Here is a 56,897-nt window from a genome sequence, read left to right on the forward strand (position 1 = left end):
GTCTCATCTACCCCATCTGTTCCCTCCGTCCCGTCCGTTTCATCTGTCCTATTTGTCCCCTATGTCCCATCCGTTTCATTTGCCTCAGGGGCTTTCTTCAGATAAGTAATAAGTATAAAAACATAAACTACAATAACAATTACAGGTATAACAAGCACCCCCCAAGTTGGTTCTTCTACATTCCAGGGTCCAACGGAATAATCCACATTTAATACGCCTGCAGAACCTTTTGAAAACATTTCTCCAAAAGTGCTTCCTAACAGCCCGTGAATAAATCCTAATGCCACCAAATTCCGATTTTTCTCTTCCATAAAAACATATACTAACACAATCCCTAACATCCATGTAACTGCTACCAATCCATACGAATCAATATGTATCATTCCAAAGCAGGAAGCACTTAAAGTTGCAACCAGCATTCTTTTTTTATCCTTACAGTAAAAATACCCATAGATAAATCCCATAGGGAAGAAGAACACCGTTAGCCATAGAATAAGCTGAACCCAAACCGTTAAAGAAGGTATTGCCTTTGTCCCATAAGCAATGGAAATACTAATGCAGGTAAAAGAAATAGCCACCAAAGCACCCCAAAGACCAAATAGCAGGGACTTCTTTATTTGTTCTTCTCCTGTTACCCTGTTGGCAGGACTATTAGATGGGGCAAATGCCTTGCGGAACCGTGTACCAAAATAGGAACTAAATAACAATTGCTGAACAAAACCCCAGAATATATAGCCAAACACACCCAATGCCCATCGGGAAAAACTCAGTTGTTGAAAGGCACCCGTTCCCCGTTGAATGTAGGCAGAAACGAAGATTACTATCAATAAAGGCAATGAGACAATCATTGCGGTTCGGAATGCCGTATGAAAATTATCATAACGGATAGCACAAAAGGCAATCAGAGCGGATATAACAGCACCGAAAAAGAATACAAAAATTACACCGGGGAAATGATGGGGCCATTGGTAAACATCAACAGACAAGCCAAAAGTGCGTGCTAATTCCTGCATCTGGAAGAAACGGGCGACATGATACCATTGCTGGTAATTAACAATATTCAATCCTACAAAAACGGTAATAGAGGATAGGAGAATCATCACTCTTCTTATCAGTGGACCCCTTGTAATCAAGTGCCCATATTGAATCGGATTTCCCAGCCCCCAGGATTGGGCCGTATCTTTATGTAAAAATGGTGCAACAAAAAGTAAATAAGCACCTCCCAAAACCAGTAGCAAATTTACCCCAGAGTTTACAGCTTTTATTTTCATTACCACACCGAAAGGATAGGCTACCAGCCATAAGGCAGAAAGAATAATAAGCATAACCGTCATTGCTTCCACAAAATTTTGTTTTCGTGAAAAGCGTTCCTGTTCCCAATCACCAGCCGTTGTTTGAATCATCGGAACTTTTAAAATCTTTTCGGGAGAATTCATACTCATAAATGCATACCTTATAGTTGATAAAAAAATTAAAGATATATCAACAATAGAATTTATAGAAAACGGCTGACTACGGCCAAACCACGAGCAACACTGGTAAATGTATCGCGAGAAATAATTCGATGGGAACCGTATCGCTCTTGTAGCATCTTTTGTATTGCCGGGATAAGACAGGTGCCACCTGTAGTTAGAACCAGATTAATATCTTCAGGTTTCACCCCTGCTTTCTGCTCCGCTTCTATGATTAATGAGTGGATTTGTTCCAAAATATCCTCAATAATCTTGCTAAATTCTTCACGATTAATCTTCTCATTCATACTCAATTCTTCAAACTGGATTTGGATAGATGTCTGTTCCTGAAAACTTAATTCCTTCTTTGCCTTCTCAACAACTAATGCCAGAGGATATCCCCAGTTCTTCTGGATTAATAATCGCAAAGCCCTTATAGCTTCGGGTTGGTCACTAAAAGTTTCCACAGCAATCAACCAATTAATGGTTTCTTCTGTATTCAATCGATATAGATTTTGCCAATCCAACACAACATTTAAGATATTTTTGGGCATAGGAAGACGGTTTTGCCCGTATCGGGCTGTGCTTCCAAAGTAATGAAACAATCGTTTGCGAATAATCTCCTTATCAATCATATCTCCGGCAACAGTATCTCCTGAAACCGACAGAACGGCACTTCGTTTTAGTCGTTCCTCCACGGTTTCTGCACCTTCAAACTTCATAATACAAATATCACAGGTTCCTCCTCCAATATCCACAACCATCACCAATTGTTCTTTCGTGGTTGTCGTGCTTATATATTCAACAGAGGCAGATACCGGTTCATAGAAAAAAAGCACATCTTTAAATCCGGCTATCATTCCAGCATTTCGCAATCTCCTTTCGGCTACCTGGTCTTCAAATTCATCATGCGAAAAGAAAATAGGTCTCCCTATTACCGCAACATCAATCGTATCACCCACATATTGTTCTGCTCTTTCTTTACATCGTTTCAAAATAAGGGACACCAATTCCTCAATCTGGTAGTGTCTCCCGAACACATCTGTCCCTTTGAAGTCCGCATATTTTAATTTTGTTTTAAGGGACTGGAATAGTCGCCCCGGCATATTAACATCTACAAGCGTCTTTATGGATATTTTTTCTAAATTATCCGGGTCTGTTAATCTGGGATTGTAATACTCACTTTTATCCGGTTCCGCACCACTAATCGCCGATATTTCCATCCCAGTCTCTTCCGACTTCAAGATAACCTCCCGCCCTATATTGTGCTGAATAAAAACATTCGCAGCCTTCCTCCCCGTAAAAATCGAACCATCAGCCCCAATATAGATAAGAGAAGGCAGCGAAGTCGTAGGGACATTTTCCTCATCCAGGTCTATAACCTGAATTTGCCCATCCTTTTTCGCAATGGCAACACTGGTATTGGTCGTTCCGTAATCGATTCCACAAGCAATCATGAATAAATTCTATCCATCTTCCGTTAGGTAGTCTATTATTTCTCATGTAAAAATAAAAAGTATATCAATAGTATATTGACATTTTAAACTTACAGTTTATTTCTCAATCCAGCAAAAAATAGCCGTCTGGAACTGGGTGTAATGTGTGTAATGTCCACGCATCCAGAGAATATGCCCTTCCTTTTTGTTATACCCCCATGGAACAATAGGTCGAACATTTATAACCGTCGAATTTTGAGTAATGGGGATATGCTTCCACGATTTACCTTTATCGTGGGTTGTCCATCGTTCAATCTCAAAGGTAGTATTCACCCGTCGGGATAAATAGACTTCTTCAATATTTGCATGATTTATGCAAATACCCGCAGAATAATGAGGCTCCGTTTCTTTCTTACCTTTGGGTGTTTCGGGGAACCAGGGGCCGGCAAAGGTAATTTCATGGTCAATCCACTGTTTCCCATCCCATAGGGCATAATGATAAAAATGTTTGTTTTCTTCCGGTAATTGCGTATAGGCAATCACGGGCTTACCTTCCTTATTTAGGGCAATATCCCAGACCCATGCCCTCGCTCCTGTTAATTTCGCATCGTATACCTTATCACAATCAGAATGCAGTATGGGGAGGGAATCCATAGCCCCTATGGATGTTCCATCGGCACGGTAAAATTTCCCCGATTCATAACGAGCATAATATACGGAATTAAATGGTTCGTTTCGTGGATGTCCATCTGTAAATGTAAAATGAATCACTTTTTTACCATCCGATACAACTTTCAAATAAGGGCGAATACTCTCCGATTCCTTTCCCTTATCTTGAAAGAGAACTTTAGGTTCTGACCAATGAAGGCTATCCTCAGAAGTGGCAAAAGTGGGTTTCCATGTTTTTCCTCGCCAGAAAACATAGAAACGATTTTCATCACTTAAAAATACCGGGTGGCTATATGTTACTTTCTCCATCTTTGCCACTATAATTTCATCACCCCATTCTGTTATATCTTCAGGTTTGAGAGTTTGACGGGCGTAGAGATTTTCTTTATTATGCCGTGCATAAAAAATCATAAGTCGCAAATCGGGCAATACAAGAAAAGAAGGGACATTATGGTCATCAATATCCCAGAATTCTTTTATCGTTTTTGTCTTAACTTCTCCCGTATCATGGTCATAATAACCTACTTCTAACTTACCTTGAGAGGAAATCCAGCCAACATAAGTTCGCCGATATTGTCCTTCAACATAAACAGCCCGTGGGTCTTGAAACCAGCAAAAGGCACCCGACGGCGATATCGTGGTATATTTATTCAAAATAAAATCGGCTTTCTCAATCGCATTCCCTGAGAAAGAAACATAAAACAAGCATGCTAAAAAACCTAATGTATTCATTATTAACATCCCTTATTTTATTGTATTCTGCTTTATGTCAACATTATTATATATTGTTTTCGTTTTTATAAAGTCTAAATTCATTTTTAGTATAGCTATTTTTTTTGTTATGATTGTGAAAGTTTTCTCTATTATAGATAAACAAACTTTTTAAGATAACTAAATAGAAAGGGTAAGTTATATGAGTAAGGGTATTAAAGTTTTCCTTGTGTCTGTGTTTGTATTAACACTGATTGTAATTCTCAATTCCTGTGGTGGGCAAAAATCACAGCCATCCGCTCCTGCACCTGCAACTAAAACGCAGGAAAAAGCACCTGCAAAAGAGGCGGCTCCTACACCACCCCCAACAACGGCAGAGAAGGCTCCTGCTGCTCAGCCTGCTGAACCAACAACAGCCCCTGCCACAGCCACAGGTGGAAAACCTAAAATCGTATGCGACGAACCCGAATTTGATTTCGGTGAAAAAAGGAACGATGAAAAAGTAGAGCATGAATTCGTTATTAAGAATGCGGGTGATGGACAATTATTAATTAATAAAGTAAGGACAACTTGTGGTTGCACTGTTGCTCAACCTGAAAAGAAAGAACTTCAGCCCGGGGAATCCACAAAAATCAAGGCGACCCTTACTCTGGCAAACCGACAAGGACCCCAGACAAAAAATATAACCGTTGAATCCAACGACCCGGAAAATCCCGTGTTAACATTAACCTTAAAAGGCGTTGCTACTTCTCCAATTATTATAGAACCGCGGACGCTTAATCTGGGTTATTCAATTATGGAAGATTTGGTGGACGAAAAAGTTATTGAAGTAAAATCCAATCTTCCCGATTTAACTTTCAACATTACAAATGTAGATATGACGAATTTACCTCAATTCAAAGCAGAAGTAGAAACCGTAGAACCCGGGAAATATTACAAAATAAAAGTTAAACAGACGGAAAAAGTGGAACCGGGTACCACATTATCTAAGAGTTTCACCATCCAGACCGATGCCACAATTCCCGGAAAAGATGCAAATGACCCATCCGTAGCAACTTTGAGAAACATTCAGGTTTCCGTCTATGGAAGATTTTTAGGTGAGGTAGATGTATCACCTGAGGTTATCAGTTTTCGTGTAAACAATGATGACCCTGAAGCCAAAACGCAACAATATCTGCGAATTAAAGAAGGTAGAGAAAAAGGATTGAAAATTACTGAAGTCATTCCTCCTACCCCCGATATTCAGGTCGAATTAACAGAACGCGCTCCGGGTGATTATCTGTTACTTGTTAAGAACATCCCTATGAATAATTCCTTAAAAGATAAAGAAATCATTGTAAAAACCACATCTGCTACAAAACCTGAAATTAAAATTCCTTTCCGCGTAATTGATATTCCCAATTTTAGTTCAAGACCTCAAAATGTTCTCGGTGGAGAAGGAAAACGGATGCCGCCACAAGGACCTAATATGCCACCGAAATTACCACCCTTTAAACTTCCGCCCAAAGACCAATTACCCAAACCACCAACCAATCCTCCACAAGTTCCACAAGCAACACCAACTCCACAAGCAACACCAACTCCACAAGCAACACCGGCTCCACAAACACCGGCTCCACAAACACCGGCTCCACAAACACCGGCTCAAACACAAAAATAATTCTTAACGACATTTTTTAGACATTTTTCATATAGCCGATACAAAAATGTATCGGCTATATTGCTTTTAGATTGAAACAAATATTATTATCTTTAAGTCAATTAAAAGTTCTATCTTGAACAACATATTTTCTTTACAAAACAAAATATAAGAAAGGATTTTTTATGATGCAACAAATTTTAAAAAACAAAAAATTATTATCCTCTTTGTTGTCTATTCTGATTGTTTTATCTGTTATCGGATGTGCAACGAAAGCACCTATATCCGAACAACAGAAAGGAGTTGCTTCAACCAATGCACGCGAAACAAAAAATCCGGGACCGCTGGATGCGTATGTTTACAGACCTGACCCTCATTATAGTTATAAACTTGTAAAAACGGAAGAAGCAGATAATTTCACTATTTATTACATCAATCTAACCTCTCAAAGTTGGCGTTCTCCAGAAGAAGTAGACCGCCCCATCTGGACGCACTGGTTAACCATTGTCGTTCCTAAAAAAGTAAAGTATTCTTCCGCCCTACTTATTATTTCAGGTGGAAGGATTAGCGACGAACCCCCAACATCCTCCAGTCCTCTATTACGCAAAGTAGCCAAAGATGTGCAAACCGTAGTAGCCGAAATAAGGCAAATACCTAATGAACCTCTGGTTTTTGCAAATGACAACGACAGGAAAAGGACTGAGGACGGTATTATTGCATACAACTGGGATAAATACCTGAAAACGGGCGACCCGGAATGGTTAACCCGTATGCCGATGACAAAAGCTGTCGTTCGTGCTATGGATACTGTTCAGGAATTCTGTGCAAGCAAAGAAGGTGGAAAGGTGAAGGTTAATGAATTTGTTGTGGCTGGTGCATCTAAACGCGGTTGGACCACATGGACAACTACTATTGTAGATAAACGGGTGGTCGCATGTGTTCCCATGGTTATAGATTTGTTGAATTTGGTCCCATCATTCAAACATCACTACGCAGTCTATGGAGGTTGGGCTCCTGCCATAGATGATTATGTAGAAATGAATATCATGGATTGGTTAGTTACTCCCGAATTTGCGGCTATGTTAAAGATTGTTGACCCATACAGTTATCTTAATAGACTAACCATGCCCAAGTTTCTCATTAACTCTGCTGGTGATGAATTTTTCCTGCCCGATTCCTGGAAATTCTATCTTAAAGATTTGCCCGCACCTACATATATCCGATATGTCCCAAATACAGGTCATGGGCTTAAACCCGAAGTTGTTGACAGCGTATCCGCTTTCTACAAGGCTATCGTCATGAAAAAACCTCTTCCCCAATATTCCTGGGAATTCCCGGATGATTGCACCATTGTGGTAAAAACAAAAGATAAACCCAGTAAAGTAACTCTATGGGAAGCCACAAATCCTGAAGCAAGAGACTTTCGTTTGAATGTTCTCGGTAAAGCCTATCAGGCAAAGGATTTAACGGAACAGAAAAAGGGTGTTTATATTGGGAAAGTCAGTCCTCCTGAAAAAGGATGGAAAGCATATCTTATTGAAATGACTTTTCCAGGTCCGGATAATACCTCTTTTACCTTTACAACCCCGGTCCGCATAGTTCCCGATATTGAACCGCATAAATATGAGCCACCCGCTGAATTGCCTAAAGGCTTTTTAAGCAAATAATACATGTTAATAAAAACATACTAAATCCTCAGCAGGAGGGTTTTGTGAACAAAGATTCGTCTCGACTAATTGATGTGCAAAATCTTGAAAAAGTTTACGAAGTTGGAGATAACAGAGTTATAGCCTTAAATCGTGTTGATTTGACCATTGATGCAGGGTCTTATGTTGCCATTATGGGACCTTCCGGTTCCGGAAAAACAACTTTTCTTGATATTCTGGGATGCCTTAGTAGACCTACCGCAGGTTCGTATCGGTATAAAGGTGAAGAAGTCCACAAGTTTTCAGAACTGCGACTTGCCGAATTGCGAAATCATGAAATAGGCTTTGTTTTTCAAAACTTCAATCTATTAAGCCGTGCCACAGCATTAGAAAATGTGGAATTACCGCTTATATATGACCGCGTCCCGCGAAAAGAACGAAGGAAACGAGCACAAGAGGCATTAATCGCTGTGGGACTTGGAGACCGTATGTATCACAGACCCAATGAAATGTCTGGTGGTCAGCGACAACGCGTCGCTATTGCACGAGCCTTGGTAAACAACCCTTCTACAATATTAGCTGATGAACCCACAGGAAATCTGGACACCGCCAGCGGAGAAAGTATTCTTGAATTATTTGATGAATTACATAGCAAAGGACATACAATTGTTATGGTTACACATGAAAAAGATGTAGCGTCCCGTGCTCAACGAATTATTCATTTCAGAGATGGAAAGGTAATATCTGACGAATGGCAAAAGTAAATTATAAAAATTATCTATTAAGACTAATCCTTTTACTCCTTTTTGCGATGATAGTAACAGGTATCGTCTATTATTTCTTTTTCTACACACCGCCCGTGCAGGTTACTGTAGACACTGTAAAGAGGGGAAAGGTTCAACAAACGGTCTCTGCTTTCGCTTCTGGAACAATTATGGCTCATCGCCGTTCCATGATTGCCTGCGGGATGATGGGTATTGTTTCTAAAGTTCATGTAAAGGAAGGACAACATGTTACCAAAGATGAAATTCTTATTGAATTAAGTCACGAAGACCTTGATGCACAGGTAGCCCTTTCTGAAGCAAATTTACTTGTTGCAAAAACGAGGCTGGAACAAGCACGCGTCGGTTATGAGGTGGCTAAAAACCTTTCTGAATCACAAATCAATCAGACACAAGCACAATTAAAGCAAGCGGAATCAGATTTGGAGCGTGCTAAAAAACTTCGCGAACAGGGAATTCTTTCCCCGGGAGAACAGGAAAAAGTGGAATTGGCTTATAAGGTAGCCAGGGAGGCATATCAGTCTGCCCTTACAGGTGTGAAAGAACTTCAAGTTCGTGAACAGGAAATAAAAGCGGCAGAAACCGCCATTATACAGGCAGAATCCGCATTGAATTCTGCAAAAGCCGTCAGAGATAAAGCCATCATTAAAGCCCCCTTTGATGGAATTGTTGCTACTGTCAATGTTCATGAAGGTGAAGGTATTGCCGTAGGTATTCCTCTGATGTATCTGGTAGATAATTCCGACCTATACATTGAAGCACCTTTTGACGAAGCCAATGTGGGACAAATCTCATTGAACCAAAAAACAAGGATTGAATTAGATGCCTTTCCGGGGCAGGTTTTCATGGGTGAAATTTTTGAAATATCTCCTGTAATTACGATTACCAAAGAATTTACACGCACCTTTACTGTAAAAGTGCGATTTCTGGAGCAGGGCAATTTCCTTGCAGGAATGTCCGCTGATGTAACAGTAATCGTATCGGAAAAGGATGATGTCCTTTATGTCCCAAGTGAAAGCCTTATCCGTGATGAGTTTGCTTATGTTGTTGAAAAAGACCATGCTGTTCGTAGACCTGTAACTTTGGGTATCGGAAACTGGGAGACACGAGAAATCGTGGACGGCTTGAAAGAAGGCGATATGATAATTACTTCCGTTGGGATTAAAGGATTGGCAGACGGAGTTAAAATCAAAATCGTTCCTTCCCTTGGGGAGTAATAGCAATGACCTTCTGGGAACTCATACGAACAGCTATCATTGCTCTGAACCAGAACAAAATGCGTGCCGCACTCACTGCATTAGGGGTTATCATTGGTGTTATGTCGGTCATATTATTAATTGCCTTAGGAGAGTCGGCACAAGCCTATGTAGAGAGGGAATTTGCGATTATGGGCAGCAATGTCATTATCATCACACCCGGCAAACAAGAAACTACAGGTATGTTTCCCATCAGTGCAGGAAGTCATAAAAAACTTACCTATGAAATCGCCCGACAAATAAAGAGAAAAGTTCCCGGTATTATTGGTGTGGCTTCCAATACATTAGGATTAGCCAATATACGATATAAAAACCGTCAGCGAAATGTCTTACTTATTGGCACAACCCCGGATTTCGAGAAGGTCCGCCAGTTATATACACAAATAGGTCGTTTCCTTACCGAAGAAGATATTGAACGAAATAGTCGAGTATGTATCATCGGAACAACCGTTAAAAAAGAACTGTTCGGGACACACCGTGCCTTGTATGAGAAGATTTCCATTAACGGCTCCAAACATACCGTCGTGGGGATATTAGAAGAACGCGGAATGGCATTGGGAATTGACCTCGGAGACATAGTCATTGCCCCTTTACCCAGTGCTCAACGCATTTTCAATGTTGAAGAAGTCATGGAAATCCTATTAGGAGCACGCACGCAGGAGGATATTCCCCGTGCCACAGAAGCCGCAAGGAAAATTGTCCGCTCTGCTCATGATAATGAAGAAGACTTTACCATCACAAATCAAGATAGCATGCTTTCTGCATTCTCACGAATTTTCAGTATGCTTCGACTGATGTTAGTAGGTATCGCCTGCATATCTCTTCTGGTAGGGGGCATTGGAATTATGAACATAATGTTAGTATCCGTGCGTGAACGCACGCGCGAAGTAGGTATTCGTATTGCAGTAGGAGCCACCCGCGCTGATATTGGCTTACAGTTCCTTATGGAATCCATTACCCTTAGTGTTCTCGGTGGAATGACCGGTATTTTCTTAGGCTTCATTGGTTCCGCTGTTATTCGTATTCTTTATCCCAGTTTGCCCATAGGCTTATCTTTGTGGTCTATAACGACTGCCTTCCTTTTCAGTTCTGCTGTTGGTGTCGTCTCGGGGGTATATCCTGCCTTAAAAGCGGCAAGTGTTGACCCCGTTGAAGCCCTACGATATGAATAATCTATCTGAAACAAGACAAGACCCGATGTTTATAAAACATCAGGTCTTGTTGTTAAACAATTTGCAAATATCTATTTTTAGCAGGGAAGTTCCCAGCCCTTACGATATTCTTTACTTATAATCGCCTTCGGGTCAGAAACATTCTTAACAATACCATTAACATTGTCCCAGACCAACTTTTGTCCCGACTTAACAACCACATTCCCAAATTGCACCATTTCTGTAAAGGGACCCGAATAATTAAAATTCGAACAAGCAGGTTTATCTTCCTTACAAGCACGAAGCCAATCGAAATACGGACTTTCACCCGGAATACGCTCAATCGTTTCAGGTGGCATTTTATAATCCTTCATCAGAGAAGAAGGAACCAATCGTGGCTCACCACCATATTCCCCTGCCGTAAGGATTGCCTTATCACCAATAAACATTGAACCATTCATATTATCATCACCCAACACCTCATCTTCGGGTATTCCTTCGGGTCGTTTGGGACGGTTATAAACTTCCTGTCCCGTGGCTTCATCCTTCCAGTGTCCATCATACCAATAAACATCAACAGGACCCATATCACCCCGAGCAACGAAGGAATATTTCACTGTAGTTGCAATAGGAAATGTCTGCTTGTTTTGTCCTTTCTGGAATACGACTTCAACCGAGAATTCGGGTGCTTCATACAGTTTCAATGCCCAGTAGGCAGGGTCCATAATGTGGCAAGCCATATCGCCTAACGAACCAGAACCAAAATCCTGCCAGGCACGCCAATCATGGGGAGCCAACTTATGATTATAAGGACGCCATGGAGCACAGTTAATCCAGCGGTCCCAATCCATATCTTCGGGTGTTACTTCCGGCGGTAATGGTTCTGTCATTCCCTGATTATCCCATACCGGACGATGGGTCCATATATGAACTTCTTTCACATTACCGATAGCACCACTCCAAATCATCTCGCACAATTGACGGACACCATTACCACAATGTCCTTGGTTACCCATCTGGGTCGCAACACCTGTTTCGCGTGCTGTGATAGTAAGCAATCGTGCTTCCGCAATGGTATGTGTCAATGGCTTTTGAACATATACATGTTTTCCCATCTTCATGGCCATATAGGCAGCAGGTGCATGAGAATGGTCCGGAGTAGAAATTGTAACAGCATCAATTTCTTTCATCTCTTCTAACATATTGCGATAATCTTTATACTTTTTCGCATTCGGCAAACGATAGAATGCCTCTGCAGCCCGTTTCCAATCTACATCGCACAAGGCTACAACATTATGTCCTAACTTAAAACAACTCATAATATCAGAAAAACCTTTTCCACCAGCACCAATGGCGGCAACATTTAATTTCTCGTTCGGAGAAATCTTACGCGGGACAACCTGTGCGGTATTCGGTGTTGGTGATGTCTGTGCAAAAGCACTGGCCGTAACTACCGTTGTTGAAGAGGCTAAAAACGCCCTTCGTGTCATTTTTGACCATTCATTCTTTTTCATTGTCATACTTCCTTCTGATAAGTTTTTATTTTAAATGTTTACTGTATTGAAGCACAGATAATAAGATAGTTTATTACAACGAATAAAGAAAAGTAAAAAAGCACGATATTAAATCTGTAAACAGAAATCAACATATAGATAAGTGATACATATCATTTTAATTCAGCAATATCCCCGTTTGAAATAAAGGCCACTATTCTCGTGTTTATACAACTTTACCATATAGGTCATATATCTCTGCTTCTTCGATTTTTACCTGATAAAATCCGCCTATTTGCAAGGTTCGCGGAGAGGATATCCAGATAACACCATCAACATCCGGGGCTTCTGCATAAGACCTGCCTATCCAAAGGTTCTTCTCCTTGTCATAATCATCAATTAAGACTTTGTATTCTTTGCCTACACGATTTTTATTAAATTCATACGATATTTCTGCCTGTGTTTCCATAAGAATATGATAGCGTCGTTCTGCTACCAGTTTTCCTACCTTGCCTGGTAATTCCATAGCGGGTGTATTCTCTTCCGGGGAAAAAATAAAAGACCCCAATCGTTCAAATCGGATTTGTTCTATCCCTTTTATTAGTTGCTGAAATGCTCTAAAACTTTCTCCGGGAAAACCTAAAATAATGGTGGTGCGAAAAACCATATCGGGTATGAAATCTCGTATCTCCTGTATTGCTTTTATAACATCTTTATTCCAGCCGGGGCGATTCATCAATCGAAGCACTTTCTTATCTACATGTTGAATAGGTATATCTAAATAATGAACCACTTTAGGCTCTGTTTTCATAACCTGTAAAAGTTTCTTTGTTACTCCGGACGGTAAAACATACAAACAGCGTATCCAAAAATCCCCCTTCAATTTTGCCAATTCCTGAATTAATTCAGGCAAGCCATATCCCTTTTTCAAATCCCTGCCATAACGAGTTATATCCTGGGCAATTAGATTAAGTTCTTTTATACCTTGTCCAATTAAGTATTCCGCCTCTTGCAAAAGAATGTCCATAGGGACAGAATGATAAGCCCCTTTTATTTGAGGAATGGAACAAAAAGAACAGGCATGAGAACAACCATCTGCAATTTTCAGAAAAGAATACGCAGAAGGAGTAATGATTTTTCTACGGATATATCTTCCTACACTTACACTCGGTTTCCGCAAACAACAAAATTTTTGGTTGCGGGGTAATTCCTCTTCCTGAATATATCTCAATAAAGTTTCTAATTGTCCTACACCTACCAATCCATCAATTTCTGGAAACTCTTTCCATAGTTCCTGAGGATACCTCTGGGCTAAACAACCGAAAACAAAGAACTTTGACGGATTTTTCCTCTTTCTCTTGCTTTCCGCTATCTCCGAAATCACATCAATAGATTGCTTTTTTGCATCTAAAATAAAACCGCAAGTATTTAGTAAAACCACATCAAAACTCTCTTCCGCATTAAAACCCTCCAACGGTATTACTTCATAACCTATATCTTCCAATAAACCTGCCAGATACTCATTATCAACTGTATTTTTATCACACCCTAAAGTAATTATTCCTACTCTTTTTGTTTTTTTTCCTGTTGACATTCTTCTTCTTTATTTTATGTTTAATTTTTACAAATATATTATTAATAAGAAAAACATTATAATGAAAAACCTAACCCCATTTCATCTGAAATATTGTTCATATCCCATTTAAAAATCTACCCGATGGCTCTTTCGAGCCATCGGGAAAAAGCAGAGAGTATAAAATATATTTATTTGCAGATACTATTATAGGCCATCAACATTGATAGTCTTAACTAACCATGCAGGAACTTTCTTTCCTTTTTCATTGGTTGTTTCATACTTCTTCAAAATAAGTTCTACAGAAACGGCTCCAGCAACACTGCTTAAATCAATCGGATACGCAGAGGCTGTTCCATCATTATTAATTTTAATCTGCATATTTCCTAAATCTACTTTGCCTTCATCGGCATAACCGGATTCAAGCCCTAATTGCAACATAGGCTTAACTTCCTGTTTTCCACCGACTTCCGGATGCTCAAAATCTTCGGCAAGAGTTTCCATCAACATATCAATGTTTTTGGATTCTAATGCAGTTTTGACCTTATCTATGGTAGCACGGATTAATTCCTCATCGGTAGGACCTTTCCCTTTCCCGGCACAGCCCAGAACAGAAAGCATAGCGACCATAGACATTACAACGAGTGAACTGATAAGGATTCTTTTCATATTGAATCTCCTTTATTTGTTTGTTTTTTTGTGTTATAGTTGTTAAAGTTTAAAAGATATAACTCTTTTAGTGAAATGTATGACTATACTTCACAAAAGGTGGTTTCAACTTTTTTTATTTTTTTATAAAAAAATTAAATTATTAACAAAAAAGGTTTTGATATGAAACGAAGAGATTTTTTATTAACAATGGGGACATCTCCTATTTTGTATGTACCCTCTTCAAAAAACAACCCCACTAAATCTCATTATACAGATAAGAAAACCCTTAAAAAACAGAAGAATACAGAACTTATGAAAGCCGATGTGGTTATAATTGGTGGTGGAACAGGAGGGGTAGCATGTGCTTTATCTGCCTTGCAACATGGACTATCGGTTATTATGACAGAGGAAACCTTATGGCTGGGAGGACAAATGACTTCGCAGGCAGTTCCGCCCGATGAAAATCCATGGGTGGAAGACAAAGGTTCTACGGAAAGATACAAACTATTTCGAAACGCAATTCGCGATTTTTATCGAAAAAATTACCCCTTGCTTGAAGAACATAAGAACAATCCAAAATTAAACCCCGGCAATGGAAATGTTTCGCGAATATGCCATGAACCCCGTGTCAGTGCCCAAGTGATTGAAAGTATACTCTCCCCTTATATATCAGGAAAAAAACTTACTGTCTTAAAAAAACATATTCCCCTATCGGTAGAAACAAACGGTGACTATTTCTCTGCTGTTAAAGTTTTATCCTTAGAAACAGGAAATGAAATATACCTTTCAGCTCCTTATTTTATTGATGCTACAGAAACGGGAGAACTGCTTCCTTTAGGAAAAGTAGAATATGTAATCGGTATGGAGTCTCAAAAAGAAACCCATGAACCTCATGCCCCTACAAACTCCGACCCCAAAGGGATGCAGGCATGTACATGGTGCTTTGCTATGGATTACGACCCGAATGGCGACCACCGAATTAACAAGCCTGATAATTATGATTTTTGGCATTCTTTAATTCCCCAATTAGACCCACCCTGGACAGGTCCTTTATTAAGTCTGACAGCAACACATCCTGTAACTCTCCAACAACGCACATTGCCATTTGACCCCACAGGAAACACGAAAGCAAGTTGGTGGAATTACCGTCAAATTTTAGATAAAAATCTTTTCGATACAAATATTATTCCTTACAGCATAACCCTTGTTAACTGGCCTCAAAACGATTATTTTTTAGGAAATATCATTGAGAACAAAACAAAAGACGAAGACTTATTCCATGAAAGAAAAGCCAAAGAATTGAGCCTTGCTCTCTTTTACTGGTTACAGACGGAAGCACCCCGCCCGGATGGTGGAACAGGTTGGAAAGGTTTGCGATTACGCCCAGATGTTACTGGCACAGAAGATGGCTTTGCCATGAGACCCTATATACGCGAAGCAAGACGGATTAAAGCAGAATTTACTATATGCGAACAACATATCGGGAAAGATGCACGAAAAGAATTATTCAAAACACAAGACTACATCCTTCCTGAATTTTTCAAAGATACTGTAGGTATTGGTTATTATCGAATTGACCTTCATCCACGAACCAACGGTAAAAACTATTTTGATGTAGATTCCTTACCTTTCCAGATACCTTTGGGAGCCTTAATACCAAAACGAGTTGAGAACATGCTTCCTGTTTCTAAAAATATTGGCACAACACACATTACGAACGGAGCCTATCGCCTTCATCATGTTGAATGGCACATCGGAGAAGCCGTCGGATGTCTTTTAGCGTTTTGCAAACAAAATAACCTCTTACCCCGTCAGGTCAAAAATCATTCTGATTCCTTAGAACAATTCCAAGAAATGCTGCAGAAAGATTCCATTCCTCTTCAATGGGATAAAGAAATTCTACAGCAAATGGGCAAAAAGAGCGGTTCATAAACTTCACCTATAACCATTACAAGTATTTTCATTAGATTAAATTGTTGCGGGTTAGTTCTGTTATTTCAATGACTACAAGCACCCCAAATATTCTCATAAGAATTAAATCCATATAGTCTTTCACTTTTTGTAAAGATATCTCTCCGTCCCATCCGTCCTATTCGTCTCTTCTATCTCATCCGTCCCATTCGTCTCATCTGTCCCATCCGTCCCATCTGTCCTATTCGTCTCTTCTATCTCATCCGTCCCATTCGTCTCATCTGTCCCATCCGTCTCATTACAAATAATTACGGAACACCCCAATTAACTTCAATAGGCAGGAAACGGCATATTGCGCGTAGAAATTTCACAAATTGGTGGGCCGTGCAGGAATTGAACCTGCGACCTTGGGATTAAGAGTCCCCTGCTCTACCAGCTAAGCTAACGGCCCTGATAAAAAAATGGAGCGGGAGACGGGACTCGAACCCGCGACGTCAACCTTGGCAAGGTTGCACTCTACCAACTGAGTTACTCCCGCAACTTTTTGCATCAATAATTTTATCAAAAAACAAACACCAATTCAAACTTGATTATTACAAATAAAATAATCTTCTAACCAGATATCTTAGAGATATTACCTAACAGATAGATAATTATCTTCAACTTTTGGTATATTACATTTCTAAAAATCGGAATTTAAACAATAAAGGAGATATGCCCATGAGTTTCCCAATTAATGTAGAGAAATACAAACCTATTGCTGTGAACCCGTTTCATCAAGAGTTTACAAAAGAACAATTAGAACAGTTGAAAACAAACATTCAAGTTGTTCGTGATTCCATCATTTTCTTTACCGCTGTTGCAGGAATCCGTGGTCTGGGGGGGCATACCGGTGGAGCATATAGTATCGTTCCTGAAGTATTAGTTCTGGATAGTTTTATGAAAGGTTCTGAAAAAATTTATCCCGTTTATTTTGATGAAGCAGGGCACCGTGTGGCTATTCAATATGCAATGTCTGCTTTCAACGGAATTATCCCATTTGACTATTTATTACATTATCGTGAGGCTAATTATGGACTTTATGGACATCCGGAAATTGAGCATGAATTAGGGATAAAATTTGCATCCGGTCGTTTAGGGCATTTATGGTCTTTTGTTAATGGTGTAGCATTAGCCAATCCAGATAAGGTTGTTTTTATGTTAGGTTCTGACGGTTCCCAGCAGGAAGGTGATGATGCAGAATCTGCACGACTCGCTGTTGCTCAGAAAATAAATGTTAAATTGTGTATTGATGATAACAATGTAACAATCTCGGGTCATCCTTCCCAGTATCTACCAGGCTATGACATTGGGAAAACGCTATCTGGACACGGCTTAAATGTGGATGTCGGCGAAGGTGAAAATCTGGAAAGTCTGGTGCAACGTATGATTAAAGCAGTGCGACAAGAAGGTCCTGTGGCTCTGATTAACAAACGAGTAATGGCACCGGGCGTTCCCGGGATTGAAGGGAACCATTCAGGACATGATGTTATCGGAAAAGACAACGCTATTGCTTACTTTGAAAAACGCGGTATGCCTGAAGTTATTGAATTCTTAAACAAAGTTGAAAAAATTTCTGTAAGCAGAACTTATCGGGGGTGTTCTAAGGAACAGGGAAGTAATCGAACGGAATTTGGAAATATTGTTAAGGATTATTTAACAGCACATCCCGAAGAAAAGAGCGAACGAAAAATTTTAGTTATTGATTCCGACCTCGAAGGTTCCACCGGATTAAAAGCCATCCGTGTAGCACATCCGGATATATTCATAAATGGTGGCGTTCAGGAACGCGGGAATTTCTCTGCTTCTGCAGGTTTCGGGTTTGAAAAAGGCAAGCAGGGAATATTTAGCACCTTCTCTGCCTTTTTAGAAATGATTCTTTCTGAACTAACCATGGCACGGTTAAATAAAGCCAATGCCATTTGTCATTTTTCCCATGCCGGGGTTGATGATATCGCTGATAATACCTGTCATTATGGAATTAATATTTTCTTCGCCGATAATGGTCTCCCGGAAGGTGATAATACACGGCTTTACTTCCCGGCAGATGCTCTACAACTTAAAGCAGTCGTTCATCGTATCTGGAAAGATGAGGGCATTCGGTTTATTTTTACCACCCGCAGTAAAGTTCCGTTTATTTGCAAAGAAGATGGCACGAAGTTCTATGAAGGCAATTATCAATTTGTTCCCGGAAAAGATGAAATTATCCGAAAAGGTACCGCCGGATATGTAATATCTTATGGAGAAATGCTACACCGTGCATTAGATGCTGTGGAACAAGCACGAGAACAGGGATTGGATGTAGGTCTCATCAATAAACCGACACTTAATGTAGTAGATGAAGATATGATGACCGTTTTAGGAAAAGCCCCATTCGTTTTAGTGGTCGAGGCACAAAACATCAAAACAGGCTTGGGCAGTCGTTTTGGCAGTTGGCTACTTCAAAGGCAATATGCTCCTAAATTTGATTATATGGGTGTTAGTAAACCCGGAAAAGGCGGACTATCTGAACATATTACCTATCAAGGATTAGACCCTGAACATATCCTCGAAAGGATAAAACAACTCGCAGGTTAAGATAGGGAACATATTAAACAAATCCCGTTTTAGATATTTGTTCTATATATAAAAGAATCCCCGATTACTTTGCGTAATCGGGGACTTGCGAGGGTTTTGAACAGAAACGAAAGGAAGAGGAGAGGGCTATATAATATTTTGTGAAGCCAATATAACGCCTACGACACGGGCAACCGCACCGTTAACAGGTTGTTCGCCATTTTCCTGATACCGCATGAAACTCACATGTCCATCCATGTAAAGCACATTAGAACCGCCGGGAATGTGGTTGTAGGCTCCTGGGTCTATGGCAATGGTATCCGCCATTATCCAGGTTTCGCTCTGGGCTTTAGACGAAGCGGCAGGATTGTTAATATCCGTGATTAAGAAGCGTTCAATACCTTCACGGAGTCTGTAAATTGTGGATTGTCTGCCATTGCCTAACCCTAAAGGCACAGAAATATCCTCATCCGCTTTTTTTACAGCCTCATTAGGATTGGAAAGATAGGCTCCCAATAGAGTTAACATTGCTTCCACAAGTTGCGAAGGACCATTGCCTGATATTCCTGTTGCACCAACAAGGGTGGCTAATGCAGTAATATCCACCAGCGGGTCACTTCCGTCTGCATTGCAAAGGTCAAGCACATATCCTACATAGTTATAACTGGAATCAATGATAGACATTCCGCGAACCGCATCATCACAAGGAATGTTCACATCGGGAACATCTCCCAATCCTGCTGCCTGGGCTGCAGGATTATATTGAAGCCCCGGTTTCTCCGCAGAATCAGAAGGACAGAAGATGATGTTTAAATCCGTTAAGTATTCCGGATAAAGCACCGCGGGATTGGGACCTGCTGCAACAAGACCAGCGTTAGCAGTTGGAGTATAGGGATAAACATTACAATCTACCCTTTGTGCTGCAGTAATGCAAATAGGCGGAAATCTTTCACCTTTCGCTTCATTGCTGTACATTTTGAAGACCAGACCCCATTGTTTGAGGTTGTTCTGGCAACTGCTCCTGCGCGCTGCTTCCCTCGCACGAGCTAGCGCCGGCAACAAAATTGCCGCAAGGATACCGATGATAGCGATGACGACAAGCAGTTCGATGAGTGTGAAACCTTTTTTACGCATAATAGAACTCCTTCTTGGGTTCGCCCTGAAAACCCTTTTAGTTTAATTTATCCTTATTCATGCAGGGCTCATGAATAAAACTATTAAATTGTAAATACGATTATATTATAATTAATATTTTTTTGTTTGTCAAGATAAATTTTTAATTATTTAAATAATATTTCCAAATTAAAAACTAAATTTTTGTTTCGTTATTATTTTATTAATAGGAATATTATGTTATTAAAGACATTAATATTTATATGTATATAATTATATAAAAATATTATATTAAAGTTATTTATTTACAATATTATGATAAAAAGTTGTGTTTATAACTCCTAAAAATATTTTGCCTTGCCTGTTCCATATAAAGCGGGATAAAAACATTTCTTCAAATATATCAAAGATTTAAGTGCTTTTCAGGGCAAAATTCTTTCTATATTTTTAGAGATATTCCACAAAATAGGATAGGAGGTTTTGTTAATGGAATGTGTTTTTTATTCTATTGAGAAAGGGGAAAAATGGCTTACTCCATTTGAAAAACGGCAGTGGCGTGAGAAATATAAAGCATTGCAAATGTGGTTTGAAAATAAAGGGATTGAAATATCTCCCTGGCTGCAGATGCGTTTGAGAGAACTGCTTATACTTACCTTTTTTATACAGAGATTGGAACAGGAATTATTATTCTCCACTCCTTTGCCTGAGAAGAAAAATGAAGGTATGGAATCTTCCAAAAAAATGGAAAGAATAAATTCTTCTGCACAATGTTATGAGGTGTTATGCAAATATATGGAACGGCAACGAAAATTGGTGCAGGAGTTTGAGGGAATTAAGCCAATGGAAACAAAAACATCCTCTATGAGTATTGCAGAACTTGTGCAGGATTTGGTGTGTTGTGCCCATGAATTGGAGAAAGGAAACAATGGAACTATACAAAAGAATCTTTCCGAAGAAAATAAAAATGAAACCCTTGTAAATCAAGATAATTAATCATTAATAAAATTTGATAGAATTATAGAGAAGATGTTTGAACTTAAAAAACAATGCATAAGGAATATTGAAAATATGCTTCGACGATATTTGTTAATAACGATAACAGTATTTTTAATCTTTTCTGCGGGTTGTGCTACAACTTCAACACGGTTTAAGCCTCAGGTAGGTTCTCGTTCTGAAATATTAACTTTAGAAACACGCGGGTATTGTCCCTGTGGTAAATGCTGCAATTGGAAAAGGAATTGGTATTTTCGTCCTGTTGTTGCCCATGGACCGAATAAGGGAAAGCCCAAAAAAGTAGGTATGACTGCCAGTGGTGTTAAAGCAACAAGAGGAACCATTTCAGCCGATACAAGTCGCTTCCCTTTCGGGACGATTATGTATATTCCAGACTATGGTTATGGTCGGGTGGAAGACCGAGGTGGTTCTATCAAAGGGGATAGCATTGACCTGTTTTTTAAGAAGCATAAAGAAGCAATGCGTTGGGGAAAACGAACCAAAAAGGTAAAAGTGTGGTATCCTCCGGGCAAATGATAATTTCTCTTTAATTAGTTTTTATTAATTATACGGGGTTAGGGTAGTGTCAGTTTCAAGGGAAACATTATTTCGTTTGCTTCAACGACGAGAGCTGTTTGCTTATCGTTTTTTCCGCAGTGCCGACGGTATGCCGTGGCGGGTGCGTGATTATCAACGCAATTCTTTAGAATCTCAAGCCTTGCGAAAAGTGCATTGTGATGGAAGGGATGTAGGGAAAACGACAGAAATAGAAATTATTGCTTGCTGGGCTATGGTAAATTGTCCCGGTAAATCTATGTTAATAGCGACACAATGTGAGAACCACTTGTTCCCGATAATGAATCGGTTAGTGCGTCGTTTTGAGACCACCCCGGAGTTTTCTGGAGGTATTGCAGAATTACGGCGTTCACCTTCTTACTTCATACGGTTTGTGAATGGTTTTACTTTATGGGGACGGATTGCAGGACCTCGTGGGATAAACTTTCAGGGAATGCATGTGGACTGGCAGATTGTAGATGAAGCACAGGAAATGACAGAAACGAGTTGGGGCGAATTATACCAATCCCTGAACGGTGGTGGAAGACGATGGGTATATGGTGTTCCCAATGGGCTTCGAAATACCTTTTATCGTATGACTTTCTTGCCAGATACAGAACAATATCATTGGCCTAGTTATCTCAATCCGGATTTCACTTCGGAAAAAGATGATGAGTTGGTGTTATTGTATGGAAGGCGTGATAGCCCAGGATATATACATCGTGTTTTAGGATTGCATGGTGAACCAATGAATGCCGTGTTTAATCTAGATGATTATTTACTGTGCGTTGATGAAAGTTTACCTGCGAATGAAATTCGACTTAAAGGGTCAAGGACACACTGGGATTTTCCAGAACCTCCACAAAAGGGAATGTATTATTTAGGCTGCGATTTGGGTTTTTCCCACGACCCTTCAGAATTTATCGTTTATAAAAACGAACCACCCTATTTGATTTGTGTGCTTCGTATGCATTTGGAGAATGTCAATTATGCGCAACAACAAGCTGTGATACAGGAATTGGATAATCATTATCATTTTTGTAAAATAGGAATTGACTGCGGGAATAGTGGTAGAGCCGTTGCTCATCAATTAATGGCCATAGGTAGAGACTGGGAACAACGAGTTTGTGCGTTTGAATTTGGCGGAATGATAGAAACAGGACAGTTATCCAATGGCACTATTCAGAAACGGCGAACGAAAGAATGGATGACGGAACTGCTACAAAGGCGTCTGGCAGAACATACGATTCTATTTCCCAAAAGTGCAGAACGCGAACAGCAATATGCAAATCATACCTACTTACTAAATGCTCAGGGACAATATGTTTATTCGAAAGGAAATGACCATATTATCGATGCAGACCGCTGTGCTTTGTTAGCGTGGTATATGGACACCCATGAAAAAGTAATTCCAACGATGAAAGTAAAGCCCAGAATTCAGGTGTTTTGAAAATGAAACCGGTTAGATAAAGTTAATGTTCGTTTAGTTAAGCGAAGAAAAATAGGCTTCCAGTTTATCGGCCAGGTCCACGCGTAAGGTTGCTATTTTCAAATCATTCAAATTAAGGTATTGCGTAGAAGGGTGTTGAAGAAAAACAATATTTTCGGACCAGGGAAAGAAATTATAACCTTCTCGTGAAACAATTAGATTGGATAGACAAAGGATATGCGTTTGTGTTCGCAATTCTTCCATAGGTGTTAGAGATGGGTCATGATGAGAAAAAGATAAAACGGCAAACTCATCTGGAATATCCCACTTCTGTAAGATAAAAAGACTTACCAATGGATGAAATTGCATTAACACCTCTTGAGTTAACTGGGGGCTGGCAATAAGTTGTGAAAAAGCGGGGGAATTCACTTCATTTAATATTTGAAGCAGGACAATATGCCCCACATCGTGAAGCAATCCAGCAAGAAACATCACTTCGGGATGGGGTTCTGCAACGATAAGTGCTAATTCATACGAAGCGTGAGCCGTTGCAATAGAATGCCTCCACAATCTCTGAAACTCTTCGCTTAACTTCGGATTAGGGGATTGAAATACCTTCTGGCTTACATAAACCTGTGCCATATTTGTTAAAGTCTGTAAACCCAAACGAGAACAGGCGGTTAATAAATCTTTAACCTCCTGCAAGCCCGCATAGTAAGCACTATTTGCCATTTTCAATATCGCCATAGATAAAGAAGGGTCTTCTTGAATAATAGCCACCAATTCTGTAAAAGAAACATCCGGTTTTTGAATGGTGTTTAGTAATTGCTGCCCAACGCGAGGTATTACGGGTATTTTTTCAATATATTTCGGCAGATGTTCAAAGATTTTAGCCCCAATGGAATCGGGCTGTAAAACAGACCGAATATCGGTGTAATTGCTAAAAGGTTGAACCAGGTTCTTTGTCCCCTGTGTTTGTATCCACAACGGATTATTACACACTTTGCAAATCCATAAAAACCATTTACGCATTTTTTGTGGAGGTGATATAACTGTTTGACAAAATGGACATGTAGCATTCATAGATTAAGCCCTTTTTCTTTTCTGATTATGAACATAAAGTCATAATCTGCCGTATAGAACGCAGATTAAAGGTTCGTGGTGTATGTTTAATGACTTCTTCGTATGTGGTCGTGCCACGAATTACTTTCGATATAGCATCTTCCCGCATACTGATAAGTCCTGTGGAATCTACACTAATCCGCCGTATTTCATGGGCGGTCTTTTTTTGCAGAATGGCTTCCTTCACATCTTCATTTAAAACCAGCAATTCATAAGCCCCTACTCTTCCGCGATAGCCTGTATAGGAACAATATTGACAGCCTTTCCCTTTCTTGTATTCATATTCGCGCACCTCTGCATAGTCCAATCCTAAGGATTGGGCTTCTCTTGCCGTAGGGATATAAGGAACAATACATTTTGGACAGATACGACGGAGCAATCGTTGAGCCAGCACCGATATAACCGTTGAGGAAATAAGGAAGGTCTCAATATCCATATCAATCAAGCGCAGAAGTCCGCCAATCGTATCTTCCGTATGAAAAGTTGAATATACTTTGTGCCCGGTTAACGCAGCCTGAATGGCTACTTGTGCTGTTTCACGGTCACGGATTTCGCCAATCACGATAATGTCCGGGTCCTGACGCACAATCTCACGCAAGGTCGAATCAAAAGTGCGATTAACTTTTTCGTTAACCGAACTCTGGACAATGCCATCAATTGTAAACTCGACAGGGTCTTCCGCCGTAATGATTTTTCGGGATACATCATTGGAATAGGCAATACTCGCATATAATGTGGTCGTTTTCCCAGAACCGGTAGGACCAGTAATCAGTACTACCCCGGTAGGTAAATCTAAGACATCATAACGGTATCGCTCCAACATGCTACGGTTCATACCTAATTCGTCCAGAGCCACCAAAGCCAAATCTTTGTTCAAAACACGCATTACTGCCGATTCGCCATAAACCGTAACATAGATGGATAACCGCAAATCAATATCTTTCCCTTTGTAAGGGAAAAGGATACGCCCACCCTGGTGTCGTTGATGTTCGGTAATATTGCAACCCGCCATAATTTTAATACGGGATATAAGTCGCGGTAGCATGGTTAGAGGAAGGTCTGTGTGATAAACTAATACGCCATCAATCCGATAGCGTATCCGTATTTTATCTGCCATAGGTTCAATATGAATATCACTGGCACGGCGTTCGATAGCCGTTATGATAAGATGGTCTACCAACTGAATAATATTATCTTCCCCTACACGGGCTTCTCCGGGAGCCTGCATTATTTGATGTCGGTATTCTTCAAACGCTTTTATGGCTTCTTGAATAGCCTCCTGTGGACCTAATGCAATATTAAACTGTCCCGGGAAAACATCCTGTATAGCCTGCCGTGTCTGTTCCTTGTTCATATCGCTTACTACAACTGTGATGCTACCATCTTCTTCCTTCGAGAAGGGAATAAAATTGTACTTACGCAGATATGCTGGAGATACCCCCTGTAATAGGCGAAGGTCAATCATAGGAAACTCAGGTTCAATAAAAGGCACGCCCATCTGATGGGCTAAATTTCGAAGGAGTGTGCGTTCGTTAATAGCTCCCAATTCGATAAGAGCCTCCCCAAGACGAATACCGCGTTCCTTTTGAAGTGCTAGAGCCGAATTTAATACCTCGGGCGTAATAATCCCTTGTTCTATTAACAAATCTCCTAAACGAAGATTGCCACCATGTTTTGTGATTGCCTGATTAATCGCCTGACGAGTAGCATAACCTAACTCAATTAAAACATCGCTGAGGTGTTTTGGCTGTTCCAGCAAACTTTGGATACGCAAAGCCCGTCTTAATTGTTCCTCTGTGATAACGCCTTCGGCTACTAAAGCCTGCCCCATCGGCGAACTTAAAGCACCCTCAACATTTTGACTCATATTTTACCCTCAAAGCAGTTTTATAGATTTTATATATACTTTGAACAATGTATTTAACTTTTTTCAATCTGTTAACTTACAGACATCATTAATATATTTTTAAAAACTTACAGGGCAGTATTGCGACGAATGTTGAGAAGTTCTTTCATAACATTTGCAAGATTACCTTGGTATTCCTTTGTGCCAAAGGCATCATGTAGTTGACGGTATAGTTTAAATAATTGGTTATATATCTGCTGGTTTTTCGGATTGGGTATATATTTTGTAGATTGAACACCCGTCATGGCATTAACGGCAGAAGCAAAATCATCATGTCCTCCATTCGCAGAACCTGCAACAACAGACCCACAGATAGCAGAACCAAGAGCACAAGTTTGCTGACTACGGGAAATTTCCATAGTTTTTCCCATTACATCTGCAAGGATTTGCATTACCAGCGGATTTTTCATAGCAATACCACCGCAATTGATAACGCGTTCCGCTTTTACACCGTACTCTTCAAAACGTTCCATGATAACGCGTGCCCCGAAAGCAGTGGCTTCAATCCATGTGCGATATATCTCCGCAGGCTTGGAAAGAAGTGTTAAACCGATAATAGCACCTGTTAATTGTGGGTCTACAAGAATAGTTCGGTTGCCATTATGCCAATCCAATGCCAATAAACCGCTTTCACCGGGCTGTAGTTTTCCTGCTTCCTCTGTAAGTCTTTCATGAGACCCTTCTATAGTCCCACCGGGCTGAATGTATTGAACAAACCAGTTGTAAATATCGCCGAAGGCAGATTGTCCCGCTTCCAATCCGAACATTCCGGGCAAAATGGATTCAGGAACAATTCCACAAAGGCCGGGAATATCCGGTAGAGGTTCATCCATAGGTGCAACCATCATATCGCAGGTAGATGTGCCTATAATTTTTGTAAGCACGCCGGGCGCTATTCCACAACCCACAGCACCCAGATGAGCATCAAAAGCACCCACGGCCACAGGGATACCTACTCGTAAAGATAATTTCTCTGCCCATTCAGGTGTTAATTCCCCTGCTTTATCTTTGACACAAAATAAAATATCCGGTAAGGTCTGACGAATTCGTGCTAATTCAGGGTCAAGAGAACCTAAAAAGGTTTCATCGGGATAGCCATGCCAGGAAGGGTTTGCCATGGCTTTATGTCCAGCAGCACAAATACACCGTTTTATTTTATCGGGGTGCGTAGTGCCGGTTAAAACGGCGGGTATCCAATCAGCACATTCAACCCATGTATAAGCCGATGTAAAAACTTTGGGTGCTATACGCCGACAGTGAAGTAATTTTGACCAGAACCACTCCGAGGAGTAAGTCCCACCACATTTAGCAAGGAAATGGGGTCTTTGTTGTTTCGCCTGTTGTGTAATTTCATCCGCTTCCGCATACGAGGTATGGTCTTTCCAGAGCCATGCCATCGCATTGGGGTCACTGGAAAATTCTTCATGGAACGCAAGCGGAGTGCCCTCGCGGTCAACGGGTAACGGTGTACTGCCGGTAGTATCAACACCTATACCGATTATATTTTCTGCCTTAAAATCAGGTCGGTTTGCTTTTGCGTCTTCTATAGCATCCTTGACCACCTGTTCCAGCCCTCGAATGTAATCTTCCGGATGTTGGCGTGCAAGATGAGGGTCTTTCGATGATAAGATAATTCCTTGCTCTCCGTGGGCATAATTTACAACCGCAGTTCCTATTTCTTCGCCCGTGTGAACATTGACAATCAAAGCACGGACAGAATTCGTTCCGTAATCCAGACCAAGGGCATAGATATCCTTCATAATCCTGTCGCTCCTATTATTCAGGTCATTTATTCGTTGTTTCTACTTATCTTACCTCTTTCAACCCACGAATTTAAACCTGAAATGTTGCCATCAGTATGAAGTTTCATCCAGTTTGACAGGTCCGCGGAATACCCAATAGACATAACCCGTATAAACAAGGACTATAGGTAAAACAGCAAGGACAATTCCTAACATAATCGTCAGCGTTTTTGGGCTGGATGCGGAATTGTAAATATCCAGGCTAAATGCGGGATTTATTGTAGAACGAACAAGATAAGGGAACATATTAGAAGCGAATATCAGGATAATAGAAGCAATAAAACCTGTATTGCTCAAAAAGGCAATTCCCCCTTTCTCTTTCCATGATAACCAGAGGGTTAATCCTAACATGGCAACGGCAACTAAGCCCAAAATAGAGGTAATTAGTCGGGGTTTTGCCCATGCAACTGTGGAAAAACTAACTACGGTTAATACCGCAAAAAGGATAAGGACAATAAAACTCAATACTTTTGATGTTTTTCTCATCTGATAATTTAAGTCCTTTTCCGTTTTCATCTGGAGATATAAAGAACCGTGTAAGGCAAAAAGAAATATGGCAAATAAACCTGTGATTACGCTCAAAGGATTAAGAAAAGAGAAGAAGTTGCCTTGAAAAATTCCCTTTTCATTGATAGCAATTCCGATTAGAGCATTTCCACTTGCCACTCCTAACAACAGCGTCGCCACAAGACTGGATATAGAAAATAAAACATCCCAGATATTTTGCCACCCGGGCGACTCTACTTTACTACGAAACTCCATAGATGCAGCGCGGAATATTAAAGTAGTAAGCAACATCATAAAAGGTGTGTAAAACGCAGAAAAAACGGTAGCGTATGCGGTCGGAAACGCTGCAAATAAAGCACCTCCGAAGGTAATCAGCCAGACTTCATTTCCATCCCAGACCGGACCGATAGCATTCATCAGAATACGCCGATGCTCATTTTTTTGTGTAAACAAATGTAAAATTCCGACGCCTAAATCAAAACCTTCCAGAATGGCATAAACCATAAGCAAGACCGTCATTAATACAAACCAGATTACATTAATTAACATAAAAAACTCCTCTGTTTATAAAAGTTTAATGGTTTATGATTTCAGGACCTTTCTTTATTTTCTTAACAAGGATAAATATATATAGGATAAATAAAAGTGAGTAAATTGTGGTAAACATTAGGGTAGAACCCAAAACCTGACTGGCAGATACACCCGAGGATACACCGTCTTGGGTTCGCAATAAATCTTGAACAATCCAGGGTTGCCTTCCTACTTCAGCGGCAATCCAGCCTGCCATATTGGAAACATAAGGTAAAGGAAGGGAGAAAACAAATACCCATAACAGCCAGCGATAGTCGAATAACTTGCCTTTCCACCAGAGGAATAAAGATAAGGTGGTTAATGCGATAAAGAACATTCCTAAACCTGCCATTAAATGGAAGGTAAAAAAGGGTAATTTTACCGGAGGCTGGTCTTCTGGCGGGAATTGGTCTAAGGCTTTCACAGGCTTATTAAAATCGAAATAGACTAAAAAACTCAAGAAACCGGGAATAGTTACTCCATAATCAACCTTTTTTTCCTGCTCGTTGGGTATTCCGAAAAGATAATAGGGAGTGCCCCCTTCTGTTGTTTTGAAATGCCCTTCAAAGGCGGCTAATTTGGCGGGTTGATGGCGTGCAACAACTATCGCCTGATGATGTCCTGCAAACAATGTGAAATAAGCACCAATAACACCAAACACCAGAGCAATTTTGAAGGAACGGCGTGCAAATTCTTCATACTTGCCTTTTAAGATGTAAAGTGCAGAGATACTCATAACGAAAAAGGAAGCAGTTAACATAGCACTGAAAATAACATGGGAATATCTACCCACGGTGGAAGGATTAAAAAACATTTGCCAGAAACTAATAATCTCTGCACGAGGACCTAAAGGCGTTTCAACAATATGAAAACCTGCGGGTGTGTGTTGCCATGAATTGGCTACTAAAATCCATAATGCGGATAATGTTGCCCCTAAGGCTACCATAAGTGTTGAAAAAAAGTGAGCTTTTTTAGATACACGATTCCATCCAAAAACAAGCACCCCTAAAAATGCCGATTCGAGGAAGAAAGAAATTAACGCCTCTGCAGCTAATGGCGAACCAAAAACATCCCCTACAAAACGAGAATATTCAGACCAGTTCGTCCCAAATTCAAATTCCATAACGATACCTGTGGTAACACCCATGGCAAAAGTTACTGCAAAAATATTGGTCCAGAACCGTGCCATTTTATCATAAATTTCCTCCCCTGTTTTGAGCCTCTGATAGGACATATAAACCATAATCCACCCTAAACCTATTGTAAAAGGGGGGTAGAGATAATGGAAAATAGCAGTTAAAGCGAATTGAATTCGTGCCAACATGAGTGCATCAGTAAGCATAGATGAATACTCCTGTTTAAGTTGTATTGCCTTTTGTATAAGTATATTTTATCAATTTGTGGCTATCAATTATCCAACCCTCACGGATGGAATTTTCTTATGCAACAGTTATATGATGGGAAAAACAAGAATACTTCTCTTTCCCAAATACAGAAACAAAAGGGTATTTTATTTTATTCCTTAAAAATTTAATAGGTTAGTCAAGTTAGACGGTTCAGATATATCAAATAATTTCGGTAAAACTTTTCTTGTTATTTTTTGCTCTTGTTGTCAACTGTGTTAATATTAACAAAACAGTCCGTTCAAGAGTTCGGACTATAAAAAGGAGATTTGAATTATGACGACAGGAATTCTAATTGCTGTTCTGGTATTTCTTGTATTGTTGGTGTTGTTTTTTATCAGCACCTACAATCGGCTGGTTCGATTGTTAAATGAGGTAAAAAATGCATGGTCGCAGATTGATGTGCAATTAAAACGGAGGCATGACCTTATTCCCAATCTGGTAGAAACCGTCAAGGGTTACATGCAACATGAACGGGCAACACTGGAAAACATTACTCAGGCGCGAAATCTGGCCATGAAGCCAGGTTCGGTTAGTGAACGGGCTCAAGCAGAACAACAATTAACCCAGGCATTGCATAATTTCTTCGTTGTAGTAGAAAATTATCCCGACCTGAAAGCGAACCAAAATTTTCTTGCGTTGCAGGAAGAACTAACTTCTACGGAAAATCGTATCTCTTTTGCTCGTCAGGCATATAATGATACAGTAATGAATTTTAATAATGCGATACAGATGTTCCCAACGAATATTGTGGGTGCCATGTTCGGATTTAAAGAACAAAGTTTCTTCGAACTGGAGAATGTTGCAGAGCGAGCCGTACCCAAAGTATCGTTTCAATAAAACCGCTCAGGAATATGAAATTTAACGATGTTTGAACTCATCCGTCGAAACAAACGCCGTTCTATTTTACTGGCCATTATTATGCTGATTTTTATGCTATTCATAGGTTATATTATCGGCTCGTTTCTTGCCTTTACATACTATTATGTTTCGGAACCCTATGCCTTCGCTAAAGACAAAATAATTACTTATCCATCTCAGCCCTATAATCCAAACTTTCCTCCGAATTATTCGCCTTCTCATTCATACGAGGAACCTCCCCTTACTTATGAGCAGGTTATGTCTTTTATCTGGTTTTACTGGGGACCTCTTGGGGCTATGGTTGCTTTTGTAATATGGTTTATACAGATGTTGTTTGCTTACTATTCCGGTGGGCAAATACTTCTATCCGTCAGCAATGCTATTAAAATTGAAAAGGCAGACCACCCCCAGTTGTATAACATCGTTGAGGAGATGAGAATTGCATCACGACTTCCTGCTATGCCCGAAATTTATGTTATAGATGACCCATCTATGAACGCCTTTGCAACAGGTCGGTCCCCAGAACATTCAGCCGTTGCGGTAACCCGTGGATTGCTAAACACAATGAACCGCGACCAGATACAGGGGGTTATTGCTCATGAAATCAGTCATATTACACACCGCGATACATTGTATATGACCATGTTGGCGGTATCCCTCGGCACTATTATTTTGCTGGTTGTAGGACTACGCGAAATTATTGGTGCAGGCATTCGTGGGTCTGCAAGGTATAGCAGACGCAATCGCAACGATGCAGCAGGGCTTATCTTCTTCCTCCTATTTGTTTATATATTTGCTTTGTTATTATCTTTAATAGCGCCCTTTCTTGCTCAGATTATTTATTTCGCCTGTTCTCGTCAGAGAGAGTATTTAGCCGATGCAGGAGCGGTTGTGTTTACTCGCAATCCGGAGGGATTGGCATCAGCCCTCGAAACAATTGCTAATCGTTACCAAAAGCAACCGGCTACAAATGTAAACCAGATAATTGCTCCCCTTTATATTGTAAATCCCTTAGAAACGCGTAATCTTAATGCTTCATCCATTTTTAGCACACATCCACCACTACAAAGGCGAATACAGATTTTACGAAATATTGCCCGAACCCCTTCCCTGACTTATGAGCAAGCATGGAAAGAGGTCGAAGGGAAAAAATGGGAAAAGGGAGACTTTACTTCTCTCGCTCCTTCTGCTACTCCTTCTACTACTCCTTCTACATCCTCTTTAACACAGACATCCATGACACCCCTTCAAAATGCCCGCCTCAGCGGTAACGCTATAATGAAAGCACAAAAATATACTTTTCTTAAATGTTCCTGTGGAGTAACTTTAAAAATACCACCCGGGTATAATGGTAAAGTAATCTGCCCTCGTTGTAGAACCGTTCACACAATTTAGGATAGAACAGGCAAGACAGGTTCAACAGGAGAAAAAGGATTTAATCCTAATGACAATGGATAATAAAGAACATAAAAAGAACCTGCGTAGAGAAAAATTCGAGAAAAAAACTATCAAAAGCATGATAGAAATCTATTGCAAATACCATCATGAAAACCCCGTATGTGAAGAATGTAATGAACTTTTAGAATATGCCTATAAGCGGATTGAAAAATGTCCACTTATGCCGGATAAACCTACCTGTAAAAATTGCCACATCCATTGCTATGACAAGAAACACAAAGAGCGAATAAAAACCGTAATGAGATTTTCCGGCCCTAAAATGTTTTTATACCACCCTATTCTATCTTTGATTTATCTTAAAAATAAGTTTTCAGAGAAGAAATATGAGACAAAGGGTGCTTAAATATGGAACGGATAGATAACAAGTCTTTGATTGCAAAATGTGTTAAGAGTGTCCCTCTTTTCTGAGGAAATACCCCTTTTTCTGTCTTGCTCCGTAGATGTTTATTTTATCACCATTAGATTGAATGGTTATCCCACCATAATAATCCGTTCGCCAGAGGGGTATTTGATATTGATGTAGCAGGTCTTTAACCTCATTTCTCACGCCCCAGTTGTGTTGGAATTCGTTTACAGAGACAACGGCTATTTCAGGCTGCGATTTCTCTAATAATTCTTGATTTAATGAATTCTTTAATCCATGATGAGGAATTTTTATTATTGTTGCATAACAATCCGTAGAAGAAAGTTCTTTCTCTGTCAGTTTTGCAGGAAAATCACCCGTGAGTAATACAGAGAAATGATTATTAACAAATTTCAAAACAAGGGAATTTTCGTTGGTTTCATAATAATAAGGTCTACCTGCATAAAGAATATTTAGAAAATTTTTTGTCAGCTTTATTTGCAATCCATCTTTAGCCTTAATGAGATTAATGTTTTTGAAGATTGCTTTTTTAATCATCTCGTTTCCAAGTTCTGTGTCTGTAAATCCCTCTCCATAAATAAAATGTCGAACTTGCAGTTTATCCATAGCGTTGAATATGCCCCCTATATGGTCTTCATCCGCATGGGTAGCAACAACATAATCCAATCTCCGTATTCCTTTGGCAAACAGGAAAGGGACTACAATCCGTTCCCCCATCCTTTTAGTCCCACCATCTACAAGGATATTCTCTTTCTCCGCAGTTGTGATGAGGATAGCATCTCCATGCCCTACATCGAGGATATACACAGTAGTTTCTCTATAGAAAGGAACACCCGTCCAGAAAAAAATCAATATCATACAGCCAGCAATGAACATAAAAAAGGCTTTTCGTTTTTGTGTAATAAGCCAGTGATAAAGAAATATGCAAACAACAAAGTAGAGGAAAATAGCCAAAGGAGAAGGATGGGAAATTGGAAATATAGTATAGGAAAAAGAGCCACCCCACTTGCATAGTGATTGAATAAGGATTAAAAATACCCCGCTTATATAGAAGAATAAAGCAGGTATCAATGGGACAAAGATAAGAGCCAATCCACAAATACTGGTCATTAGATAAAGAGTAATCAACGGAATGACGAGAAGATTATATATAGGACTTAAAATATTTATTTGAAGGTTTGTGATAACAAGTAAAGGCAGTAATAATACCTGTGCAGATATAGTCACAGATAAATAGGTGCGGATGGTCCATGGAAAAATTCGTAATAGTTTCAAAAGAGGTTCATTGAATAATAGGATAGAAGCAACTGCTAATATAGACATTTGTGTTCCCATATCCCAGATGAGGTCTGTGTTAAAAATAAAAAGCAGTGTTACTGTTATGCATAAAGCAGTGAGAATATCTTCATTTTTTCTGTTCCATAAATATAATTCATAAACTATTAACATAAGAACAGCCCTCAACGAAGAGCCATGAGCACCACTTATCAGAGCATATAGAATACACAACAACAAAGCAGGCACATCTGCCCATCGTCTCTGTGTCTTAAAAATTGTCCTCATTAGAGCCCGTGTAAACCAGAACACCAAACCAACATGCAGTCCTGAAATAGCAAGGATGTGTATAGTTCCTGTAAGCACAAAGTTTTGCTTTTCTTTGTAATCCAAGCCACTTCGGTCTCCCAACCATATAGCCCTTGTCATATCCTTAATAGAAGTAGGTGTATACTGTATTATCCGTTCGTAAAAATATTGTTGCAATCGGGATAGGTGAAAAAAGGGAGAGAGCGTATAAGTATGGATTCTTTTTATCTGCGGTGCATAAGTAAAAATCTTTGTATAAATTCTATGGGAACGGAGATAGGTTTCATAATCACTTAACGATTCGTTCACGGCACTTAAATAGAGTGATGTTTTTCCGAATAGATGAACACGAGTATGTGTAAAGATGGGATATTGGGCATCTTTGCATGAAACAAGGGCTTTCCCTACAATATCTTCCCATCTGCTTCCATTTTTTACTTTCAAGATATGAATCACAAATTGAATTTGTCGGTCGGTAGGGTCAAAGAGTGTGTTTTCAGTTACATACCCTTCTACCTCAACATACGCATTCGGTGGTTGCTGCCTCAACCATAAGAAAAAATCATCTCCTTCTTCGGGATAAGGATGTAATAAATAAGATAGAGCACCAATAATAAGAGAAAACAAAAAAATCCCAATGCCTTCTACATATCGGATTTTTTTCTGGTAACTTACTATAAGAAAAAGAATAAGGATAAGACTAATGATAGGCAACAAAGCCCATGTTATCCATTGTGTCTTGGATAAGACAGCCCCACATACAAACCCTGCACATATAATTACCCAATGACGATGGAAAAACATCTCAATAAAATTTTATAAATGTCCAATAAAGACTTTTTATAGATTATTGGCCGTCAGCGATTTGTTTCTCTGCATTTGCAATAACTTCTTCTATTTTTACAGGTTTTCCTCCTTGTCGTTTGCTTTCATCTGCGGCTTCCAGAAAAGCAAAGATTTCTATAGTCTCTTCCGATGAAATAGGTGAAACCCCGGATTTAAAGAATTTAATTACTTCCTGAGCCAACTCCGCATAATCGCCTCCGTCTTCTTGATAGGCAGTTCCCTTCTCACCAAAAGCAATAACCTGATGAGGTAAAGGTCCTTTCCTCAATCCAACAAGGACACCCACACGCCCATCTTTCCAGACCCCTGTAACAACATCCGTATCGGGCGTGCTAACTCGGGATACGGTCTCACAACCTTTTCCCATAACGGTATATAATGCTTCGGTAGGATGAATACCATACCAGAACAAATCGGGGTGATGCGGTTCTAAGTGGCAAGGTCCATAAGAAATAACCGTATGAATAGAACCTATATCCTGCTGGCACAACTTTGTCAAACTGGAATAATACCGATAGGAAGAACTGGAAAACCAAGGGACATCATGTTCTTTCGCTAATCGTGCAATCTTTATTGCATCTACCAGAGAACCCGCTAATGGTTTATCAATAAATACCCGTTTTTTGGCTTGAAACACAGGTTTTACTTGTTCCAAATGCACCCTACCATCAACACTTGTTAACATAACAGCATCTACACGAGAGCAGAGTTCTTCAATAGAATTTACAATCTCTACGCCATATTCATTTTTTAATCGTTCGGTAAAACCATCAATGCGTGTATAACTCGCTTCCAAATCCGGACTACCCCCACGATACGCCAATGTTACTTTAGCACCGGGTATATGTTTAGGGTTATTAGGGTCATTAAATAATTGGGTAAAGGCAATTACATGAGAAGTATCCAGACCTATCAGACCTATTTTCAGTTCTGGCTCTGCCTCTTGATGTGCTTTCTCGGCTGCGTTTCCTGTGTCCGTATTTTGAGCCATGGCGATGCAGGTTAAAATTAGCATAAAGAAGATGTGTAATAATACATTTTTCATATTCCCATTCCTTATGTTTAAACTTTTCCAGATACAAAAAATTTTTGATAAGTGTAATTTTAACTTTTTGCAATTATCAAATTGTCATAATCTATTATAGTAAATGCCTATGTTATAATTGCAATAGATAAGCAAAATGGGAAATATACACAGTATTTATAAATGCTTAATAGGGACATATAAAATTCTATTACGAAGCGGGAACGGTTCAACTACGGTAAGGGAAAAGGATTTTTTTTAGAGAATTAACCACAGAGGACACAAAGGAAATTTTACACAAAGAACACGGAGGAGGATTTATTTATGGTAAGGGCATGGACAGAAAAAAAAGCACAGACAGTAATGTCTGTGCTACATTAATACCTATAATGTCCCATTCGTCCCATCTGTCCCATTGATCCCATGGGTCCCATCAATTGAGTATTCCTTGCAAATACCGAAAAAATACTTTATCCTCCGAGAAGTTCTCTGCATACTTCATTCAATAATTTACCATCAACGCGTTCTCCTAATTCTTTTTTCATAGCACCTGTCAACTTCCCTGCATGATTTATCTCAGGATGTTCCGAAAGATATTGCTTTACCCGTTGTATTACCTCATCTTTACTCATCTGTTGGGGAAGGAACTCCTCAATAACGGCTATTTCTTTCTCCAATTTGGCTACTTCATCCATTTTCCCTAATTGCTTATACACTTCGATACTATCCTTGCGTTTACGGACCTCGCTACGCAAAGCAGAAATCCCTTCGTCATCGGACATTTCTTCATCTCTTGCTGTAGATTTTTCTTTTAGCAACAGCGCCGCTTTGACCATTCGTAATGTTTCTAAGCGAACTGTGTCTCTGTCTTTCATCGCTTGCTTCATTGCTTCCTGAACCGCATTCATAATACCCATATCTTGAACTCCTATCTATTTATTATTTGTTAAACATAATCTTTCTCTACTCTTGCGATTATACTCAATTTTGTAAACATTATCAAAAGATATTGAATGCCTTTCTCACGATTCCACCCGAATGTTTAATATTTGCTTGTTTGAAATAAATACGATATACTATCATTTATTGTGTCCGAGTAAAACTATAAAGCAAGTATTGCATTTTCAATATTAAATTTAAGGAACCCAAGAATGGATACTTTTTTGACTAAAAAACGGTTTTTTGTCTTTTCTCTGCTGTTAATACTTCTTGCGTTAATGCCTTGTTTGTATGCTCAGGAAGATTCTGTAACCCCTGTGCCTCGTCCAGACAAATGGTGGCAAGAACGATTTCAAAGCAATCAAGAACGAATTCAACAAGGAAATGTAGATGTCCTGTTTATAGGCGATTCCATCACACATGGTTGGGACAATGTGGATAAAAATACCTGGGATGAATATTATGCAGATAGAAATGTGGTAAATCTGGGCTTTTCCGGCGACCAGACCCAACATGTTTTATGGCGATTGGAAAACTTAAAATGGGGCAATGTTCAGCCAAAACTTTCTATGATTATGATTGGAACAAACAACTGCCACCATCATACAGGGGAACAAATTGCCTTAGGAATTGAAAAAATTATTGATAAATTACATACCCTCTTCCCCGATATGAAAATTCTTCTCCTCGCCATTTTCCCACGGGCAGATGTCTCTCAGGATAAATTGAACATCATCGCTGAAGCAAATAAACGAATTGCCGAGATACCGAAAACCAAACCCTTCGTTCATTTTTACGATATAGGTGCTGAATTTCTGGATGAAAATGGAACCCTTCCTAAAACTATCATGCCCGACCTGCTTCATCCAAACGCAAAAGGATATGAAATCTGGGCAAGTGCCGTGGAACCTAAAATTGCAGAATTATTAGGTGAATATACCCCGGAAAATCCACCTGTTGGCTTTGTTCCTTTATTCAATGGTGTAGATTTAACAGGCTGGAAAGGATTGGTGGCAGACCCGATAAAACGGGCAAAAATGTCGCCAGAAGAATTAGCCGCTGCCCAACAAAAAGCAGATGAGGAAATGCGTGCTCATTGGAAAGTGGTTGACGGTGTATTATGCTATGATGGTCAGGGGAATAGTCTTTGCACAGGTAGAGATTATGAAGATTATGAACTTCTGGTAGACTGGAAAATTGAAGCAAACGGGGACAGTGGTATCTATCTCCGCGGAACGCCTCAGGTGCAAATCTGGGATAACAAAGACGGTATTGGTTCGGGTGGACTTTATAATAATGAAAAAAATCCAAGCAAACCACTCGTTTTTGCAGACAAACCCGTTGGTGAATGGAACCGCTTCTTTATTCGTATCATCGGCGACCGCGTAACGGTATATCTGAATGATAAATTGGTAGTGAACAAAACCGTTCTGGAAAATTATTGGGACCGTTCTCAGCCTCTATTTCCCAGTGGCTCTATTGAATTACAACATCATCATTCCCCGTTATGGTTTCGCAATATTTATATACGCGAAATTCCAAGAGGTGATGGCTGGAAAAAACTTTTTAATGGTAAAGACCTGACGGGTTGGCAAGCCTTCGGTGGCAACATAGATTGCTGGAAAGCCGAAAAAGGAATGCTTGTAACCGAAGGCGGAGAAGGCTGTGGCTGGCTCGCCACGGCGGAAGAATATGGCGACTTTGAATTAGAATTGGAATTCCGTTTACCTCCCGGTGGAAACAGTGGCGTATTTATCCGTGCCCCGAAAGAAGGAAATCCTGCCTTTGAAGGTAGCGAAATTCAAATTTTAGATGATTATTCTGACCAATACAAGGACTTAAAACCGTGGCAATTTTGTGGTAGCGTGTATGCAACGGTAGCCCCATCTCGCAGAGTAACACGCCCTGCTGGAGAATGGCAGAAATACCATATCTCCTGTGTCGGTTCAAAAGTAAAGGTATCTTTGAACGGTATACAGATTATTGATGCAGATTTGAATGAACATCTCGACAAGATAAAAGACCATCCCGGCTTAAAACGCACCAGCGGTTTTATTGGTCTTCAAAATCATGGAACACGATTGGAATTCCGCAACTTACGCATTCGTCCGTTGTAATACCAAATTCACATATAAGGAGTATGGAGTATGAAATTATTTCAGCCTCATTCGGAGGTGTTTGTCCCAGATGACACACCCCTGGAAACTGCACTCTCTCGAACCACACATCTGGCAGTGGGCGCCCATCAGGACGATATTGAAATAATGGCATACGATGGAATTTTAACATGCTTCCAGAACCCTCTATTATGGTTTTCTGCTGTAACGGTAACAAACGGCAGTGGTTCCCCCCGAACCGACTTGTATGCGAATTATACCGATGAAGAAATGATGGCTGTTCGACGCAAAGAACAGAAAAAATCAGCAATTATCGGTGAGTATTCTGTTCAGTTCCTTTTAGACTATCCCAGTAGTGCTATCAAAGATAAAAACAATCGTTCACCTATCGAGGACTTAAAACAGATACTATCTGCAACCCAGCCAAAAATCATCTATACCCATAATTTAGCAGACAAACACGATACCCATGTAGGCGTTGCCCTTCGACTTATACAGGCATTACGCGAGTTAAAAGGACAGTATCAGCCCGAAAAACTCTACGGCTGCGAAGTATGGCGAGATTTGGACTGGCTACCAGATGAAGACAAAGTGCCGTTTGATGTTTCCCCTCACGAAAACCTGCAAGCGTCCCTTTTAGGCGTATTCGACTCCCAAATTGCAGGAGGAAAAAGATACGACCTCGCTACTATGGGCAGACGAAAAGCACACGCTACCTACTTCGCTTCCCACGGTGTAGATACCGCAACCTCTCTTATATTTGGAATGGACCTAACACCCTTGATTGAGGATACCTCCCTCAATCCCTTTAATTATGTCCAGCAATACATCCTCAAATTCGCCTCCGAAATAGAACAACGAATTAATAAATTTCTGTAAATACGAGCATTTTGAAAAAATATTTACATATAAAACCGCATCAACCTGATATTGAATAGATAAGTTATAATAAATGAGTGGTTTTAAAAACAACCACATACGATTTAATAAGAAATACATCACTTGATTTATAATTTAAATAGTGATAGTAATTAATTAGAGTTAATTAGAGATGAAGTCTATAAAAGTAAAAAATTATAACGAAAATGTTTTAGAACAACTCAAAATAAGTATGCCCCAAGAGTGGAAAAAGGCAAGCGATAAATTTGCTGGTATTGAAAAATGGATAGAAAAAAAGAATTTCCCGACATACAAGCAGTTAAAAGAACTTGCTCACATTTTTCATATCCCTTTCGGATATTTCTTCTTAGAAGGACTTCCAGAAAGAAAATATCCCATTCCTCATTACAGAACGACAACAGAAGATAATATTAATTTTCAACCTTCTCCAGAACTATTAGAAACTGTAGAATATATTCAATTACTTCAAGACTGGGCAAAAGAAATATTAATAGACTGGGGGCATGAACCCCTACCCTTTGTTGAAAAATATAATATAAAAAGCAATATAAGCGATATTGTAATAGAGTTAAAGCATGTCTTAGAAATGCAGGACAATTGGGCAAAATCTATTGATACATGGGAGAACGCCTTCAACTTTCTTATACAAAAAGCTGAAGAAGCAGGCATTTTTGTTGCAGTAAATGGTGTTGTAGGAAATGATACTCATAGAAATCTTGATGTAAATGAATTTAGAGGTTTTGTCCTTTGTGACAAAATTGCTCCTTTCATTTTTATAAACAATCAGGATGCTATCTCTGCCAAAATATTTACTCTTATTCATGAAATTGTCCATTTATTCATTGGAGAGAGTGCTTCGTTTGACCTGAGAAATCTACAGTCTGCAGATAATGAAATAGAGCGGTTTTGTGATAAATGTTCTGCAGAGTTTTTAGTTCCTACATCTGAAATAGAACGGGTAAAACAAATAGATATAGATATTGAAAATTTAGCTCACCAATTCAAAGTCAGTCAAATTGTTATTGCCCGAAGATTATTAGATACAAATAAAATTAGTAAAGAGCAATTTTTAAATTTTTATAATGAGCATATTAAAAAAGAACGAAGAAAAATGGCCTGCAATCAAGGAGGAAATTTTTATAATACAGCGATAAGAAGGTATGGTAGAAAATTTATAGAAATTATAAGTATAGGGATAGAATCTGGGATTATCCATTATAGAGATGCATACCCATTAACAAGACTAAAACCTGCTACTTTTGAAAAAATAAAACAAGAGGTACTGAGTACTTAAAATATGTTTTAGATGCCAATGTATTTATCACTGCTTCAAGATTGTATTATTCCTTTGACTTCGGTTCAAAGTTTTGGGATTTTTTATTAGACAATGCAGAAAATAACAAAATCGTTAGCATAGATAAAGTGTATGAAGAAATAAAACAAGGAAATGATGATTTAAAAAATTGGGCTGATGAAAAATTAAAAAATATTTTGTAAATACTCAAAATGAAAATGTGCTAAATACTTATGCAGAAATTGTAGGATGGGTTTCTACACAGAAAAGCAATGTTAAAGAGAAATATAAATATAATGAACCTGCAATAAATGAGTTTATGAAAGAAAATAATACAGACACATGGTTAATTGCTTTTGCTAAAACTTACAACTACATTATTGTTACAAATGAAAGTTTAAATCCTTATATTAAAAAGAAAATACCAATACCTAACGTTTGTAAGCATTTTAATATTCAATATGTTAATATTTTTGAAATGCTTAGAAAACTGAACTTCAAAATTTAGAGCAGTAAAATATATCTAAGTTCATACTCGAGAATTATATAATACTTCTTCTTCCATAAAAACATTCCTACTGCTTACGGGATGTTTAATTTCTTAATATCGGTGATAGTTGCGCCTGCATATTTTTTGATAATCTCTTCTAATTTTTCTGTTGGGATTATGTTTATTTTATAAGGGGGATTAAAGGCGGTTCCTTTTCCTTCTGTGTTCCCTGTTACGGATACAAATTTATTGTTTGAGGCACTCACCGCAGTAAATGTTTTTTGGGATAAATTTATGGGCTCTTTGACATTTATAAACAAATTATATTCAATTCTCAAGTCTGCTTCCATACCTGCCAGAATACAGTAATCATTCCCTGCACTTGTATAAAGGTTGTTTACAACATGCACCTGTCCAAAACGAACCCGGGGCATACGCGATTCTACTCCCTCTGCCCACCAGTTATATACCATAGTAACTTTCAATTTCCCTTTGTCGGATACTTTCTCATCCGAATTACCGATAAGTGTTGACAATTTATGATTTGTCGAAGCAGAAGTATAATGGAATTTACACCATGAGACGGTGGTGTAGTTGGAGCCATTAACAATATCAACATTCCCGTCCTGCCCATCGTATATGTCCAGGTGGTCTAACCATACATTGGTTGAATTATCAATGGTAATGCAGTCCGGACCGTTCACATCAATAGCACCCGGGCCTTCAATGGTTAAATTTCGAATAATAATATTTTTTGCGTCTCTAATATAAAGGCTCCCTTTCAAAAGTGCCTTATCCAATCCAATAATAGTCTTGTTCGATTTTATTTGTATCTTTGTAGAAAGACCTACACCTATGGTTCCACTTAAAAGTATTGTTTTGGGTTCTTCCGAAGAAGCCAAGCTCTGAAATTCTTCTACTGTTCCAACTGTAACAGGTTGGGCTTTTCCTCCACCGGTTACACCTCCATTTTCTGAAGCCCATCCCGGTGCCGTAAGTAGGTAAATCAAATTATCATACGACAGGCATTGCAAATGACATACAATTCCGAAGAAAAATAAGAGCACGAGAGTTTTTATATTCATCTTTATACCTCACTCAAAGTAAGCAATACTTGAAAAGGAGACAATACCGCCGATAGGGTCCGGGGCTTGTCCATAATGTAAAAATTCGGCACGCCGAGCCTTCCCTTGTATAATTTTCAGTATAGAATACATGGAATATAAACCACATACCCGACGACTGTTTTTATCCTTCATGACGGAACGAAAAAATGAGTCCGGCTCTATCGTTAAAGCCATTTTTATATCTTCATCATCGCGTTTCTTTACCTGATTTCGGACATCTTCGGTAATATCAAACAAATCCCCAAATCGTTTCCCAATATGTGCCCAGTCGGAAGCAGACAAAACCAATACCCGTTCACCACTTTCTTCTATATATCGGACACAGGCTTGTAGAAATTGTTGCACTTCCGGAACATCCCCCGGTAACATTTCTCCATCCTCTGGAATAGAAGCACATAATACCGGCACTATCTGAATATCTGTGCCAAATAGATAATTCAACATCAATACCTGAAACTCAATGGAATGTTCCATGCGATGCATAATTTCGGATTTGAAGGGGTCGAAGGGTAAATTTTGGGCTAAATAATCAACACATTCTTGATGCGTCTTTATCGTTCCTAACGGTGTGCTGTAATGTTTTCGTGTCAGAATATAGGGTGTTTCCCCTCCTTGATGACTAACTCCAAAAATAATAACCGTATCGGGCTTTTTACATTGATACAGCCTATAGTAGGCATGGGCATACCCCAAAGCACCCCGTTGAAAATCAATATGCGGAACAATTAATCCGACCATGCACTCCTCAGAAGATTGCTGCTCATCGGGTAGAGGTCCCGGTCCCCCTGTCCGCGTAAAAATACCGGACAAAAAAGCACCCAATTCATGTTTTGCAGAGGAATACGACTGACCTGCATGATAAGGGAGACGAACAACTTGCTGTAAAAAAACCTGCTCGGTTTTATTTTTAATTTCCTCAAATCGTTCATTAAGCAGGAACCCATGCTCATCAAGGAATTCAACAATTCGTTCTATCTGTTCGCGAGGTATCAAAGCCCCTTGAAATTCACGCGCAAACTCCAATTGAATATCCCGCAAGGTATGATTTCCGTCTAAACATGCGGCGATAAAGAACGCGGCGGGTGAAAGTGTAATTTCGGTGTTCACATATCCCAGCGGGTCATGAAGACAAATTAAGGTTTGTCCTTGATGATGAATGGGAAACGCCTCTATATTTCTTAAAGGGGGGTATGGTTGGTGCTCATTGATATTCATACATTATCCTAAAGAAATAATTTTAACAGACCTATCTTCATTATAAAACAAATTATAGCCCGTATGCCCGTAATTTATATATAAGGGTGCGTCTACTAATTCCCAAAATCTCTGCAGCACGCGTTCGATTTCCCCCTGCTTCTTTTAAGGCGTTAAGAATAGCCTCCCGTTCCAACTCATCCAATCGTAAGGTAGAAGGACTTTGAGGTTCGTCCCAATCTGAGTAATTTTGAATAAGGTCTGGGAGGTCTTCGGGCATAATCATAGGTCCATTCGCAAGAATAGCGGAACGCTCCATAGCATTTCTTAATTCGCGAACATTCCCAAACCACGGATAGCGAAGGAGTAATCTCTGCACCGAAGGAGATAAAGTCTTATTATAGGGTTTCAAAAATAATTCCGCCAGAGGGAGTATATCATCTATCCGTTCGCGTAAAGGAGGAACATGTATGGTAATCACATGAAGACGATAGAACAAATCCTGACGGAATTTTCCCTCCTGAACCTCAATTTCCAGATTTCGGTTGGTTGCAGAAATAATACGCAAATCCACCTGTATATCTTTCATCCCACCAATCCTTCGAAAGGGTGCCCCTTCCAGAACACGCAATAGTTTCGGTTGAACCGATAATGGCAATTCTCCCACCTCATCTAAAAAAAGCGTGCCCCCATGGGCTTCTTCCAATTGCCCTTTTTGTTGTGTTATAGCCCCCGTAAAAGAGCCGGTTTCGTGACCGAACAAGATACTCTCCGCAAGTGTTTCCGGCAGATGTGTGCAATCCACAACGACAAGAGGTTTTGTTTTCCGTTCGCTGAATTGATGAATAAGCCTTGCTATCCATTCCTTCCCCACACCACTCTCCCCAGTAATAAGCACTATAGCATTTGTAGGAGCCACACGAAAACAGTCCTGAACCACTTTTTTCATAGAATCGCTATAACAAACAAAACCTTCCGGAAGGTTGCCGTATTCTATATTTTCTGACAGATGTATCCCCACCTGTTCCTGTATGACCTCAACTAACTCATCCAAATCCACAGGCTTCTCAAGGTAATCCACCGCACCCTGTTTAATTGCCTGCACCGCATCACGAACATCAATGAAAGCAGTTAACAAAATAACAGGTATTTCCGGAAATTGAGACTTTATCTCAGGCACTTTTTCCACACCGTTTGCGTCTGGCAGACGGACATCCAAAAGAATGAGATTCGCATGCCCCAAAAGCGGCTTTGCATCTTTATAATTAGCCACAGCAAGAACAGAAAAACCGGCACGCGTTAAATATCGAGAGAGCAAATCCCTTTGAGCATTATCATCATCAACGATTAGTATTACTTTTTCTGCATTTTCTTTTTTCATGGGAACAACAAAGGATACTTTATCTTTATATTTCAATCATCATACTACAAATACCCATCATCTGTTAATTCGGCGTATATTTGAAATAGTCACCTTGGTCCCTTTTCCTTCTTGAGATTGGATAGAAAATTTCCACCCGTGCAACAAAACAATTTCATTCACAATACTCAATCCAAGACCTGTCCCCCCTTTCCGTCTGGAGTAATATGGCTTTACAACATTCGGCAAATCCTCTACCGAAATACCGACACCTGTATCTATAATATGAAGGGCAATGGAATTATCTGTTGGCTCAATACGAAGGATAATTTTATCCCCTGCGGAACACGCTTGCACCGCATTCAGAAGAAGATTTAACAAAGCACGACGAAGATATTCGGGATCCGCTTCTATCGTTACATCCATTCCTTCCACCTCAATTTTAATCCCTTTATTTTTTATATCCGTATCTATCAGATTTAATAACTGTTCAATGAGAGGTTGTAAGGGAATAGCCTTCCATTCAGGAGCATGTGGATGTGTTAGTTCTAAAAAGTTATTTATCTGACGAACAGAACGGTCTGTCTCATCAATAATCTTACTGGCATATTTATACGCATCCGAAGTCGGCTCTACTTCTTCCTGTATTGCTTGAGCAAGTCCTCGCACAATACCTAACGGATTTTTTGTCTCGTGTGCCAGGCCTGCCCCTATCTGGGCTAAATGTTCGTTATACTTTGCTTTTTCTCGGGCTAATTTAAGGTCATAAGCATACGATTCCTTTCGTTGATACAAATCCAAAACGACAAATCCTAATATACCTATCCCGACACTTAACAGGGCAAATATCCCAAACCGAATAAGAGTTAAAACATTCATTCCCTGCAACTCCTGAGTATCCAGACAAACTACCAGAGAAAAAGGACCTGTTCCCCATTGACTCCAGGGAATCATACTCTCATTGGCACATGTCGGGTCGGGACATACTGCCATTCCATATCGGTGTTGCCTCCCTTTCTGAAGTTCCTCCATAGAAATGGCTTGTGATAAAAAAACACATTCTTTATCCCAATAAATACGATTTCTTTTTGCAATCTCATTTATATGTGATACGGAAGTTTCACCGGCACTGGCGATTATTTTACCTTCATGATTGAATAACGCTACATATAAAATACCCGGGGTTAATGAGGCACTATTTATTATTTCAACAACCCGTTGGGCACGATAACAACCCATCCGCGTTTGAAGAGATAAAGAGGAGGAAAGGATTTTTATTAGTGTTTGACCCCGCTCAATAAAAACCTGCTGATTATATTGTCGCTCCCGTAGAAAAGAAATTAAAAGAATAAAAATAATCACCCCAATAATAACTGCTGTAAAAATGAAAAGTAATTTTCTATTTTGCCAAATCATATATTCGTCTTAAATATTCACTATTCCTATATTATAAAATGAAGGCTTGCTCTTTTCATTAAAGAGCAAGCCGACAAGTTTTCATCGTTCCTTACTTACTTGCAGGGCAACACCTTCTATTGCATCTTCCCCTACCATTACCACAGGGGGCATTAGGGTTTGGGCAATTATCACATCTGCCATCATTATTGGCATCTACAAAGTTGCCACAGCATTTCCCTGTCCCACTTTTGCAGGATGCCGTACATGGGCAATTATCACATCTGCCATCATTATTGGCATCTTTGAAGTTGTCGCAAACACCATCGCCATTCTTATCCACATAGCAATTGGCTTTACAACAACCCCTCTGACCACCCTGTCCATTCCCTTGTGCCATAGCAAGACTACTCAGCACCAGGACGATTGCGAGTACGCTCAGCGTAAATACGAGTTTCTTTTTCATATTTTTTTCTCCTTCTTGTTAAGGTTTGTTTAGTTTCTTACCATATATTAGCAATCCTCATGCCATTATACTATAAACGACTTACAGCAAATCTCTATGCAAAACTTGCACCTTTCACAAAAAACTCTGCAATTTTTGCACAGCATATAAAGATACGATGAACCGAAATACTCCCTGTGTAAAAAAATATATAAATCTGTTACCTATGTCATACAGGTCAACAAATTATCTTTTATGAATGTCCTTCTTTTCTCAATTGTTGTTCCTGATTTGAACTAACGGAGCATTTCCTATATAATGTTATGTTCAATTGGTGCAAGGTTAACTGTATTTTGAAAAGGTCCGCAAGTTGATGCGTTATAGTTATAATCTATTGTCTGTCTTTGAAGGGATGGATCAAACATCATTTTATATGGCTCTTGAACTGTCTTTTAACATTCGGGGAGGACTTACAAGCCGCTATTTATCCGCAAAACTTGAAACCTCAGAAGAAACCATCAACTATATTTATAGTCTTTATCCGAAGCTCTTCTTTTTTGATTTAAATCGGATAAAAGTAGTTCCGGAAGCCCTGCCTGTTATTCGTAGAGTGCAGAATAATCTGAATAGCCTTGGGGATGTGAATTCTATTTATAAATCATTACAAAATTATTCCAATTCGGAACGTAGGGAATTAGAAAAGAAATTAAAGATAAATCGGGTAATTGGATGGATGTCATTAGCCAGCGAAATTATAGAAACCTTATACAAAACACCGGAATCGGTTCTGGAATATGTTGCGGGTTATTCTTTTTCTGACTTAGCAAAGGAAATTTTTGATTTCTTATGGCAAAGTAAAACAGGGATTGTTCCTATTCAACAGATACGGCAAAGGTTTGCGAACTATAACAACATAGAAATTGAAGAAGCATTAGAAGAATTACTCAACCAGTTTGTCCTCTTTGAACTTTTCCGTTTTAATGGACAAAGCAGATTAAATCGTTTTGTCAGCATCCTTTCCGAAATTCGACATCATAAAGAACAGAAAAAAGAAATCAAAGAGAGATTAAAACAAGCAATCACACCTGCCAATGTTAAAATAAGCCGTATTGAGAGTTGTGGTATCTCATTAGCAGAACGGATATCGTCCCTTCTGGCGAAAGTTGCCGTATCTCCTTTACATTTAACCCCGTCCGGGCAAATTACTCGTTTGGACGAACAACGGATTTCTCGTGATGAACCTGAAAATGCTTATCCCCCTATCGAAACACTTGTTTGGCTGGCTGAAAAAGCAGGATTGCTGGCTCAGGTAGATAATACACTCCGAATTGTAAACCTTGAAGAATTAGTAAATATGTCTTTTACGGAAAGACTTAAAAAGATTTACAAAGCATTTATCAAAGATGACGAAAAACTTTCCTCATTATCCGCAACCCTTCTGGAATTGCAGACATTAAAGCCTTACACATGGTACTCTTTAAATGAATTTGGAAAACGAGTTTATGCTCGTTATTGCGAATTGTCCCATTATACATTAAAACAGACAAAGGACAATTTCTGGGAATATTCAACTTCGGGAGAATATTGCGAAGAAAAAGACTGCGCCGTTTTTATAGAGAACACACTCTTCTGGTTTGGCATTATTGAACTTGGCTCTGCAAAAAAAGAACGATTTTTCCGTATCAGCGAAATTGGGGAATTTCTCCTATTCTCATTAGAACCCACGAAAAAGTTAAAAGAAAAATACATCAAAAAACATGAATGGATAGTCCAGCCCAATTTTGAAATTATTGTTCCCACAGTTAATACCGACCCCCTACAACTAATCTGGATAGAACTATTTGCTCAGAAGAAAAGCAATGGCGGTCCTGTTTCTATATATTCGATTACCAAAGAATCTTTCTTAAAAGGATTGCAAAGCGGTGCTGACCCTAATCAATTCATTCAACACTTAATACAGAATGCCCGCAAACAGCAAATCCCGGACATAGTTATCTCAACAATAGAAGATTGGCTGCATACGGTTAAACGTGTAAAAGTTCGCCCTGTTATTTTAATAGAAGCCCCGGACTCCGTCCTGATTGCAGATTTATTACACCGCAAGAAACTTTCCGAAATACTACATCCGATTTCACCAAATCAGACAGCCTATGCTCGTGGAATACTTTTATCCGAAATTAAGGCACTTCTCGAAAAAGAAGGATTTGTTGTGGAGTAAAAAGAAAAGAATAAAATCAATCCTCAACGACAGTATTGATAAACCCACGAGCCCACCGATACTTTTCAAAAGGTGGCATAGTCATTTTTGCCTGTGTGTCTTTTCTTAAATGCCGGGGCAATAGCCATCTTCACCATCAAGGCATGCATGATATCCCCCGTAATTAAAAAATTGGATAAGTCGTAATAACTCACTTAAACCGATTGCCCAATCCTGCGGGTTATAATCGGAACTGTGGGGAATACAGCTTTTATCCCCATTAATCCCGGGGATATATCCATCTTCAGACATTTCATTCGGAAGTGCACAATGGTAGCCATTGGAGTTGAAAAACTGGATTACACGAAGTAATTCGGATAAGTTTATTTGCCAATCACCATTCGGGTCTGCACTATGCGGAGGTTTTTCTCCTTCGCCTTCCCCTTCTATACCCTCAGAAGAACCTTCTACCGAACCTTCGGATATCCCTTCTCCCTCTACGAAACCTTCTAATATACCTTCCCCTTCAACACCCTCAGCAAAACCTTCTACCGAACCTTCGGATGTCCCTTCTCCCTCTACGAAACCTTCTAACATACCTTCCCCTTCAACACCCTCAGTAAAACCTTCTACCGAACCTTCGGATATCCCTTCTCCCTCCACAGAACCTTCTAATATACCTTCCCCTTCAACACCCTCAGCAAAACCTTCTTGTGTCCCTTCACTACAAGGTCCCGAAGATATTACAAAATCAATGGAACTATTAGGTGGCACTTTCTCCCCTGCTAATGGGGATTGGCTAATCACTATACCTTTTCTTATAGAGGGATGACATTGCTCAGTAATATCACCCACAGTTAGACCTGCAGAAATAATTATGTTTTGTGCCATAGTCTGACTGTATTGCACGATGTTTGGAACTTTTATCAGACATGGACCGATGGAAACTATAAAGTTCACCTCAGTCCCCGGCGGAACCTGAAGTCCTGCCTGTGGATATTGGTTTATTACCCTATTTGCAGAAATGGAATCATCACACTGTTCCGTCACGATACCTACTTCCAATCCAGCATTGGCTATCATATTTTCTGCATCTATACGAAATTGCCAGATTATATTCGGCACAAGAACGGGACAGGGACCTGATGAGACCACAATATCAACCGTGCTACCCGGAGGCAGGCTTGTCCCTTCAATAGGATTTTGACTTATAACTCTTCCTGCTTCCACTTCATCATTACATTGCTCCGTTATGCTACCTAATAGTAATCCTACGGATGTCAATGCCGTTTCGACTTCTGCTGTGGTCATACCTATCACATGGGGAACAGTTATCGGGCAAGGTCCCGTAGATAATACAAGGGATACAGAACTTCCTATTTCCACTGTAGTGCCTGCGGGTGGGTCCTGGTTAACAACATAGCCTGATGGATATTCATCGTTACATGTTTCTGTAATATCTCCCACGGTTAACCATGCTTTTGTGATGGCAGCGGAAGCCTCACTTTGTTTAATTCCTACCACATGGGGTACCTGTGATTTGTCTGTAAAGATACACCGAACATAGCGATGTTTATCCATCGAAAAAGCACATCTCGGATAGGTCGCTGACATATCGCCAAAGTCGCCTTCCCAGCGAAGAAATTTCCAACCTTCTGTCGTTTCGATTCTTTCACAACGGATATATGTCCATTCAAGATAAGTATAGGAATACAAACCCGGTGTAAGTATGATAGGGTCTTCGAAGCCCTCCTGAAGAGAAACATTTCCATTCCCTATAATTTCTAATGTTAAATCGTAATACGGTTTTGGGATAAATACCGCAGTAATATCTCGGTCCTGGTCCATCAGCAATTGGAGCAGTATATAACTATTGGGGTCGTTCTCCCCATAATCTCCTTCCCAGTGTTCAAATCGCCATAATGGGTTGGTTTGATATGTAACTATATTTACATAAACATCGCTGGAATAACGATGTGGGTTTCCAAAAGGACCCGGAGTAGTTCCCCCTTCACCTACGATATTAACATTTAATATATGTCCCATGCTGGTAAATCGGGCATCAATACTTTTATCACTGTCCATTACTATCTGTATAAACTCACTTGAACCTACTGCATCGCCTGACCAACCCCCAAAATAAACACCTGGGGTGGTTGCCACACTAATATCTACGGTTTGTCCCGAAGGATATTCATGAACACCCGGCCCAGGAAAAGTCGTGCCTGTCGCATCTCCACTATGCGTTATTGTTAATCGAAATGTTGTTTTCGGAGAAACATTGTTGACTGTTTTCGTTTTGTTCACATCAACTTGAGCATAAAGATTTGCTCCTAAAAAACTTTTTTCCCAATTGCTGAACGACAGGCCTATGTTTGGAATATCATTAGCAAAAGTAGTTGTATTCAAATTAGAACGATACATCTTTAAATCCGAGGAAAAAGATATTCGGTCTCTAACATTTGTGTCAAATTTATAAAAAGTCCTTTCCTCTGCAAATAATATGGGTGTCATAAAAAGAGACAGCAGAAGTATAATCAAACACCCCGTATAATTTTTATTCCACATGTTTTAATATCCTGTGTTATTTTTCTTGTTTTATCAATTAAAAAATTTACATGGTAAAGCCTAACATAATTATACTATCCTTTTGTATAAATTCATTAAAAAAGGTTATATTTATGAAGTATTTATTATTAAGATTGTCTTTGATAATTCCTTCTCTTCTCCTATTATCGGGAAAGGCTTTATGTATAGAGCATACCCCAAAAGCCATTATCTTATATACGGAGGCTAACTCCGAATGGGTTTCTGTAGGGAATAAGGTCTCCGCTGTTTTGAGTAATGGGTTATACCCAACAAAGGATATGCCCATAGAGGAATTTCTTTCTAATCAGGATATTTTAAATAATACAGATTTACTGGTTATTGTTCCCGGTTTCTCTTTACCTTCTTTGACAGCACCTTCTATCATGGAATTTATCAAACGAGGTGGGGATTTAATTGCCTTCGGTGTGCCTCTCTGGAACAATAACTATATCTGGGACGGCAATCGTTGTATAAAACCTATGCAATTTGTTCAGGAACATTTTTCCTCATTAGTCCCCAATTCATCTTTTATCACGGAAGAGAATATAAAAGACTGGCAAAGAGAGAGCAACCATCGGCAAGCACCTGTAATTTTCGAGTATCAGTCTTTGAAAGATATTGTTCCGAACCAAACATTACACGGTTTTCATGTTTCTACCATAGATATGAAAGGCTGGGATATCTTTGCAACCCCAGCTCTGGAAAATCCGTTTCCAAATAATTATCAGGTTACGGTTTTCTTTGCTAAAGGGAGTAAGGCAACGGATTATCTAACTATCGAATGGCGTGAGAAAGACGGTTCGAGATGGATTACCTCTGTGCCTTTAAGTACGGATTGGCAGTTTTATGCATTGACGCCGGACAGGTTTAAGTTATGGGAGTTTCCTTCGCGGGCTGGCACCTCATTTAACCCTCAAAATGCTGTTAAGGTTTGTATCGGCTTGACAATGAGCCATTCGCCTATTGCTGGCGGAAGGCATGAATTTTGGGTTGCAGGTTTAGGAACAGCACCAATAACACCCCAACATCAAATACTCCTACAAACGACAGACCTACCTAAATTAGAACTGTTTTATCCAGAATATAAATTTTATACTTCAAACGATGTTCGTTCCATTTCAACAGATACAGAGTTAGCATTAAAAGAATTGGCAATGTCTGTCCCTAAACAGTTTTTATTAATTCACCCTCGACCTCGTGGAGGAGGATTTGATAAGCATCGCTCATGGCGATGGATACCGTTAATACATGCATGGGGAAAGAAAAAGGATTATCGGGGAACTATCTCTGCGATGATGATATATAATGATGAGCCTTATAAAAATTCTGTTCAAACTTGCTTCGCTATTCAAGAGCCAGAATGGTATCTGGATAAACAATTTATAGATTACTTTTCTGAATGGGCAAAGAAATTACGAGGGGGCACTTTCCTTATTGATGGGGGTTGTGCCTATTACACGGTTTTTCCAGAACAGGCGTTACCCATGGGGGCTACTATTTATTCAACATCTGAAACGGATTATTCAAATGCGAGTATTCAGTTATTATTACGAAACCACAAAGGGAAATTGCTATGGAAAAATGAAACGCCTATCCAACTGAACAAACAACAAATATCTCGCATTGCAGAGAATATCCCTTATCCACAAACAGCGGGGAACAATATTCGTGTGGAATGTTATCTTATAGTGAATGGAGAAAAGAGCGATTATGTATATCATGAGTTAAATTGCTGGAAACCACGAACGAAAAAAGAGTTTATTAAAATCAAAAATGGCGATTTCATCTATCGTGGAAAACGGTGGTGTCCCCATGGTGTAAATTACATGCCTTCATCAGGGATAGGTGTGGAATGGTGGCGTTATTTCGAATATTGGATGGGAGCAGAGGCGTATGACCCATGGATTATTCAACGCGATTTGCAGCGAATTGCAGGAATGGGAATGAATTCCATCAGTGTATTTCAATACCACGATGTAATGAAAGACCAGAACCTCCTCGATTTATTATATCGAGCAGACCAGTTAGGTCTGAAGGTCAATCTATCTTTACGACCTGGCACTCCATTTGATTTTGAGTGGGATAAAATAAAGGAAATGATTAATTATTACCGTTTATCGGAGCATGATGAAGTGTTTACCTACGATTTAGCATGGGAACCTATGTTCCCGGGACATGAAGGCAGAAAACGATGGGATAAACAATGGTCAACGTGGGTTGTTGAGAGGTATGGCTCTATTGAAAATGCAGAAAAGGATTGGAAATATCCCATCCCCCGAGATGAAAATGGAAATATTACAAATCCTAAAGACGAGATGTTGACAAAAGATGGTGAATGGCGTGTTATGGTGTGTGCTTACCGCCGTTTTCTGGATACCCTGCTATACGAATATTACAATCGAGCGAGAACTTTAATCCATTCTGTTGATACAAATCATGCTGTAAGTTTCCGCATGACAGAAGGGTCAAATCCTACCAACAATGGGGCAAATCCACTTCCGTATGATTGGTATTACTTATCGCACGCCGTGGATATATTAGAACCCGAAGCCTACGGCAGAATTGGAAACTGGGAAATGGTAAAACCCGGCTGGTTTCAGGTAAAATACGGCTCGTTTTGCAATCCCGATATCCCCTTATTCTGGGCAGAGATAGGGTATAGCGTCTATCGGAATAATGAAGAGCAAACTCATCGTGCATTAAAATTTCAAGCAGATTATTTCAGAGATTTTTATCAAATGCTATACAGAAGCAACTCCGACGGTGTTTACTTCTGGTGGTATCCCGGCGGGTATCGTGTAAACGAGAAAAGTGATTTTGGAATTATCAACCCGGATGGAACTTATCGACCTGCCACCGCGGTTATAAAAGAACATGCAAAAATTTTCCATAAACAAAAATCTCAGCCTTATGATTGTGAAATAAAAATTGACCGTGATAAAACCTCTATGGGTGTCGCGGGCATTTATAACGATGTAAAAGAAACATTCTGGCAATTAATACATGAAGGGAAAAATCCCAAATTAGTTAGTGAAGGGACAGAAACAAATTCAAAAAATTGTCCTTTATTAGCAATAGGAAATGTCCCGTGTAATAATAGCAATCCACCCAAATATTTAGATGCCTTTTTTGACTCCGTAATATGGATAGATGGTAAAGGAGAAAAAGCAATTGGCAAAGATGATACACTTCAACTGCCGAATGAGACCGAAAAAGTAAAGTTAAGAGTAATATGCACCAATTTAGGGGAGGCAGAATGGATTTGCGGCTCAGAACAAAACCTTTCAGAAGGTAATGTCTCTTTACTTATTCATACGGAACAAAAACAGCAACGAATTCCGTTACAGAAATCATTAAAACGCGGAGAAACTACCGAATTCTACTTCGAGATACCTGCAAACAAAGAAGGTTCCATTCAATTGACTATGGAAAGTTTCAATCGCACCCTTTTCGGCCCTAAATTCACATTCAGAATCCAAAAAAATTAATACGCTCAATATACCTTTTAAATTTTTAATGTTAATTTCTATATAGACAAACATCCGATACCCATGAATAAACCTCTATCGCGGTTTATCTCTCGACGGAGTCTATGGTGCCAGCACCTAAAACAATATCGTTATCATAAAAAACGGCAGTTTGTCCCGGCGTAATTGCTGATTGGAATTCGTCGAAGGTAACACGAACTATTTTTCCGTGCTCGTTGGCTTTCTCTAATTGTGCTGATGCGGGTTCATGTCGAAGCCGTATTTTACAACGGATTTTCATAGGTATATTAGGTGCGTTAGGAGAAGAAAAACGAAAAGAATCTACAGCACACTTAAATTACCTAAGCCCCTGTATGTCTATAGGTGAATTCTCTCCCTATGGAAAAGTGGTTATCAAAAAAACAAAAAGCAATTTGCTATAAAAAAATCCCGAATATAAAATAGGGTGATTACCTATATAAATCCACCAAGAGGTTGGAGGTTAAAATGAATGAAATTCCATAGAGACGAATAATTATTCGTCTCTACTATACACCGTGCTATAGGCCATTCCCATCTCCTTACTTGCTCTATGGGCGGATACTTCTAACTCAAATAACTTTACTAACATTAACAGCCATACATAAGTAAGTCGAGTCTTTTCCAGAACACTGCCTCGCCTCGGTAATCATTTCCGACAACAGGCATAGCATTTATAGATACATCTCCTTATCTAACCGACCTGTTCGGAGGAGAAAAAAGGGCAGGTAGTATAAGTTTTAAGCAATCCCAAGGCTTGCAGGTACCTGCAAGCCTTCTCTTCATCGGCTGCCTTCTTGGCTACTTCCATAATCTCCATGCTCTTTCCTCCTATATCTATTT

Annotated in this window: 42 protein-coding genes, 2 tRNA genes and 1 pseudogene; 20 read left to right on the top strand and 25 right to left on the bottom strand. The window is 39.5% G+C overall.

Annotated elements, in window-relative coordinates; translation table 11 throughout:
* Positions 1-59: 59 nt before the first annotated feature.
* From PLA12_05345 to PLA12_05355, 3 genes are all read right to left on the bottom strand, one after another.
* Positions 60-1,442 carry a hypothetical protein gene (locus tag PLA12_05345; protein ID HOQ31922.1) on the bottom strand — a complete coding sequence of 461 codons (1,383 nt, stop codon included), beginning with the start codon at positions 1,440-1,442 and terminating at the stop codon, positions 60-62.
* Positions 1,443-1,495: 53 nt separating this feature from the next.
* The gene (locus tag PLA12_05350; protein ID HOQ31923.1) at positions 1,496-2,908 is read right to left on the bottom strand and encodes an Hsp70 family protein; all 1,413 of its coding nucleotides are present in this window, start codon (positions 2,906-2,908) and stop codon (positions 1,496-1,498) included.
* A gap of 96 nt (positions 2,909-3,004) precedes the next feature.
* Positions 3,005-4,288, bottom strand: coding sequence for a BNR-4 repeat-containing protein (locus tag PLA12_05355; GenBank protein ID HOQ31924.1), 1,284 nt, complete (start codon positions 4,286-4,288; stop codon positions 3,005-3,007).
* Positions 4,289-4,469: 181 nt separating this feature from the next.
* Here PLA12_05355 and PLA12_05360 point away from each other — a divergent pair, with 181 nt between their 5' ends.
* The 5 genes from PLA12_05360 to PLA12_05380 all read left to right on the top strand — a co-directional run bounded on the left by PLA12_05360 (position 4,470) and on the right by PLA12_05380 (position 10,762).
* Complete coding sequence (locus PLA12_05360; GenBank protein ID HOQ31925.1) at positions 4,470-5,927, top strand: DUF1573 domain-containing protein; 1,458 nt, start codon at positions 4,470-4,472, stop codon at positions 5,925-5,927.
* A gap of 164 nt (positions 5,928-6,091) precedes the next feature.
* Positions 6,092-7,573, top strand: coding sequence for a PhoPQ-activated pathogenicity-related family protein (locus PLA12_05365; GenBank protein ID HOQ31926.1), 1,482 nt, complete (start codon positions 6,092-6,094; stop codon positions 7,571-7,573).
* A gap of 44 nt (positions 7,574-7,617) precedes the next feature.
* The gene (locus tag PLA12_05370; GenBank protein HOQ31927.1) at positions 7,618-8,316 is read left to right on the top strand and encodes an ABC transporter ATP-binding protein; all 699 of its coding nucleotides are present in this window, start codon (positions 7,618-7,620) and stop codon (positions 8,314-8,316) included.
* The gene (locus tag PLA12_05375) at positions 8,304-9,551 is read left to right on the top strand and encodes an efflux RND transporter periplasmic adaptor subunit (GenBank protein ID HOQ31928.1); all 1,248 of its coding nucleotides are present in this window, start codon (positions 8,304-8,306) and stop codon (positions 9,549-9,551) included. Before PLA12_05370 ends, PLA12_05375 begins: the two co-directional genes overlap by 13 nt.
* A gap of 5 nt (positions 9,552-9,556) precedes the next feature.
* The gene (locus PLA12_05380; GenBank protein HOQ31929.1) at positions 9,557-10,762 is read left to right on the top strand and encodes an ABC transporter permease; all 1,206 of its coding nucleotides are present in this window, start codon (positions 9,557-9,559) and stop codon (positions 10,760-10,762) included.
* 77 nt (positions 10,763-10,839) lie between these two features.
* On the opposite strand, the gene PLA12_05385 is transcribed toward PLA12_05380, so the two are convergent.
* The 3 genes from PLA12_05385 to PLA12_05395 all read right to left on the bottom strand — a co-directional run bounded on the left by PLA12_05385 (position 10,840) and on the right by PLA12_05395 (position 14,476).
* Positions 10,840-12,255 (bottom strand): Gfo/Idh/MocA family oxidoreductase, encoded by a 1,416-nt coding sequence (locus PLA12_05385; GenBank protein ID HOQ31930.1) that lies wholly within the window; start codon positions 12,253-12,255, stop codon positions 10,840-10,842.
* A 205-nt stretch (positions 12,256-12,460) separates the two neighbouring features.
* Positions 12,461-13,828: a 30S ribosomal protein S12 methylthiotransferase RimO gene (rimO, locus tag PLA12_05390; GenBank protein ID HOQ31931.1), complete on the bottom strand. Its 1,368-nt coding sequence runs from the start codon at positions 13,826-13,828 to the stop codon at positions 12,461-12,463.
* 186 nt (positions 13,829-14,014) lie between these two features.
* The gene (locus PLA12_05395) at positions 14,015-14,476 is read right to left on the bottom strand and encodes a hypothetical protein (protein HOQ31932.1); all 462 of its coding nucleotides are present in this window, start codon (positions 14,474-14,476) and stop codon (positions 14,015-14,017) included.
* 162 nt (positions 14,477-14,638) lie between these two features.
* Between PLA12_05395 and PLA12_05400 the strand changes: the two genes are divergently transcribed.
* Positions 14,639-16,390 carry an FAD-dependent oxidoreductase gene (locus PLA12_05400; GenBank protein HOQ31933.1) on the top strand — a complete coding sequence of 584 codons (1,752 nt, stop codon included), beginning with the start codon at positions 14,639-14,641 and terminating at the stop codon, positions 16,388-16,390.
* 120 nt (positions 16,391-16,510) lie between these two features.
* Here the strand turns inward: PLA12_05400 and PLA12_05405 are convergent, their stop codons facing one another.
* The 3 genes from PLA12_05405 to PLA12_05415 all read right to left on the bottom strand — a co-directional run bounded on the left by PLA12_05405 (position 16,511) and on the right by PLA12_05415 (position 16,907).
* On the bottom strand, positions 16,511-16,693 hold the full coding sequence (locus tag PLA12_05405) for a hypothetical protein (GenBank protein ID HOQ31934.1): 183 nt from the start codon (positions 16,691-16,693) through the stop codon (positions 16,511-16,513).
* Between the two features lie 51 nt (positions 16,694-16,744).
* Positions 16,745-16,820: transfer RNA gene (locus PLA12_05410), tRNA-Lys, on the bottom strand.
* Positions 16,821-16,831: 11 nt separating this feature from the next.
* Positions 16,832-16,907: transfer RNA gene (locus PLA12_05415), tRNA-Gly, on the bottom strand.
* Positions 16,908-17,083: 176 nt separating this feature from the next.
* Between PLA12_05415 and PLA12_05420 the strand changes: the two genes are divergently transcribed.
* Positions 17,084-18,985 (top strand): transketolase C-terminal domain-containing protein, encoded by a 1,902-nt coding sequence (locus PLA12_05420; GenBank protein ID HOQ31935.1) that lies wholly within the window; start codon positions 17,084-17,086, stop codon positions 18,983-18,985.
* 126 nt (positions 18,986-19,111) lie between these two features.
* On the opposite strand, the gene PLA12_05425 is transcribed toward PLA12_05420, so the two are convergent.
* A complete protein-coding gene (locus tag PLA12_05425) occupies positions 19,112-20,098 on the bottom strand; it encodes a DUF1559 domain-containing protein (protein HOQ31936.1) in 987 nt (328 codons plus the stop codon).
* A 465-nt stretch (positions 20,099-20,563) separates the two neighbouring features.
* Here PLA12_05425 and PLA12_05430 point away from each other — a divergent pair, with 465 nt between their 5' ends.
* The 3 genes from PLA12_05430 to PLA12_05440 all read left to right on the top strand — a co-directional run bounded on the left by PLA12_05430 (position 20,564) and on the right by PLA12_05440 (position 23,075).
* Complete coding sequence (locus tag PLA12_05430; GenBank protein ID HOQ31937.1) at positions 20,564-21,070, top strand: hypothetical protein; 507 nt, start codon at positions 20,564-20,566, stop codon at positions 21,068-21,070.
* Positions 21,071-21,145: 75 nt separating this feature from the next.
* A complete protein-coding gene (locus PLA12_05435) occupies positions 21,146-21,607 on the top strand; it encodes a 3D domain-containing protein (protein HOQ31938.1) in 462 nt (153 codons plus the stop codon).
* Positions 21,608-21,653: 46 nt separating this feature from the next.
* Positions 21,654-23,075: a hypothetical protein gene (locus PLA12_05440; GenBank protein ID HOQ31939.1), complete on the top strand. Its 1,422-nt coding sequence runs from the start codon at positions 21,654-21,656 to the stop codon at positions 23,073-23,075.
* A gap of 33 nt (positions 23,076-23,108) precedes the next feature.
* Here the strand turns inward: PLA12_05440 and PLA12_05445 are convergent, their stop codons facing one another.
* The 5 genes from PLA12_05445 to PLA12_05465 form a co-directional block, all read right to left on the bottom strand.
* Positions 23,109-24,137 carry an HDOD domain-containing protein gene (locus PLA12_05445; protein HOQ31940.1) on the bottom strand — a complete coding sequence of 343 codons (1,029 nt, stop codon included), beginning with the start codon at positions 24,135-24,137 and terminating at the stop codon, positions 23,109-23,111.
* 25 nt (positions 24,138-24,162) lie between these two features.
* Positions 24,163-26,043 (bottom strand): ATPase, T2SS/T4P/T4SS family, encoded by a 1,881-nt coding sequence (locus tag PLA12_05450; protein ID HOQ31941.1) that lies wholly within the window; start codon positions 26,041-26,043, stop codon positions 24,163-24,165.
* 107 nt (positions 26,044-26,150) lie between these two features.
* Positions 26,151-27,842, bottom strand: coding sequence for a ribulokinase (locus PLA12_05455; protein HOQ31942.1), 1,692 nt, complete (start codon positions 27,840-27,842; stop codon positions 26,151-26,153).
* A 93-nt stretch (positions 27,843-27,935) separates the two neighbouring features.
* A complete protein-coding gene (gene cydB, locus PLA12_05460) occupies positions 27,936-28,940 on the bottom strand; it encodes a cytochrome d ubiquinol oxidase subunit II (GenBank protein ID HOQ31943.1) in 1,005 nt (334 codons plus the stop codon).
* 25 nt (positions 28,941-28,965) lie between these two features.
* Positions 28,966-30,303, bottom strand: a complete 1,338-nt coding sequence (locus tag PLA12_05465) for a cytochrome ubiquinol oxidase subunit I (GenBank protein ID HOQ31944.1) — start codon at positions 30,301-30,303, stop codon at positions 28,966-28,968.
* Between the two features lie 337 nt (positions 30,304-30,640).
* On the opposite strand from PLA12_05465, the gene PLA12_05470 reads away from it, so the two are divergent.
* Genes PLA12_05470 through PLA12_05480 form a run of 3 tightly spaced genes read left to right on the top strand, consistent with a single transcriptional unit; the run spans position 30,641 to position 33,026 of the window.
* On the top strand, positions 30,641-31,204 hold the full coding sequence (locus PLA12_05470) for a LemA family protein (GenBank protein HOQ31945.1): 564 nt from the start codon (positions 30,641-30,643) through the stop codon (positions 31,202-31,204).
* Between the two features lie 27 nt (positions 31,205-31,231).
* Positions 31,232-32,620: a M48 family metallopeptidase gene (locus PLA12_05475; GenBank protein HOQ31946.1), complete on the top strand. Its 1,389-nt coding sequence runs from the start codon at positions 31,232-31,234 to the stop codon at positions 32,618-32,620.
* A gap of 49 nt (positions 32,621-32,669) precedes the next feature.
* Positions 32,670-33,026, top strand: coding sequence for a nitrous oxide-stimulated promoter family protein (locus PLA12_05480; protein ID HOQ31947.1), 357 nt, complete (start codon positions 32,670-32,672; stop codon positions 33,024-33,026).
* A gap of 42 nt (positions 33,027-33,068) precedes the next feature.
* On the opposite strand, the gene PLA12_05485 is transcribed toward PLA12_05480, so the two are convergent.
* The 3 genes from PLA12_05485 to PLA12_05495 all read right to left on the bottom strand — a co-directional run bounded on the left by PLA12_05485 (position 33,069) and on the right by PLA12_05495 (position 37,418).
* A complete protein-coding gene (locus PLA12_05485) occupies positions 33,069-35,435 on the bottom strand; it encodes a DNA internalization-related competence protein ComEC/Rec2 (GenBank protein HOQ31948.1) in 2,367 nt (788 codons plus the stop codon).
* 43 nt (positions 35,436-35,478) lie between these two features.
* Positions 35,479-36,522 carry a Gfo/Idh/MocA family oxidoreductase gene (locus PLA12_05490; protein ID HOQ31949.1) on the bottom strand — a complete coding sequence of 348 codons (1,044 nt, stop codon included), beginning with the start codon at positions 36,520-36,522 and terminating at the stop codon, positions 35,479-35,481.
* Between the two features lie 449 nt (positions 36,523-36,971).
* Positions 36,972-37,418 (bottom strand): GatB/YqeY domain-containing protein, encoded by a 447-nt coding sequence (locus PLA12_05495; protein HOQ31950.1) that lies wholly within the window; start codon positions 37,416-37,418, stop codon positions 36,972-36,974.
* Between the two features lie 234 nt (positions 37,419-37,652).
* On the opposite strand from PLA12_05495, the gene PLA12_05500 reads away from it, so the two are divergent.
* The 5 genes from PLA12_05500 (at position 37,653) to PLA12_05520 (ending at position 42,259) form a co-directional block, all read left to right on the top strand.
* Positions 37,653-39,557, top strand: coding sequence for a DUF1080 domain-containing protein (locus tag PLA12_05500; protein HOQ31951.1), 1,905 nt, complete (start codon positions 37,653-37,655; stop codon positions 39,555-39,557).
* Positions 39,558-39,587: 30 nt separating this feature from the next.
* The gene (locus PLA12_05505) at positions 39,588-40,436 is read left to right on the top strand and encodes a PIG-L family deacetylase (protein HOQ31952.1); all 849 of its coding nucleotides are present in this window, start codon (positions 39,588-39,590) and stop codon (positions 40,434-40,436) included.
* 172 nt (positions 40,437-40,608) lie between these two features.
* Positions 40,609-41,751 (top strand): ImmA/IrrE family metallo-endopeptidase, encoded by a 1,143-nt coding sequence (locus PLA12_05510; GenBank protein HOQ31953.1) that lies wholly within the window; start codon positions 40,609-40,611, stop codon positions 41,749-41,751.
* A 41-nt stretch (positions 41,752-41,792) separates the two neighbouring features.
* Positions 41,793-41,954, top strand: a complete 162-nt coding sequence (locus PLA12_05515; GenBank protein HOQ31954.1) for a DUF4411 family protein — start codon at positions 41,793-41,795, stop codon at positions 41,952-41,954.
* 17 nt (positions 41,955-41,971) lie between these two features.
* Positions 41,972-42,259, top strand: a complete 288-nt coding sequence (locus PLA12_05520; GenBank protein HOQ31955.1) for a DUF4411 family protein — start codon at positions 41,972-41,974, stop codon at positions 42,257-42,259.
* Between the two features lie 74 nt (positions 42,260-42,333).
* Here the strand turns inward: PLA12_05520 and PLA12_05525 are convergent, their stop codons facing one another.
* The 5 genes from PLA12_05525 to PLA12_05545 form a co-directional block, all read right to left on the bottom strand.
* A complete protein-coding gene (locus tag PLA12_05525) occupies positions 42,334-43,326 on the bottom strand; it encodes a pectate lyase (protein ID HOQ31956.1) in 993 nt (330 codons plus the stop codon).
* Between the two features lie 9 nt (positions 43,327-43,335).
* Positions 43,336-44,583, bottom strand: coding sequence for an AmmeMemoRadiSam system protein B (gene amrB / locus PLA12_05530; GenBank protein HOQ31957.1), 1,248 nt, complete (start codon positions 44,581-44,583; stop codon positions 43,336-43,338).
* Positions 44,584-44,635: 52 nt separating this feature from the next.
* A complete protein-coding gene (locus PLA12_05535) occupies positions 44,636-45,943 on the bottom strand; it encodes a sigma-54 dependent transcriptional regulator (protein HOQ31958.1) in 1,308 nt (435 codons plus the stop codon).
* A 57-nt stretch (positions 45,944-46,000) separates the two neighbouring features.
* Positions 46,001-47,338, bottom strand: coding sequence for an ATP-binding protein (locus PLA12_05540; GenBank protein ID HOQ31959.1), 1,338 nt, complete (start codon positions 47,336-47,338; stop codon positions 46,001-46,003).
* A gap of 91 nt (positions 47,339-47,429) precedes the next feature.
* Positions 47,430-47,783 (bottom strand): hypothetical protein, encoded by a 354-nt coding sequence (locus PLA12_05545; protein ID HOQ31960.1) that lies wholly within the window; start codon positions 47,781-47,783, stop codon positions 47,430-47,432.
* A gap of 352 nt (positions 47,784-48,135) precedes the next feature.
* On the opposite strand from PLA12_05545, the gene PLA12_05550 reads away from it, so the two are divergent.
* Positions 48,136-49,980, top strand: coding sequence for a helicase-associated domain-containing protein (locus PLA12_05550; GenBank protein ID HOQ31961.1), 1,845 nt, complete (start codon positions 48,136-48,138; stop codon positions 49,978-49,980).
* A gap of 105 nt (positions 49,981-50,085) precedes the next feature.
* Here the strand turns inward: PLA12_05550 and PLA12_05555 are convergent, their stop codons facing one another.
* Positions 50,086-52,527, bottom strand: coding sequence for a PASTA domain-containing protein (locus tag PLA12_05555; protein ID HOQ31962.1), 2,442 nt, complete (start codon positions 52,525-52,527; stop codon positions 50,086-50,088).
* A gap of 113 nt (positions 52,528-52,640) precedes the next feature.
* Here PLA12_05555 and PLA12_05560 point away from each other — a divergent pair, with 113 nt between their 5' ends.
* A complete protein-coding gene (locus tag PLA12_05560; GenBank protein ID HOQ31963.1) occupies positions 52,641-56,036 on the top strand; it encodes a hypothetical protein in 3,396 nt (1,131 codons plus the stop codon).
* An 85-nt stretch (positions 56,037-56,121) separates the two neighbouring features.
* On the opposite strand, the pseudogene PLA12_05565 reads toward PLA12_05560, so the two are convergent.
* Positions 56,122-56,349 (bottom strand): annotated as a pseudogene (locus PLA12_05565) (tRNA 2-thiouridine(34) synthase MnmA).
* Positions 56,350-56,897: the final 548 nt, after the last annotated feature.

The sequence above is a fragment of the Candidatus Hydrogenedens sp. genome, from assembly GCA_035378955.1.
In the GTDB taxonomy this organism is placed as follows: domain Bacteria; phylum Hydrogenedentota; class Hydrogenedentia; order Hydrogenedentales; family Hydrogenedentaceae; genus Hydrogenedens.

Excerpts from the sequence above, each read along its gene's own strand:
- PLA12_05445 (HOQ31940.1), bottom strand. The coding sequence starts at position 24,137 with ATGAATGCTACATGTCCATTTTGTCAAACAGTTATATCACCTCCACAA.
- PLA12_05360 (HOQ31925.1), top strand. The coding sequence starts at position 4,470 with ATGAGTAAGGGTATTAAAGTTTTCCTTGTGTCTGTGTTTGTATTAACA.
- PLA12_05435 (HOQ31938.1), top strand. The coding sequence starts at position 21,146 with ATGCTTCGACGATATTTGTTAATAACGATAACAGTATTTTTAATCTTT.
- PLA12_05480 (HOQ31947.1), top strand. The coding sequence starts at position 32,670 with ATGACAATGGATAATAAAGAACATAAAAAGAACCTGCGTAGAGAAAAA.
- PLA12_05510 (HOQ31953.1), top strand. The coding sequence starts at position 40,609 with ATGAAGTCTATAAAAGTAAAAAATTATAACGAAAATGTTTTAGAACAA.
- PLA12_05535 (HOQ31958.1), bottom strand. The coding sequence starts at position 45,943 with ATGAAAAAAGAAAATGCAGAAAAAGTAATACTAATCGTTGATGATGAT.
- PLA12_05400 (HOQ31933.1), top strand. The coding sequence starts at position 14,639 with ATGAAACGAAGAGATTTTTTATTAACAATGGGGACATCTCCTATTTTG.
- PLA12_05420 (HOQ31935.1), top strand. The coding sequence starts at position 17,084 with ATGCCCATGAGTTTCCCAATTAATGTAGAGAAATACAAACCTATTGCT.
- PLA12_05395 (HOQ31932.1), bottom strand. The coding sequence starts at position 14,476 with ATGAAAAGAATCCTTATCAGTTCACTCGTTGTAATGTCTATGGTCGCT.
- PLA12_05495 (HOQ31950.1), bottom strand. The coding sequence starts at position 37,418 with ATGGGTATTATGAATGCGGTTCAGGAAGCAATGAAGCAAGCGATGAAA.
- cydB (HOQ31943.1), bottom strand. The coding sequence starts at position 28,940 with ATGTTAATTAATGTAATCTGGTTTGTATTAATGACGGTCTTGCTTATG.
- rimO (HOQ31931.1), bottom strand. The coding sequence starts at position 13,828 with ATGTCAACAGGAAAAAAAACAAAAAGAGTAGGAATAATTACTTTAGGG.
- PLA12_05560 (HOQ31963.1), top strand. The coding sequence starts at position 52,641 with ATGAAGTATTTATTATTAAGATTGTCTTTGATAATTCCTTCTCTTCTC.
- PLA12_05455 (HOQ31942.1), bottom strand. The coding sequence starts at position 27,842 with ATGAAGGATATCTATGCCCTTGGTCTGGATTACGGAACGAATTCTGTC.
- PLA12_05375 (HOQ31928.1), top strand. The coding sequence starts at position 8,304 with ATGGCAAAAGTAAATTATAAAAATTATCTATTAAGACTAATCCTTTTA.
- PLA12_05380 (HOQ31929.1), top strand. The coding sequence starts at position 9,557 with ATGACCTTCTGGGAACTCATACGAACAGCTATCATTGCTCTGAACCAG.
- PLA12_05490 (HOQ31949.1), bottom strand. The coding sequence starts at position 36,522 with ATGAAAAATGTATTATTACACATCTTCTTTATGCTAATTTTAACCTGC.
- PLA12_05550 (HOQ31961.1), top strand. The coding sequence starts at position 48,136 with ATGCGTTATAGTTATAATCTATTGTCTGTCTTTGAAGGGATGGATCAA.
- PLA12_05475 (HOQ31946.1), top strand. The coding sequence starts at position 31,232 with ATGTTTGAACTCATCCGTCGAAACAAACGCCGTTCTATTTTACTGGCC.
- amrB (HOQ31957.1), bottom strand. The coding sequence starts at position 44,583 with ATGAATATCAATGAGCACCAACCATACCCCCCTTTAAGAAATATAGAG.
- PLA12_05345 (HOQ31922.1), bottom strand. The coding sequence starts at position 1,442 with ATGAGTATGAATTCTCCCGAAAAGATTTTAAAAGTTCCGATGATTCAA.
- PLA12_05525 (HOQ31956.1), bottom strand. The coding sequence starts at position 43,326 with ATGAATATAAAAACTCTCGTGCTCTTATTTTTCTTCGGAATTGTATGT.
- PLA12_05545 (HOQ31960.1), bottom strand. The coding sequence starts at position 47,783 with ATGAAAAAGAAACTCGTATTTACGCTGAGCGTACTCGCAATCGTCCTG.
- PLA12_05555 (HOQ31962.1), bottom strand. The coding sequence starts at position 52,527 with ATGTGGAATAAAAATTATACGGGGTGTTTGATTATACTTCTGCTGTCT.
- PLA12_05465 (HOQ31944.1), bottom strand. The coding sequence starts at position 30,303 with ATGCTTACTGATGCACTCATGTTGGCACGAATTCAATTCGCTTTAACT.
- PLA12_05500 (HOQ31951.1), top strand. The coding sequence starts at position 37,653 with ATGGATACTTTTTTGACTAAAAAACGGTTTTTTGTCTTTTCTCTGCTG.
- PLA12_05540 (HOQ31959.1), bottom strand. The coding sequence starts at position 47,338 with ATGATTTGGCAAAATAGAAAATTACTTTTCATTTTTACAGCAGTTATT.
- PLA12_05355 (HOQ31924.1), bottom strand. The coding sequence starts at position 4,288 with ATGAATACATTAGGTTTTTTAGCATGCTTGTTTTATGTTTCTTTCTCA.
- PLA12_05365 (HOQ31926.1), top strand. The coding sequence starts at position 6,092 with ATGATGCAACAAATTTTAAAAAACAAAAAATTATTATCCTCTTTGTTG.
- PLA12_05430 (HOQ31937.1), top strand. The coding sequence starts at position 20,564 with ATGGAATGTGTTTTTTATTCTATTGAGAAAGGGGAAAAATGGCTTACT.
- PLA12_05385 (HOQ31930.1), bottom strand. The coding sequence starts at position 12,255 with ATGAAAAAGAATGAATGGTCAAAAATGACACGAAGGGCGTTTTTAGCC.
- PLA12_05450 (HOQ31941.1), bottom strand. The coding sequence starts at position 26,043 with ATGAGTCAAAATGTTGAGGGTGCTTTAAGTTCGCCGATGGGGCAGGCT.
- PLA12_05425 (HOQ31936.1), bottom strand. The coding sequence starts at position 20,098 with ATGCGTAAAAAAGGTTTCACACTCATCGAACTGCTTGTCGTCATCGCT.
- PLA12_05505 (HOQ31952.1), top strand. The coding sequence starts at position 39,588 with ATGAAATTATTTCAGCCTCATTCGGAGGTGTTTGTCCCAGATGACACA.
- PLA12_05485 (HOQ31948.1), bottom strand. The coding sequence starts at position 35,435 with ATGTTTTTCCATCGTCATTGGGTAATTATATGTGCAGGGTTTGTATGT.
- PLA12_05350 (HOQ31923.1), bottom strand. The coding sequence starts at position 2,908 with ATGATTGCTTGTGGAATCGATTACGGAACGACCAATACCAGTGTTGCC.
- PLA12_05470 (HOQ31945.1), top strand. The coding sequence starts at position 30,641 with ATGACGACAGGAATTCTAATTGCTGTTCTGGTATTTCTTGTATTGTTG.